Annotated in this window: 53 protein-coding genes (2 of these 53 running past the window's edge); 30 read left to right on the top strand and 23 right to left on the bottom strand. The window is 64.5% G+C overall.

Features of this window, described 5'->3' with window-relative positions:
- From ABC729_RS15140 to ABC729_RS15095, 10 genes are all read left to right on the top strand, one after another.
- On the top strand, window positions 1–288 hold the 3' portion of the coding sequence (locus ABC729_RS15140) for a GNAT family N-acetyltransferase (protein WP_495608378.1). Its footprint begins 591 nt before the window's first position; only the last 288 of its 879 coding nucleotides appear in the window; the start codon falls outside the window, past its left edge; it ends in the stop codon at window positions 286–288.
- A gap of 3 nt (window positions 289–291) precedes the next feature.
- Complete coding sequence (gene sufD / locus ABC729_RS15135; protein WP_495608377.1) at window positions 292–1,548, top strand: Fe-S cluster assembly protein SufD; 1,257 nt, start codon at window positions 292–294, stop codon at window positions 1,546–1,548.
- 4 nt (window positions 1,549–1,552) lie between these two features.
- Window positions 1,553–2,446, top strand: coding sequence for a GNAT family N-acetyltransferase (locus ABC729_RS15130; RefSeq protein WP_495608376.1), 894 nt, complete (start codon window positions 1,553–1,555; stop codon window positions 2,444–2,446).
- Window positions 2,446–3,717, top strand: a complete 1,272-nt coding sequence (locus tag ABC729_RS15125; RefSeq protein WP_495608375.1) for a cysteine desulfurase — start codon at window positions 2,446–2,448, stop codon at window positions 3,715–3,717. The genes ABC729_RS15130 and ABC729_RS15125 overlap by 1 nt, the downstream gene beginning before the upstream one ends.
- 14 nt (window positions 3,718–3,731) lie before the next feature.
- Complete coding sequence (sufU, locus tag ABC729_RS15120; protein WP_495608374.1) at window positions 3,732–4,208, top strand: Fe-S cluster assembly sulfur transfer protein SufU; 477 nt, start codon at window positions 3,732–3,734, stop codon at window positions 4,206–4,208.
- A gap of 13 nt (window positions 4,209–4,221) precedes the next feature.
- Window positions 4,222–4,605, top strand: a complete 384-nt coding sequence (locus ABC729_RS15115) for an SUF system Fe-S cluster assembly protein (protein ID WP_495608373.1) — start codon at window positions 4,222–4,224, stop codon at window positions 4,603–4,605.
- 142 nt (window positions 4,606–4,747) lie between these two features.
- Entirely contained in the window at window positions 4,748–5,092 is a 345-nt protein-coding gene (locus tag ABC729_RS15110; protein ID WP_102112382.1) for a HesB/IscA family protein, read from the top strand.
- A gap of 215 nt (window positions 5,093–5,307) precedes the next feature.
- Window positions 5,308–6,123, top strand: a complete 816-nt coding sequence (locus ABC729_RS15105) for a ferritin-like domain-containing protein (protein ID WP_495608372.1) — start codon at window positions 5,308–5,310, stop codon at window positions 6,121–6,123.
- A gap of 86 nt (window positions 6,124–6,209) precedes the next feature.
- Window positions 6,210–6,569 (top strand): hypothetical protein, encoded by a 360-nt coding sequence (locus ABC729_RS15100; RefSeq protein WP_495608371.1) that lies wholly within the window; start codon window positions 6,210–6,212, stop codon window positions 6,567–6,569.
- Between the two features lie 151 nt (window positions 6,570–6,720).
- Complete coding sequence (locus ABC729_RS15095) at window positions 6,721–8,562, top strand: DUF885 domain-containing protein (protein ID WP_495608370.1); 1,842 nt, start codon at window positions 6,721–6,723, stop codon at window positions 8,560–8,562.
- A gap of 45 nt (window positions 8,563–8,607) precedes the next feature.
- On the opposite strand, the gene ABC729_RS15090 is transcribed toward ABC729_RS15095, so the two are convergent.
- Window positions 8,608–9,351 carry a Crp/Fnr family transcriptional regulator gene (locus ABC729_RS15090; protein ID WP_495608369.1) on the bottom strand — a complete coding sequence of 248 codons (744 nt, stop codon included), beginning with the start codon at window positions 9,349–9,351 and terminating at the stop codon, window positions 8,608–8,610.
- Between the two features lie 323 nt (window positions 9,352–9,674).
- Here ABC729_RS15090 and ABC729_RS15085 point away from each other — a divergent pair, with 323 nt between their 5' ends.
- Window positions 9,675–10,130 (top strand): hypothetical protein, encoded by a 456-nt coding sequence (locus ABC729_RS15085; protein WP_495608368.1) that lies wholly within the window; start codon window positions 9,675–9,677, stop codon window positions 10,128–10,130.
- A 53-nt stretch (window positions 10,131–10,183) separates the two neighbouring features.
- On the top strand, window positions 10,184–11,437 hold the full coding sequence (locus tag ABC729_RS15080) for a class I SAM-dependent rRNA methyltransferase (RefSeq protein ID WP_495608367.1): 1,254 nt from the start codon (window positions 10,184–10,186) through the stop codon (window positions 11,435–11,437).
- Here the strand turns inward: ABC729_RS15080 and arsA are convergent, their stop codons facing one another.
- Complete coding sequence (gene arsA / locus ABC729_RS15075) at window positions 11,438–13,195, bottom strand: arsenical pump-driving ATPase (RefSeq protein WP_495608366.1); 1,758 nt, start codon at window positions 13,193–13,195, stop codon at window positions 11,438–11,440.
- 90 nt (window positions 13,196–13,285) lie between these two features.
- Window positions 13,286–13,543: a helix-turn-helix domain-containing protein gene (locus ABC729_RS15070; protein ID WP_495608365.1), complete on the bottom strand. Its 258-nt coding sequence runs from the start codon at window positions 13,541–13,543 to the stop codon at window positions 13,286–13,288.
- Between the two features lie 105 nt (window positions 13,544–13,648).
- Here ABC729_RS15070 and ybaL point away from each other — a divergent pair, with 105 nt between their 5' ends.
- A complete protein-coding gene (gene ybaL, locus ABC729_RS15065) occupies window positions 13,649–15,412 on the top strand; it encodes a YbaL family putative K(+) efflux transporter (protein ID WP_495608364.1) in 1,764 nt (587 codons plus the stop codon).
- A gap of 109 nt (window positions 15,413–15,521) precedes the next feature.
- Here ybaL and truB read toward each other — a convergent pair whose 3' ends face one another.
- The 3 genes from truB to ABC729_RS15050 all read right to left on the bottom strand — a co-directional run bounded on the left by truB (window position 15,522) and on the right by ABC729_RS15050 (window position 18,199).
- Window positions 15,522–16,460 (bottom strand): tRNA pseudouridine(55) synthase TruB, encoded by a 939-nt coding sequence (gene truB, locus ABC729_RS15060; RefSeq protein ID WP_495608363.1) that lies wholly within the window; start codon window positions 16,458–16,460, stop codon window positions 15,522–15,524.
- Entirely contained in the window at window positions 16,450–16,914 is a 465-nt protein-coding gene (gene rbfA, locus ABC729_RS15055) for a 30S ribosome-binding factor RbfA (protein ID WP_495608690.1), read from the bottom strand. Before rbfA ends, truB begins: the two co-directional genes overlap by 11 nt.
- Before the next feature lie 235 nt (window positions 16,915–17,149).
- Entirely contained in the window at window positions 17,150–18,199 is a 1,050-nt protein-coding gene (locus ABC729_RS15050; RefSeq protein WP_495608362.1) for a hypothetical protein, read from the bottom strand.
- A 221-nt stretch (window positions 18,200–18,420) separates the two neighbouring features.
- Between ABC729_RS15050 and ABC729_RS15045 the strand changes: the two genes are divergently transcribed.
- From ABC729_RS15045 to ABC729_RS15025, 5 genes are all read left to right on the top strand, one after another.
- Window positions 18,421–21,276: a TonB-dependent receptor domain-containing protein gene (locus ABC729_RS15045; RefSeq protein WP_495608361.1), complete on the top strand. Its 2,856-nt coding sequence runs from the start codon at window positions 18,421–18,423 to the stop codon at window positions 21,274–21,276.
- Window positions 21,277–21,373: 97 nt separating this feature from the next.
- Window positions 21,374–22,258, top strand: coding sequence for a prephenate/arogenate dehydrogenase family protein (locus ABC729_RS15040; protein ID WP_495608360.1), 885 nt, complete (start codon window positions 21,374–21,376; stop codon window positions 22,256–22,258).
- Between the two features lie 5 nt (window positions 22,259–22,263).
- A complete protein-coding gene (locus ABC729_RS15035) occupies window positions 22,264–24,990 on the top strand; it encodes a DUF4118 domain-containing protein (protein WP_495608359.1) in 2,727 nt (908 codons plus the stop codon).
- A complete protein-coding gene (locus ABC729_RS15030) occupies window positions 24,987–25,688 on the top strand; it encodes a response regulator (protein WP_495608358.1) in 702 nt (233 codons plus the stop codon). The genes ABC729_RS15035 and ABC729_RS15030 overlap by 4 nt, the downstream gene beginning before the upstream one ends.
- Window positions 25,685–26,134: a DUF488 domain-containing protein gene (locus ABC729_RS15025; RefSeq protein WP_495608357.1), complete on the top strand. Its 450-nt coding sequence runs from the start codon at window positions 25,685–25,687 to the stop codon at window positions 26,132–26,134. The genes ABC729_RS15030 and ABC729_RS15025 overlap by 4 nt, the downstream gene beginning before the upstream one ends.
- Here the strand turns inward: ABC729_RS15025 and ABC729_RS15020 are convergent.
- Both ABC729_RS15020 and ABC729_RS15015 read right to left on the bottom strand, forming a co-directional pair.
- Window positions 26,131–27,240 carry an alkaline phosphatase D family protein gene (locus ABC729_RS15020; protein WP_495608356.1) on the bottom strand — a complete coding sequence of 370 codons (1,110 nt, stop codon included), beginning with the start codon at window positions 27,238–27,240 and terminating at the stop codon, window positions 26,131–26,133. The genes ABC729_RS15025 and ABC729_RS15020 overlap by 4 nt on opposite strands.
- 115 nt (window positions 27,241–27,355) lie before the next feature.
- On the bottom strand, window positions 27,356–29,608 hold the full coding sequence (locus ABC729_RS15015; protein WP_495608355.1) for a TonB-dependent receptor: 2,253 nt from the start codon (window positions 29,606–29,608) through the stop codon (window positions 27,356–27,358).
- A 289-nt stretch (window positions 29,609–29,897) separates the two neighbouring features.
- On the opposite strand from ABC729_RS15015, the gene ABC729_RS15010 reads away from it, so the two are divergent.
- Window positions 29,898–30,776: a 50S ribosomal protein L11 methyltransferase gene (locus tag ABC729_RS15010; RefSeq protein WP_495608354.1), complete on the top strand. Its 879-nt coding sequence runs from the start codon at window positions 29,898–29,900 to the stop codon at window positions 30,774–30,776.
- Between the two features lie 24 nt (window positions 30,777–30,800).
- Here the strand turns inward: ABC729_RS15010 and ABC729_RS15005 are convergent, their stop codons facing one another.
- Window positions 30,801–31,823 (bottom strand): NAD(P)H-dependent flavin oxidoreductase, encoded by a 1,023-nt coding sequence (locus ABC729_RS15005; RefSeq protein WP_495608353.1) that lies wholly within the window; start codon window positions 31,821–31,823, stop codon window positions 30,801–30,803.
- Window positions 31,824–31,963: 140 nt separating this feature from the next.
- Window positions 31,964–33,199: an aspartate kinase gene (locus ABC729_RS15000; RefSeq protein WP_495608352.1), complete on the bottom strand. Its 1,236-nt coding sequence runs from the start codon at window positions 33,197–33,199 to the stop codon at window positions 31,964–31,966.
- A gap of 212 nt (window positions 33,200–33,411) precedes the next feature.
- Between ABC729_RS15000 and ubiG the strand changes: the two genes are divergently transcribed.
- On the top strand, window positions 33,412–34,170 hold the full coding sequence (ubiG, locus tag ABC729_RS14995) for a bifunctional 2-polyprenyl-6-hydroxyphenol methylase/3-demethylubiquinol 3-O-methyltransferase UbiG (RefSeq protein WP_495608351.1): 759 nt from the start codon (window positions 33,412–33,414) through the stop codon (window positions 34,168–34,170).
- On the opposite strand, the gene ABC729_RS14990 is transcribed toward ubiG, so the two are convergent.
- The 5 genes from ABC729_RS14990 to metX form a co-directional block, all read right to left on the bottom strand.
- Window positions 34,171–34,644 (bottom strand): MaoC family dehydratase, encoded by a 474-nt coding sequence (locus ABC729_RS14990; RefSeq protein WP_495608350.1) that lies wholly within the window; start codon window positions 34,642–34,644, stop codon window positions 34,171–34,173. It abuts the gene before it with no gap.
- A gap of 73 nt (window positions 34,645–34,717) precedes the next feature.
- Window positions 34,718–35,014, bottom strand: a complete 297-nt coding sequence (locus ABC729_RS14985) for a LapA family protein (RefSeq protein ID WP_495608349.1) — start codon at window positions 35,012–35,014, stop codon at window positions 34,718–34,720.
- Between the two features lie 134 nt (window positions 35,015–35,148).
- Entirely contained in the window at window positions 35,149–35,289 is a 141-nt protein-coding gene (locus tag ABC729_RS14980) for a hypothetical protein (RefSeq protein WP_156344592.1), read from the bottom strand.
- Between the two features lie 215 nt (window positions 35,290–35,504).
- Window positions 35,505–36,137 (bottom strand): methionine biosynthesis protein MetW, encoded by a 633-nt coding sequence (gene metW, locus ABC729_RS14975; protein WP_495608348.1) that lies wholly within the window; start codon window positions 36,135–36,137, stop codon window positions 35,505–35,507.
- A gap of 7 nt (window positions 36,138–36,144) precedes the next feature.
- Window positions 36,145–37,359 carry a homoserine O-acetyltransferase MetX gene (gene metX, locus ABC729_RS14970; protein ID WP_495608347.1) on the bottom strand — a complete coding sequence of 405 codons (1,215 nt, stop codon included), beginning with the start codon at window positions 37,357–37,359 and terminating at the stop codon, window positions 36,145–36,147.
- Window positions 37,360–37,536: 177 nt separating this feature from the next.
- Here metX and ABC729_RS14965 point away from each other — a divergent pair, with 177 nt between their 5' ends.
- The 6 genes from ABC729_RS14965 to ABC729_RS14940 all read left to right on the top strand — a co-directional run bounded on the left by ABC729_RS14965 (window position 37,537) and on the right by ABC729_RS14940 (window position 43,384).
- Window positions 37,537–38,403 (top strand): chorismate mutase, encoded by an 867-nt coding sequence (locus tag ABC729_RS14965; protein WP_495608346.1) that lies wholly within the window; start codon window positions 37,537–37,539, stop codon window positions 38,401–38,403.
- Between the two features lie 135 nt (window positions 38,404–38,538).
- Window positions 38,539–38,979, top strand: coding sequence for a DoxX family protein (locus ABC729_RS14960; protein ID WP_495608345.1), 441 nt, complete (start codon window positions 38,539–38,541; stop codon window positions 38,977–38,979).
- A gap of 61 nt (window positions 38,980–39,040) precedes the next feature.
- Entirely contained in the window at window positions 39,041–40,279 is a 1,239-nt protein-coding gene (locus ABC729_RS14955; RefSeq protein WP_495608344.1) for a metal-dependent hydrolase family protein, read from the top strand.
- A 133-nt stretch (window positions 40,280–40,412) separates the two neighbouring features.
- Window positions 40,413–41,972, top strand: a complete 1,560-nt coding sequence (locus tag ABC729_RS14950) for an MFS transporter (RefSeq protein WP_495608343.1) — start codon at window positions 40,413–40,415, stop codon at window positions 41,970–41,972.
- A 168-nt stretch (window positions 41,973–42,140) separates the two neighbouring features.
- The gene (locus tag ABC729_RS14945; protein ID WP_495608342.1) at window positions 42,141–42,728 is read left to right on the top strand and encodes a sigma-70 family RNA polymerase sigma factor; all 588 of its coding nucleotides are present in this window, start codon (window positions 42,141–42,143) and stop codon (window positions 42,726–42,728) included.
- Window positions 42,725–43,384, top strand: a complete 660-nt coding sequence (locus ABC729_RS14940) for a ChrR family anti-sigma-E factor (RefSeq protein ID WP_495608341.1) — start codon at window positions 42,725–42,727, stop codon at window positions 43,382–43,384. The genes ABC729_RS14945 and ABC729_RS14940 overlap by 4 nt, the downstream gene beginning before the upstream one ends.
- Window positions 43,385–43,496: 112 nt before the next feature.
- Here ABC729_RS14940 and ABC729_RS14935 read toward each other — a convergent pair whose 3' ends face one another.
- On the bottom strand, window positions 43,497–44,519 hold the full coding sequence (locus ABC729_RS14935) for a hypothetical protein (protein WP_495608340.1): 1,023 nt from the start codon (window positions 44,517–44,519) through the stop codon (window positions 43,497–43,499).
- A gap of 163 nt (window positions 44,520–44,682) precedes the next feature.
- Complete coding sequence (locus ABC729_RS14930) at window positions 44,683–45,819, bottom strand: acyltransferase family protein (RefSeq protein WP_495608339.1); 1,137 nt, start codon at window positions 45,817–45,819, stop codon at window positions 44,683–44,685.
- A 184-nt stretch (window positions 45,820–46,003) separates the two neighbouring features.
- Here ABC729_RS14930 and ABC729_RS14925 point away from each other — a divergent pair, with 184 nt between their 5' ends.
- Together ABC729_RS14925 and ABC729_RS14920 are read left to right on the top strand one after the other, a co-directional pair.
- Window positions 46,004–47,110 carry an ABC transporter substrate-binding protein gene (locus tag ABC729_RS14925; RefSeq protein ID WP_495608338.1) on the top strand — a complete coding sequence of 369 codons (1,107 nt, stop codon included), beginning with the start codon at window positions 46,004–46,006 and terminating at the stop codon, window positions 47,108–47,110.
- A gap of 52 nt (window positions 47,111–47,162) precedes the next feature.
- The gene (locus ABC729_RS14920; RefSeq protein ID WP_495608337.1) at window positions 47,163–47,666 is read left to right on the top strand and encodes a DUF2059 domain-containing protein; all 504 of its coding nucleotides are present in this window, start codon (window positions 47,163–47,165) and stop codon (window positions 47,664–47,666) included.
- Between the two features lie 86 nt (window positions 47,667–47,752).
- On the opposite strand, the gene ABC729_RS14915 is transcribed toward ABC729_RS14920, so the two are convergent.
- From ABC729_RS14915 to ABC729_RS14900, 4 genes are read right to left on the bottom strand one after another with little or no spacing between them, the layout of a single operon-like run.
- Window positions 47,753–48,655 carry a peptidylprolyl isomerase gene (locus tag ABC729_RS14915; RefSeq protein ID WP_495608336.1) on the bottom strand — a complete coding sequence of 301 codons (903 nt, stop codon included), beginning with the start codon at window positions 48,653–48,655 and terminating at the stop codon, window positions 47,753–47,755.
- A 58-nt stretch (window positions 48,656–48,713) separates the two neighbouring features.
- Complete coding sequence (locus tag ABC729_RS14910) at window positions 48,714–50,006, bottom strand: hypothetical protein (protein ID WP_495608335.1); 1,293 nt, start codon at window positions 50,004–50,006, stop codon at window positions 48,714–48,716.
- Window positions 50,000–50,806 (bottom strand): hypothetical protein, encoded by an 807-nt coding sequence (locus tag ABC729_RS14905; protein ID WP_495608334.1) that lies wholly within the window; start codon window positions 50,804–50,806, stop codon window positions 50,000–50,002. Before ABC729_RS14905 ends, ABC729_RS14910 begins: the two co-directional genes overlap by 7 nt.
- 7 nt (window positions 50,807–50,813) lie before the next feature.
- A complete protein-coding gene (locus ABC729_RS14900; RefSeq protein ID WP_495608333.1) occupies window positions 50,814–51,422 on the bottom strand; it encodes a TetR/AcrR family transcriptional regulator in 609 nt (202 codons plus the stop codon).
- 245 nt (window positions 51,423–51,667) lie between these two features.
- On the opposite strand from ABC729_RS14900, the gene ABC729_RS14895 reads away from it, so the two are divergent.
- Both ABC729_RS14895 and odhB read left to right on the top strand, forming a co-directional pair.
- Window positions 51,668–54,607, top strand: a complete 2,940-nt coding sequence (locus ABC729_RS14895; RefSeq protein ID WP_495608332.1) for a 2-oxoglutarate dehydrogenase E1 component — start codon at window positions 51,668–51,670, stop codon at window positions 54,605–54,607.
- Window positions 54,608–54,662: 55 nt separating this feature from the next.
- Complete coding sequence (gene odhB, locus ABC729_RS14890) at window positions 54,663–55,880, top strand: 2-oxoglutarate dehydrogenase complex dihydrolipoyllysine-residue succinyltransferase (protein WP_495608331.1); 1,218 nt, start codon at window positions 54,663–54,665, stop codon at window positions 55,878–55,880.
- A 104-nt stretch (window positions 55,881–55,984) separates the two neighbouring features.
- Here the strand turns inward: odhB and ABC729_RS14885 are convergent, their stop codons facing one another.
- Complete coding sequence (locus ABC729_RS14885) at window positions 55,985–56,401, bottom strand: HRDC domain-containing protein (protein ID WP_495608330.1); 417 nt, start codon at window positions 56,399–56,401, stop codon at window positions 55,985–55,987.
- A 214-nt stretch (window positions 56,402–56,615) separates the two neighbouring features.
- Window positions 56,616–57,092, bottom strand: the 3' portion of a protein-coding gene (locus tag ABC729_RS14880) for a SapC family protein (RefSeq protein ID WP_495608329.1). It continues 279 nt past the right edge of the window; the window shows 477 of its 756 coding nt (coding positions 280–756); its start codon lies beyond the right edge, outside the window; the stop codon is at window positions 56,616–56,618.

The raw sequence follows: 57,092 nt of genomic DNA, 5'->3' as shown, positions 1-57,092 counted from the left end.
ATCGTGACCAACGCCCCGCGCGGGGCCGCCCTTTGCTATGCCGTCGACAGCGACTTCATGGTCGACATGGTCTGGCTGGAGGACAGCCTGCGCGGTACCGGCACCGGTTACGCCATGCTGGCCGCTGCCTTGGACGAGGGGCGGAAACTGGGCTGTACGCGGGCGGCGGTGGAAACGATGGATTGCCAGGCCCCCCAATTCTATCCGCTGCACGGGTTCGAACGCTTCGGTTATGCCGAATATGACGTGCCGGGCCTGAACATGAACTTCTACGACATGAAGCTTTGAACCATGCGCGACGAACAGAACCAGACGGCCAAGTCTTTCGTGGAACAGGTGGTGGCACTGTCCCCCGCCCTGGCCGGTCCGCGTGGTGAGGGGCTGGAGCGCTTTGCCAAGGCCGGTCTGCCGACCACACGGGTGGAGGCGTGGAAGTTCACCAATCTGCGCGGTCTGGACAAGCTGACCCTGGCCCCGGCCCCCGACGCGGCGACGGTGACGGTAGACGCCATTCCGACGGCCCTGGACACCCCCTCCCCGCGTCTGGTGTTTGTCGCTGGGCAATACCGCGCCGACCTGTCGCGTATTGGCGATCTGCCCGACGGTGTGGTGCTGACTGCCCTCACCGGGGATACGGCACCAATCGTCGGCGACGGCCCGTTCCGCGCGCTGAACAGCGCCCTGTCGTCCCAGGGTGCGAACCTGCGCGTGGCGGCGGGTGTAAAGCTGAGCAGCCCCGTGGAACTGGTCTTCATCGCGGCCACGGCGGGTGACAAGGCCGCCCTGTGGAACCCGCGCATTGTCATCGACATTGCCGACGGGGCCGAAGCGACCGTCGTGGAACATCATGTCGGCAGTAATGCCGGTGCCTATGTCAGCAATATCGTGGCCGATGTCACGGTCGGGGTCGCCGCGCGCCTGCATCATTACAAGCTGCAGGCCGAGGGGCTGGATGGCTGGCATCTGGCCAATGTGTCCACGCATCTGGCCCAGGATGCCGTCTATGACACGTTCGTCCTGAACCTCGGGGCGCGACTGGCCCGGCATGAGGCGCGGCAGGTGCTGGACGGTACCGGCATTGAGGCGCGGGTGTCCGGTGCCTATGCCATCACCGGCAATCAGGTCAGCGACATCACCACCCTGATCGACCATGCCAAGCCGAACTGCACCAGCCGTGAGGTGGTGAAGGGCGTGATCGACGGGTCGGCCCGCGCCGTGTTCCAGGGCAAGATCGTGGTGCGCCCCGATGCGCAGAAGACCGACGGTTATCAGCTGAACCGTGCCCTGCTGCTGTCCGACAATGCGGAGATCAATTCCAAGCCAGAACTGGAAATCTACGCCGACGATGTGAAGTGCAGCCACGGAGCCACGGCGGGCGAGCTGGACGAGGACCAGATGTTCTATCTGCGCGCCCGCGGCATCTCCCGCGATGCCGCCCGCGTGCTGCTGATCGGCGCTTTCCTGGACGAGGCGCTGGAGGAGATCATCGACGAGACGGTGCGTGCGCATTTCCGCGCCCGTGCAGAAGCCTGGATGGGGGCGCGCTGATCCCATGCCAGACAGCCTGTTCCGCCGCCTTGACCTGACCCTGACCCACCGCCACCCGGCGGATGGGGCGGTCATGGGCTGGCTGCATGAACGGGCCATGGCGGCGGAACAGGCCGCATTAGGAACCGACCGTAAACCGCTGGGCCTGTTCATCCGCGATATGGGCGGGATGATCCAGGCCGGGGCCGTGGTCTGGCTCTATGGTCCTGACGCCTATATCCATGTGCTGTGGGTGGATGCGCCCTGGCGTGGCAAGGGGCTGGGGGCGGCCCTGCTGATCGCGGCGGAAAATGCGGCGGTCGCGGCGGGGGCCAACCGGCTGTATCTGTCGACCATGGGTTTCCAGGGACCGGATTTCTATCCGCGCTATGGCTTTGAAAGCCAGGGCGTGTTTGCCGATTTCACCTGGGGCCATGACCGGCATTATTTCAGCAAGACCGGGCTGGCGACCGCGCCCGCCCTATCCCTGCCCGCCGGCCTGTTCCTGCACCGGGCCGAAGCGCCGGATGCCGCCGATGTCGCCGCCGTGGAAAACGGCCTGGACGCGCATTGGTACCTGACCATTCCCGACCCCTATACCGAAATCACGGTAGAGGCGGTGGATGGCGCCGGCACGCGCGTGGCCGCCGGTCTGGCCGTGCTGGACGGTGCCTATCTAACCCTGGTCGACCTGCACACCATACCGGCCTGGCGCGGCAAGGGTGTGGGGCGGCGCGTGTTGATGGAGCTGGAACGGCTGGGCGCGGAGGCGGGGTGCCGCTGGGCCACAATCATGCCCATGGATTACCAGTCGCCGGAATTCTTCCGGGCGCTGGGTTATGCCCGCCGGATGCGGGTGGAGAATTACCTTCTGGGCCAGGGCCGCGATTGGTTGCGGCGGGCCATCGGGGATGAATAATGTCTGATCTGCTGAATCCGACCCTGGGCAATGCCCCCTACGATGTCATGCGCGTGCGTCAGGATTTCCCGATCCTGACCCGTCTGGTGCATGAGAAAAAGGGCCGCGCCGGCAAGCCCCTGGTCTATCTGGACAATGGGGCCAGCGCGCAGAAGCCGCGCCAGGTGATCGACGCCATGTCGCACCTGCTGGAAAATGACTATGCCAACGTGCATCGCGGCGTGCATTTCCTGTCGCAGCGCTCCACCGACCTGTATGAGGCGACGCGCGACAAGGTGGCGAAGTTCCTGAACGCGCCCTCGCGCGAGAACATCGTCTTCACCCGCAATGCGACAGAGGCGTTCAACCTGCTGGCCAACAGCTGGGGCGGGCGGTTCCTTCGGGAAGGCGACGCGGTCATCATCTCCTGGATGGAACATCACGCCAATATCGTGCCGTGGCAGTTGTTGCGTGACCGAATCGGCATCAATATCAAGGTCGTGCCGGTTCTGGATGACGGTAGCTTGGACATGGCGGCCTATGAGGCGATGCTGACGCCAGAGGTGAAGCTGGTCTCCATCAGCCATGCCAGCAATGTCCTGGGCACCGTCAACCCCGCCGCCCGCATCGCCCGGCTGGCCCATGCCAAGGGCATCCTGGTCGCCTTTGACGGCAGCCAGGCCGCCGTGCATCAGCCCGTGGATGTGCAGGCCATCGACGCCGATTTCTATGTGTTCACGGGGCATAAGCTCTATGGCCCCACCGGCATCGGCGTACTCTATGGCCGCAAGGAACTGCTGGACAAGATGCCCCCCTGGCAGGGCGGCGGCGATATGATCAGCACCGTCAGCTTTGAGAACACCACCTACCGCGAGGCCCCGTACCGGTTTGAGGCCGGGACGCCGGCCATCGTGGAAGGGGTCGGCCTGGGGGCCGCCATCGATTATGTGACGGCATTGGGCATGAGCGCCATTCAAGCGCATGAACAGCGCCTGCTGGCCTATGCCACGCATAAGCTGTCGGAGATCGAAGGGCTGCGCATCATCGGCACGGCCCCGGACAAGGCGGCCATCATCAGCTTCACCATGGATGGCATCCATCCCCACGATATCGGCACCTTGCTGGATCGCGGCGGGGTGGCCGTGCGGGTGGGCCGGCACTGCGCCGAACCGTTGATGGACCGGTTCGGGGTAGGAGCCACGGCACGGGCCAGCTTCGGCCTGTACAATACCGAGGCGGAAGTGGATGCGCTGGTCGAAGCAGTGCAGGCCTGCAAAGCCTTTTTCGGATAAGGGCGGATATCCATATGTTTGATGATCTGCGCGACCTGTATCAGGAAGTCATCCTGGACCATGGCAAGAACCCAAGGAATTTCGGTAAGCCCGATGCGTTTAACCGTCAGGCGCGCGGCGACAACCCCATGTGCGGGGACAAGATCGCCGTCTATCTGACCGTGGGTGATGACGGCACCATCCAGGACCTGCATTTCGACGGTCGCGGCTGCGCCATCAGCCAGGCTAGCGCCAGCCTGATGACCGAGATCCTGCGTGGCAAGTCGATGAAGGAAGCCGAGGCCCTGTTCGGCTATTTCCACGACATGTGCACCAAGGATGAGCAGGGCGATCATGGCACCCTGGACGAGGATGCCACCGACAAGCTGGCCGTCCTGTCGGGTGTGCGCGAATTCCCCATGCGGGTGAAATGCGCCACGCTGGCCTGGCACACGATGAATGCCGCGCTGCATGGCGAGGCGACGACTTCCACCGAAAACGCGTCCTTCTGACCGGACATTGATCATGAGCCACCGCCCCATCGCCCCCGACATCTCCATGGGATCGCCCGTGGATATCCCGGCGGATGAGAAGCTGCCCGCCGACGCCCCGCTTTATGACCGCGTGGTGGAAGCGCTGCGCACCGTCTATGACCCGGAAATCCCGGTGAATATCTATGAACTGGGGCTGATCTATCGCTGCGAGGTCGATGCCGATGGCGATGTCGAGATCGACATGACCCTGACGGCCCCCGCCTGCCCCGTGGCCGGGGAGATGCCGGGACAGGTGCAGCAGGTGGTGGCCGCCGTGGACGGTGTCGCCAGCGTGCATGTCGAACTGATCTGGGAACCCGCCTGGGACCCGTCCCGCATGAGCGACGATGCCCGCATCGCGCTGAATATGTTCTGAGGCCAACGCGCCGAAGGCTTGACCTTCGGCACGTTGGAGGCTGGCGACTGCCAGCCCGGCGCTCGTGCGCCGTAAGCCAAGGCGGCGGATGCCGCCGCCCGGCGATTGAGGGAACAAGGAACGGATTGAAAAGGAGTCTATCATGGCCCGTGCATTGCCCAAGGCCCTGACCCTGACCGACGCGGCCGCTGAGCGCGTCAAGGAACTGATGTCCCGGTCGGACAAGCCCATCATCGGCCTGCGCGTGGGCGTGAAGACGCGCGGCTGTTCTGGCATGTCCTATTTCGTGGAATATGCCGAGGAAAAGAAGAAGTTCGAGGAAGTGGTGGAGGATAAGGGGGTCACCATCCTGATCGACCCCGCCGCCACCATGTTCCTGATCGGCAGCGAAATGGATTACGCTGAGGACAAGTTCCAGTCCGGCTTCACCTTCAAGAACCCCAATGAGAAGGCGCGGTGCGGGTGTGGGGAGAGTTTTTCGGTGTGATTTTAGTGCCCTGTCGCGAACATATGGGCTGCCAGGGCACCGATAATATCCACCGTCATCCCGGCGAAAGCCGGGACCCAGCATAAGGCGCGGTTAGCGCCGATATGAGTCATATCGCGGCTATCGCCGCTCACGCTGGGTCCCGGCTTTCGCCGGGATGACGGTGGAGCAGATGGCGACGACGGTGCCCATACTCCCCCCTTCCAAGATCGCCCATGCTTCCCCCCACCCTCTCCGACGCCGCCGTCACCGTCCTAACGACATCCGATGCGCACGAAAAAGCCCGCCTGTCCCGTGCCTTCGCCGCCGCGTGGCGCGAGGAGGCCATAACCGACCTAGGCCGTGCCATCCCGCCGGCCCGCCCGGTGCGTCCGAACAAACCCGAACTGTGCCACCCCAAGGACATGCCGAAGCGTGGCAAGGGCCAGTCGGTGGCCAACCGGATCGCGCTGCTGCATGCCATCGCCCATATCGAGCTGAACGCCATCGATCTGGCCTGGGACATCCTGGCGCGGTTTCAGCATCTGCCCGATGGCACGCCCCTGCCCATCGCCTTCCACACCGACTGGCTGCGTGTCGCGGATGAAGAGGCGTTGCATTTCACGCTGGTGGCCGACCGGCTGGCCAGCCTCGGTGCTGCTTACGGCGACCTGCCGGCCCATGATGGGCTGTGGCAGGCATCAGAAGCGACGGCGCATGACCTGCCCGCCCGGCTGGCCGTGGTGCCCATGGTGCTGGAGGCGCGCGGCCTGGACGTCACGCCCGCCATCATCGACAGCCTGACCAGGGCCGGTGACACGGAAAGTGTCGAGGTCCTGCACATCATCCTGCGTGACGAGGTCGGGCATGTCGCCACGGGCCGCCACTGGTTCCAGGTGGCGGCGCAAAGCATGGGACAGGATGCCGGCCCCTGGTGGCAGCATCTGGTTCGCACCCATTTCAAGGGTGAGCTGAAACGCCCCTTCAACGGAATGTCGCGCGATCTGGCCGGTCTGCCGTCGGACTGGTACGAGCCTTTGGCCGCGAATTGATCCTCCCTATTGCTTTTGAACTATGTTCATTCGCTCGCGCCTGTGACATGCTCCACCGCAGGGTGTTCAATCGGGGGCGGGATACGATGCGGGTGATGCTGGAGGCAGGGCTGCTGGCGCTGTGCGCTATCCTGTTCCTGCTGATGGCGGCACTGGCCGTCAAGGCACAGACACCGCAGTCGCAGCCAGCCCAGACCAAGGAGCAGCCGGCCATGATGGACGAGATCATCGTCAATGGCCGGCGCAATGAGCCCAGCTTTCAGGAAGAATGGGAAAATCACCGCAAGGAATATGACCGACTGCGCAAGATTTTCGGCGATCCAGACGCCCCTAACCGCCGCCTGGACCGCATGACCGACACGCCCAATCCCGACGGCGGCAAAAGCGTGATGCGCAGCCCCAGCGCCGGAACCGTGCAGGGGCGTCCCTCGTCACCCGTTCCATGACGCGATGTCTCGTCCAACCGCCCCTTGAAACAATAAAAAACATCGTACTGCGGCTTGATCGTTACAGGCTGTTTACAATGCATATCTTGGCCCGATGGCGGGAAACGGTAAGGATGGCGGCAAGCAATCCAGACCGATAACCGGAGCCATTATGCCCGCCGTCACCCGCCGTACCGCCCTTTCCGGCCTGTTCGCCCTGTCCGCCACCGCCGTGGCGTTGGAGGGGATCATGCCCCGCCTAGCCCTGGCCGGGCAGGACAGTCCCGCCGACAAGGCGCTGAATGAGTTTCTGGAAAAGTGCTGGCAGGATGATCTGAGCCGCAGCCCGGAACAGCGCACGCGCATGGGGCTGCCCGGCCCTCATGACAGCTGGACCCTGGCGGATGAGGCGTTCCAGCAGCTGAACCTGTCGATCACGGCCGAGCAGCTGAAGGCGCTGCGTGCCTTCGACATCAACGCCCTGTCCCCCACGGCGCGGGTTTCCTACAAGCTGTTCGAAGGGCAGCTGCAGCGCGGTCTGGACAGCTATCGCTGGCGTCGCCATGGCTATGCCGTCAGCCATCTGCAGGGCGCGCATACCGACATCCCCTCCTTCCTGATCGGCTATCACGCCGTCGCCAACCCCGCCGATGCACGCGATTATGTGAAGCGGCTGGAGGGTATTGCCGCCGTCATCGATATCGCGGCGGAGAATATGCGGCGCGACGCCAAGGCTGGCGTGCTGCCCCCTGCCTTCAGCTTCGGTCGCATCACGGAGGCGGCCCGCAATGTCATCTCCGGCGCACCGTTCGAGACGGGAGCCAAGGCGGACAGCCCGCTGCTGGCCGACTTGAAGGAGAAGGTGGGCAAGCTCACCATCGCGGAAGGGGAGAAAAAGGCCCTGATCGCCGCGGGCACCACAGCGTTGGTCCATGGCGTGAAGCCCGCCTATGAACGGTTCCTGGCGACCGTCGCCGAACTGGCGGCCCAGCAGAAGGACAGCAACGGCGTCTGGGCCCTGCCGCAGGGTGCCGATTTCTATAAGGCGCAGATCAAGCTGCATACTGGCTTGGACATGTCCGCCGACGATATCCACGCCCTGGGTCTGGCCGAAACCGCCCGCCTGCATGGCGAACTGCGCGCCGCCATGGCCAAGCTGGGCTTTCAGGGCAGCGTCCAGGATTTCTTCAATTTTGTGCGCACCGACCCGTCGGTCCGCTTCCCCGACAGTGATGCCGGTCGCAAGGAATATCTGGCGACGGCCACCCGCTATATCGACGACATGGCCGCCCGCCTGCCCGAAATGTTCGGGACCCTGCCCAAGGCCAAGGTGGTGGTGAAGCCGGTAGAGGCGTACCGCGAGAACGCCACGCCCAGCGCCTTCTATGAGCCGTCATCGCCCGATGGTACGCGCCCCGGCGTCTTTTATGCCAACTTGTCCGACATGTCGGTGCAGACGCGCCACGATCTGGAGGCCTTGTGCCATCATGAGGGCCTGCCCGGCCATCATATGCAGATCGCCATCGCGCAGGAGGTGGAAGGCCTGCCCACCTTCCGCAAATATGCCTGGGACACCGCCTACGGCGAAGGCTGGGCCATGTATACAGAGCGCATGGCCAAGGATTACGGCTTCTACAAGGAACCCCTGTCCGAGGCCGGGCGCATTATTTCCGAACTGTTCCGGGCGGGGCGTCTGGTTCTCGATACCGGCATCCATCACAAGCGCTGGACGCGGGAACAGGCGGTCGCCTGGATGGATGAAAACACGGCCAACCCCATCGCCGACAACCGGACGGAGATTGACCGTTACTTCGTCTGGCCGGGTCAGGCGCTCGGCTACAAGATCGGGATGAACAAAATCCTGGAACTGCGGGAAAAGGCCAAGGCAGCCTTGGGCGACAAGTTCGATATCCGCGGCTTCCACGACACGGTCCTGACCAACGGTCCCGTCACCCTGCCGATCCTGGAGGAAGTGGTTCAGGGCTGGATCGACACGCGCAAGGCGGCGGCGTAAGCGGGTGCCGCATGCGGGTCATCCGGCCCGCATGCGGCGGAACGCTCATGCGCCCTCGGCCAGTTCCTGCAAGTTTTCCATATTGTTCAGCCGTACCTTGCCGCCTTCCAGCAGGGAGATGGCGCGGCTGGTCTTCAACTGCGTGAAGGTGCGGCTGACCGTTTCCGTGGTCAGGCCCAGATAGTCGGCGATGTCCGACCGGCTCATCGGTACATGAACCGGATTTTCGGCATAGCCGCGCCGCCTGGCCCGTTCAGACAGCATCAGCAGGAAGGACGCGATGCGTTCCTTGGCGTTCTTACGGCCCAACAGCAGCATCTGATCCTGTGCTGCCGCCAGTTCACTGGACGCCATGGCGAACAGCCGGCGCTGCATCTTGGGATAATCTTCCAGCAGCCCTTCCAGGCGGCGACGGGGGAAGCGGCACAGCGTGGCCGGCGTCACCGACTCGGCCGAATAGGCATAAGTGTCGTTGATCGACAGGCCCAGGAAATCGCCGGGCAGCAGGAAACCCGTGATCTGCCGCCGCCCGTCGGGCAGCAGCTTGTACAGCTTCATGGTGCCAGCGGTGACATTGAACAGGGTGTCGGCCCCGTCACCCTCCGCGAACAGGGTGTGACCGGCATCAACCTTGACCGACACCAGGATATCGGCCAACCGCTTCAGTTCATCCGCCTCCAGGGCGGAACAGACCGACATGCTGCGCACCGGGCAGGCATTGCACGGGGAAACATCAATACGGGCTGCCACGACGCTGTCGCGTGTGCATGCATGTTCAGCCAACGCCATGTAAGGCCCCCCGATATAAGCATCGCCCCCGGCTTTCCACCGGAAAGAAGAATGCGCCCTTTGGAAACGTTCCACAACGCGCAACAAGGCCGGTGGAACGGTTCCAGTCATGTCCGCCAGCCAATTGAAGGATTTCATAATGGTTGGCTGATGAACACATATCCAGAGGTCTAGGCCCAACCGCGTGAGCGCGCCTTGATCCAGATCAAAGCGCGACCATCGGCATATCGGTTAACGATGGGAGACCGCCCAGTTGATCGGGTGGCAGCCTTGTTCAGACAGACAGAGACATTGCCGTGCTTATCTCGCCGGAACGGGTGACCATGTCCGACCGTTTTTCCGTGAAGCCGCTGGACCGCCGTCGCATCGATCAGGCCTGGCCCCTGGTGCAGACGGGCCGCGCCGCCGATGACCGTGAGGCCTGGCGCACCTATGCGGGCCTGCTGCTGGGCACAGCCGATGGCGGCATCCGGACCGTGGAGGGGGACCATGGTTATATCCATGGCATCTATGCCTATCAGGTCCTGCCCAGCCCCCGGCATGGCAAGGTGCTGCAGGTCGATATGTTCCTGGCGCTCGACCTGATCGAACCGGAAGTCGCCATTGATGTCCTGCTGGACGATATGGACCGGATGGCGTTGGACCTGGGCTGCAACGCCGTCCATCTGCATCTGCCGCAGCGGGAAGGTATCGGGGCCAGTGTCTCGGTAGCGCTGGCCCGCGCCCTGGAACATGGGCATCATCGCGAGGATCTTCGCCTGTGCCGGCCGCTGGCCTGATCGGCGGGCACGGCGCTTGCTGATCGGGGCATGGCGGCGGTATTTTCCGCGCCATGACCGACATCCCCGCCGCGACGGCCCCCGCCATGACCACCGATACTCCGACCCAGGCCCCCAAGCCCGCGTCCCTGCCCGTGATCCGCATCCAGGCGGGCCGGCACAAGCGCGCCCAGCATGGCCATCCCTGGGTCTATTCCAACGAAGTGGACATGGACAAGGCGGCCAAGGCGCTGCCGGCAGGGTCGATCGTCCGCGTTACCGATGCCGGCGGTGCCACCCTGGGACTGGCCGCCTTCAATCCGCACAGCCTGATCTGCGCGCGGTTCCTGACCCGTGATCCGGCGGAAGCCATCGATACCGCCTTCTTCGTGCGCCGCATCCGCCGCGCCCTGGAAATCCGCGAACGGCTTTATGACCGCCCCTTCTATCGCCTGATCCATGCCGAAAGCGACGGCCTGCCGGCCCTGATCATCGACCGGTATGGCGATATCGTGGTGGTACAGGCCAATAATGTCGCCATGGACCGCCGGCTGCCCATGATCCTGGCAGCCCTGGACGAGGTGTTGAACCCGTCTGCCATCGTGCTGCGCAATGACAGCACGGCCCGGTCCTATGAGGGGCTGGCGGAAGAAGTGAAGGTGGTGAAGGGCTCCGTCCAGGGCCTGATCCCGCTGGAGGAAAACGGCGCCACCTTCTTCGCCGACCTGTCGGAAGGGCAGAAGACGGGCTGGTTCTTTGACCAGCGCGACAACCGCTCCTTCATCGCCAATCTGTGCCAGGGCCGCAGCGTGGTGGATTTCTACACCTATGCCGGTGGCTTCGGCGTGCTGGCGGCCAAGCGCGGCGCATCCCACGTCACCCTGGTCGACCGTTCCGCCCTGTCGCTGTCCATCGCCATGAAGGCGGCAGAGGCCAATGGCGTGGCCGACCGCGTGACCGCGGAAAAGGGCGATGCCTTCAACCTGATGGATCAATGGGTGGCCGAGGGGCGGACGTTCGAGGTGGTGATCGCCGACCCGCCCGCCTTCGTTAAGTCCAAGAAGGACCTGGCCGTGGGCAGCCGCGCCTATCGCCGCATGACCAAGGCCGCCGCCCGTCTGGTCGCCCCCGGCGGTATGCTGCTGGTGGCAAGCTGCTCCCACAACATGGAACCGCCCCTGTTCCATACCGAGGTCGCGCGCGGCCTGGGCGAGGCCGGTCGCCAGGGCCGCATCCTGCGCTTCGCCGGTGCGGGCAGCGACCATCCGGTCCACCCGCTGCTGCCAGAGACGCAATATCTGAAGGCGATGGTGTTCGCGCTGGACTGATCAGGGTGCCGGGTCAGTGATCCGGCGTAGCGCCGCCAGGCCGACCGGTGCCTTGGGCTGATAGGCCAGGGCGAAGACGCGGTTGGAATAGCGCCGCCGCACCCGCGCGATCTGCGCCTTTTCCCCCACCACGCGCGATGCCAGGATGGGGTCGCGCGTGCCACTGGCCGCCATGGACCGATTCACAACCCAGGCAAAGGGTCGGATACCGGCACGGTCCAGATCATGCTGCAACGACGCCGCCTCTGACACGGGCGTGGCCTCGGGCAGGGTGACCAGGATGATCTTGGTATAGGCCGGGTCCTGAAGGCGCATCAACGGCGTCACCATGCGACCGGCCATGCCGGACATCTGGTGTGTCATCTGCCGGTGATAAGCGCCCGTGGCGTCCAACAGCAGCAGCGTGTGGCCCGTGGGGGCCGTGTCAACGATGACGAAACTGTCCCGTGCCTCCGCCACGATGCGGGAGAAGGCGTGGAAAACCGCCACCTCCTCCGTGCAGGGGGACGCCAGATCCTCCCGCAGCAGGGCCTGGGCATCGGCGTCCAGGGTGTGACCGCGGCTGGCCATGATTTTTTCGATATAGCGTGTGGTTTCCACCACCGGATCAATGCGATCCACGGTCAGGCCCGGCAGGGTGCCGTCGACGACGAAGGACAGGTGCGCCGCCGGGTCCGTCGTGGTCAGATGCACCCCATGACCGCGGGCGGCCAGGCCCACGGCGATGGCGGCGGCGACCGTGGTCTTGCCCACCCCGCCCTTGCCCATCACCATCACCAGCCCTTTGCCGCCAGCGGCGATATCCGCCACCAGCCGGTCCAGGGTCGGCAGATCTACCGGGGGCAGCGGGTCGAGATCGGCGGCGGGTATTGCCGTCCCCGAAAGCAGCGCCCGCAGCGCCGGCAGCCCCACCATGTCGAAGGACAGCAGCGGGAATTCGTCACGCGGCAGGGTAGCCAGATTGTCCGGCAGATGGGCCAGCGCCGCATCCTGATCGGCCTCCAGCGCGCGCGCCACCTCATCATCGGGAAGGGTAGTATGGAATCGGCCATTCACGGCCAACATCTGGTTGGACAGGCCCAGGACCCGCAATTCGTCCGCCGTGCGTCCCGCCTCCCGGATCGCAGCGGGATCGGCGCGGGTGACCAGCACGATGGTGGTGCGCGCCGCATCGCCCAGGGCCAGCATGGCCTGGCGGAACCGATCCTCCCGCATCTTCAGGCCCGAATGGGGACCCAGGCACGAAGCACCCCGGTCATTGCCCGCGAGGAACCCCGTCCAGGCGCGCGGCAGGCTAAGCAGGCGCAATGTATGGCCGGTGGGGGCCGTGTCGAACACAACATGGTCGAAGCCCGCACCATCCCCCGTCAGCAAGCCGACAAATTCATCGAAGGCGGCTATCTCCGTAGTGCAGGCACCCGAAAGTTGCTCGCGCACCGTCGCCTTTTCGGTGTCGGCCGCCTCTGGCCCCAATTGCGCGATGACACGCGCGCGATATTGGTCGGCCGCCGCCTCTGGATCGATATTCATGGCGGATAGGCGGTCAATCCCCGGCACAGGCGTCGGCCGATCCACCAACTCGACGCTCAGCATCTCGTCCAGGTTGGAGGCGGGGTCGGTACTGACGAGCAGCACCCGCTTGCCCGCATCGGCCAGCGCGATGGCGCAGGCGCAGCTGAGTGAGGTCTTGCCCACGCCGCCTTTCCCTGTGAAGAACAGGAACGGGGTCGGCCGTGCCATCAGCTTAAACATCGCCATTCTTCACCCGGTCAGTTACGAAAACCACGTGACAGTATGCGCCCGATCCAGCCCGCATGGGCACCGCCAGATGCCGCAGGGCCAAATTTCCTATGAAGCGCGAAACCGCACCCCCTCCCCCGCCCCACCATCGGCCGGCACGGGTTCCACCCCCTGCCCTGCCAGGGTCTGCAGAATCAGCGTCACGCTGCCCCGGTGCGGCTCATGTCGGCCGCTTTCGAAATCACGCACGGTGCTGCGCGACAGGCCCGACGCCTGTGCCAACTGTTCCTGGCTCCAGTCCAGCAGGCCGCGCGCGGCGCGGCATTGCGCGGGAGAAAGCGTCCGTGAAGAAACTTCATGGGGCACGGTTGTAATCCTGCATACCTCAACCATATTGGGTGATATTGGATCAAATGGTTGAGAGGTCAAGGCCCCACCCGGTCATTGGCCCGGATGAAAGGCAGGCTTCTGATGCATGATGTGCCCCTGATCACGATGATTGTCGCGGCCCTGGCGCTGGCGTTCATTTTCGGGGCCATTGCGCAGAAGCTTAAAATCTCGCCCCTGGTCGGCTATCTGCTGGCCGGCGTGATGATCGGGCCGGGGACGCCAGGCTATGTCGCGGATATGAGCCTGGCCCCACAATTGGCGGAAATCGGCGTCATCCTGCTGATGTTCGGGGTGGGCCTGCATTTCTCCGTCAAGGACCTGATGTCGGTGAAGGCCATCGCCATTCCCGGCGCCATCGGACAGATCGGTATCGCCACCCTGATGGGCATGGGCCTGGCCTGGGCGCTGGGCTGGAGCATCGGTGCAGGCTTGGTCTTCGGTCTGGCCCTGTCGGTCGCGTCCACCGTGGTTCTGCTGCGCGCCTTGCAGGAACGGCGGCTGGTGGAAAGCAAGCGGGGGCGCATCGCCATCGGCTGGCTGATCGTCGAGGATCTGGCCATGGTCCTGGCGTTGGTGCTGCTGCCGGCCCTGGCCGGTTTGCTGGGTGACAAGGCCGCAGCGGAGGGGACCGCCGCAGCGCCGGCGCTGACCGGGACACAGTTGCTGACCGTCATCGCCATCACGCTGGGCAAGGTTGCGGCTTTCGTCGCCCTGATGCTGGTGGTGGGCAAGCGCGTCATCCCCTGGGTCCTGCATGAGGTCGCGCATAGCGGCTCGCGCGAGCTATTCCGGCTGGCCGTGCTGGCCATTGCCCTGGGTGTCGCCTATGGGGCCGCCACCCTGTTCGGCGTCTCCTTCGCGCTGGGGGCTTTCTTTGCGGGCATGGTCCTGTCGGGATCGCCCCTGTCGCACCGCGCAGCGGAAGAATCGCTGCCGCTGCGCGACGCTTTCGCAGTTTTGTTCTTCGTGTCGGTCGGCATGATGTTCGACCCGGCCATCCTGATCGAACGGCCGCTGCCGGTGCTGGCTACGGTCCTGATCATCGTGTTCGGCAAGTCGGTCGCCGCCTATATGATCGTGCTGGCCTTCGGCCATCCGCGCAGCACCGCGCTGACCATCTCCGCCTCCCTGGCGCAGATCGGCGAGTTTTCCTTCATCCTGGCGGCACTGGGCGTCAATCTGGGCCTGCTGCCGCAGGAAGGCCAGGATCTGGTCCTGGTCGGTGCCATCCTGTCGATCCTGCTGAACCCCGTGATGTTCACCCTGATCGACAAGTTCGGTCACCGGCTGGAACCCGGCGGCGGCGATGCGGTCGCTCCTGCCGCCACGGCGGAGCCGACGCGGGAGCCGATCCCGCCCACTAGCCTGACGGGCCACGCCATCATCATCGGCCATGGACGGGTTGGCAGCCTGATTTCCGCCAAACTGAAGGAAGAGGGCGTGCCCTTCCTGGTGGTGGAGGACAATCAGAAGCGTATCGATAGCCTGCGGGAGCAGGGGGTGGAGGTGGTGGTGGGAAATGCCGTGGTGCCCGAGGTGCTGGCCGCCCTGAACCTGTCCGCCGCCCGCCTGATGTTCATCGCCATTCCGGGTTCGTTCGAGGCGGGCCAGATCATCCGCCAGACGCGGGTCGCCAATCCCGGCCTGTCCATCATCGCCCGCGCCCATGCCGATGAGGAAGTGGTCTATCTGACCCAGAACGGGGCCAGCACGGTCGTCATGGGCGAACGCGAGACCGCGCGTGGCATGATCGCGGAAGGTCTGGTGGCCCTGACGCCCAAGGCCCCGATCGCCGCGTCGGAACCGCCGCCGACCGATATGGATAGCGAACCGAAGCCGGCCTAGAGCTGTTTTCGGTTGACCGGAAACAGCTCCGGCGGCGACGGCCGCCGCGCCGCTTGTGCGGCGTGGCCAAGCTGCGGAGGCAGCGCCGGCGATTGAGGAACACGAAAAGCTAAAGGTTCAGCACCCGCGCCGGGCGAAGCTCCCCACCCTCCAGCCGGACCAGGGCCACGGGAACGCCTTCGGTCAGGGCCAGGGCGGTCGCTTCCTCCCCGCCGGCACCGCGCAGCGCCTCCAGCCGGTCCAGATCGGCCCGGCGCAGCAGAGACACACCCTGACCATGGCGCAGGCGATCGGCCTCTACCGGTGTCAGGTCGATGGCGGGCAGCCGGTCCAACGGGGCCGCCACTGGCATCAACAGCCTGTCCGGGTTGCCTTCGGCCACGATCTGTTCCAGCTGTTCCAGCGTCACTGCATTGGCCAGCGTGAACGGCCCTACCGACAGGCGGCGCAGCACCGTGATATGGCCGACGGTTCCCACCGCCAGGGCCAGATCACGGGCCAGCGAGCGCATATAGGTGCCCTTGCCGCATTCCACCTCGAACTCGGCATGATCGGCATCGGGACGGCCCGTCAGGTGGAAACCATCAATGCGCACGGTACGGGCGGCCAGTTCCACCGCCTCCCCTTCACGCGCCAGATCATAGGCGCGCTCGCCATCCACCTTGATGGCGGAATATTGCGGCGGTACCTGGCTGATCAGGCCCTGGAAAGCCTCCAGCGCCTTTTCGATCTGTTCATCCGTGGGGCGTACATCGCTGGTAGCGATGACCTGCCCGGCGCGGTCGTCGGTATCCGTTGCCTCCCCGAATTTCATCACGAAACGATAGGTCTTGTGCCCGTCCATGGCGTATTGGACGGTCTTCGTCGCCTCGCCAAAGGCGATGGGCAGGATGCCAGTGGCGATGGGGTCCAGCGTGCCACCGTGGCCCGCCTTTTCCGCATTCATCATCCAGCGCACTTTTGCCATGGCCTGCGTGCTGGTCATGGTGCCGGGCTTGTCCAGCACCAGCCAGCCGTGACGGGGTACGCCCTTGCGCTTACGCGCCATGGTTCTTGTCCCCGCCCTCTTCCTCATCCTCGGCGGCATCGTTGCCGGTATTGACGATGCCGGTCATGTCGCGGGCGACGTGCGGGTTGTGCAGCAGCCGGTCGATCTTTTCAGCGTAATCGAAGCTGGTATCCAGCTGGAAGGACAGGCGCGGGGCATAGGGCAGGCGGATTTCATGCGCCACCTGGGTGCGCAGGAATGCCGAGGCGCGGTTGAGCGCCGCCACCAGTTCAGGCTTGGACCCGCCCAGCGGCATGACGAAGGCGGTGGCGTTCTTCAGGTCGGGGCTGATGCGCACTTCCGACACGGTGACGTTCAGATCCATCAGTTCCGGGTCACGGAATTCCCCGCGGCGGAAAATATCGGCCAGGGTGTGGCGGATTTCCTCGCCCACGCGCAACTGGCGCTGGCTGGGTCCCTTGGCGGCATGGCCGCTGTCGCGTCGCTTGCTCATCATTTCAATCCTTTGCCCTGGCGGGGGATGGGACCCCGGACCGGGCGTTGCTGCGTCAGGTCAAGGGACCGTGCGTAGCATAGCGGGTGACGGATGAGACAGGGAAGTTACGCATGGAAGGGGTTGAGGAAGAAAAAGTCAGGGCCCGGCATCCGCCCGACCGGACCTGCGGCATCTGTCACCGCAGGTCCGGTCAAGCAGAAGGCGAGCCCCGACAATCACCGCTTCAAATCATTCACCGCGCCAGCGGCAGCATCTCCCGCATGCCGCCCGGCAGGTGCGGGACCAGCAGACGACGGGCGGCTTCCCACTGGGTCGACAGCAGCAGCAGACCGGAGCCGATGACCAGGGCGGCCAGCGCCATGTTCATTTCCTTCGCCGTGCCAGCCATGGAGAAAAGCTGCCCCATCGCATACAGCACATAGACCAGGGCCGAGACCAGCATGGCCCGGCGGTCGATGGCCAGCGAGACCAGGGCGATCACCAGATAGGTGCCGATGCAGGTGGCCAACGCCAGACCGGGACTGACCGTCTGCACCGCCCCGTTGGCCCCCACCCAGGAGAAGACCGGATGGATGATCAGGGGTGAGGCCGACAGGTGCAGCCAGAAGGCCACGTCCGACCGGCGGGTATTGCGCTCCCGGTCCTGGCTGTCCCAACGCATGGCGATGGCGAACATTACCAGCCCGCCGATCAGCACCAGCACACGGGTGCTGTCCCGCAGCGACGGCACGGCAAGCAAAGCCAGGGCCGCCACGGCGGCCAGGGCGATGGCCGACCCCGCCGCTACGGTGATCGGCACCATGAAGCGGCGCCAATGGGCGTAGGCACCAGCACCGGCCAGCAGGGTGGCACCCGCCACCACGCCGGCGGCATCGGCAATATCCTTCACCTGCGCCTCTTCAAGACCCATCAGGTCGAACAGGCCGGTCAAGCCCGCCACCAGCGTGCCGCCGGCAAAGCCGATCAGCAGCACGATGCTGGACAGTGACAGGCGCAGACGGCGCGTGAAATATTCGGCCAGACCCCAGCTGATGGCAACCACCGCCAGCCCGCCAAGTGCCGGATGCGCCTGTCCCCCCAGATAGGCGGCAGCGGCCAGGATCAGGCCGCAACAGACCGACACGAACACATCGTTGAACCCAGTGAGCAGCCGGAAGCGCTCATGCTCCGCCGCGTCGATATGACCGCGCCGGGTCGCCACGAAGTCACGGAAGCCCGCGACATTCTGATCGCTCAATATACCGGCCGATATGGCGGCATCGAGTTCTTCATCACTATACATCTTTCCCCCCTCCCTATTGGATTGGCCTAAGTATGCGGCGTGACACCGGTGGCCGCAATCACTGGTACCAATTGTTTAGATGCAGAAAAGAAACAGTCACCAAGGATACGAATCCGTTGCAATCAAGAAGCTTTCGTCCGTGGTTGATAATCTGTTAACGCTGTGCAGCGCGGAACCGAAACCGCGTTTAAAAACAAACCTTTCTCGGACAGGGGAACCCTATGCAATCCAAGAGCAGCCTGTTTTTCAGGACGGCGACGCTTGCCCTTCTGGCAGCCGGTGCCGCCGGCGCGATGCCCGCCATGGCCCAGGATACGCTGGATGAAATTGTCGTTACCGGTTCGCGTATCCGGCAAAGCCCGCTGAACCAGACGCAGCCCATCGTGCAGGTCGACAGCGAGTCGATGGCCCGCACCGGCCTGTCCAGCACCGCCGAAATTCTGCAGCGTCTGCCCATCTCCGGCGGCGGCCTGAACAGCAAGTTCAACAATAGCGGCAATTTCGGCAACCCGCCGGATGGCGGCGGCGTCGGTGCCGGTTCGGCCGAAGTGGATCTGCGCTATCTGGGTTCGCGCCGCACCCTGGTGCTGGTCGATGGCCTGCGCTGGGTCAATGGCGCGTCCGCCTCCGGCATCCCGTCCTCAACCGACCTGAATTCCATCCCCAAGGGCATCATCGACCGGATCGAGGTTCTGCAGGAAGGCGCGTCGCCGATTTACGGCTCTGACGCCATTTCCGGCGTGGTGAACATCATCACCAAGCGCAAACAGGATGGCTTCTCCGGTTCCGCCCAGGTCGGCGCCTTTGATGAAGGCGACGGCGTCACGCAGGAATATGACCTGTCCTGGGGCGCGTCTTCCGGCGGCACCAGCATCGTGGCCGACCTGACCTATGTGAAGCAGGAAAGCGTGATGTCGGGTGACCGCTCCATCTCGCAGTTTCCGACGCCGGGCGTCACCGCCTGCGACAGCTCCTGCTCGTCGGGCACGCCGCTGGGCCGCTTCATCGTCAACAACCCCGTCACCGGGGCTGGTATGAACCTGACCCTGAAGAATGCGGTGCTGACGGGCCGTCCCACCTTTGACCCGCTGAACCCCACCGCCGGCAGCTTCAAGAACTTCACCACTGCCGACCGCTTCAATTTCCAGCCCTATAACTATATCCAGGCCCCGTCGGAACGCCTCGGCACCTACTTCCAGGTGACGCAGGAAATTACGCCCGACATCAATTTCCGCCTGAAGGCCGTTTATAACAACCGGCAGTCCGCCAACCAGGCGGCCCCCATTCCGCTGTTCGTGGGTCCCGATGCCGGTAACGGCAACCTGCTGGACCAGATCAGCATCGACCGCACCAACCCCTACAACCCGTTCGGCGTCACCCTGTCGTCGGGCGGGGCCAATGGCCCGGCCAATTACGCCTTCATCGGCCGCCGCTTCATCGAAGCCGGTCCGCGCCATTATGAGCAGGAAGTGAACACCTGGTACGTGTCCGGTACCGTGGACGGGTCGCTGATGCTGGGCGACAACAAATGGTACTGGGACGTCAACACCATCTTCTCCCGTAACAGCGCCACGCAGAAATTCACCGGCAACGTGAACGCCCAGCGTCTGGCCCAGGCCCTGGGCCCGGTCGCTAACTGCACCGGTTCCTGCGTACCGTTCAACATCTTCGGCGGCCAGGGTTCGATCACCAAGCCGATGATCGATTACGTTCTGTTCACGCAACAGGACAGCAGTAAGCAGCGTCTGGCCGACACCTCCTTCAACCTGTCGGGCGACCTGTTCCAGCTGCCGGCGGGCGGCGTTGGTCTGGCCGTGGGTTACGAATATCGTGACCAGCGCGGTGAGTTCCAGCCGGACGCGGTTGTCGCCGCCGGCCTGGGTTCCGACATCCCGGCCCAGCCGTCCAAGGGCAGCTTCGACGTGAACGAAGCCTATGGTGAGCTGCGCGTGCCGCTGATCGCCGACCTGCCCATCGCCAAGCTGCTGGAAGTGTCAGGTGCCGTTCGCTACTCTGACTATTCCACCTTCGGCAGCGAAACGACCTATAGCGGTCGCGTCAACTGGCGCGTGACCGAAGACGTGCTGCTGCGCGGTTCGTGGGGCCAGGGCTTCCGCGCGCCGGGCATCGGCGAACTGTTCGGCACGCCGTCGCGCTTTGACCAGGAGCTGGTCGACCCCTGCTCCGACATGCTGGGCCTGTCCGGCGGCACCGCGGCCGCAGCGGGCGTTCGTGCCAACTGTATCGCCCATGGTGTGCCGGCCAACGGTTCCTATGTGCAGGCCAACCCGCAGCTGTCGGTCATCACCGGCGGTAACCGCAATCTGAAGCCCGAAACCTCGGAAAGCTGGGTGTTCGGTGGTGTGTTCAGCCCGTCTTGGGAACTGGGTTGGGCCGACCGTCTGGATTTCGAGGTGAATTATTATGACATCTCGCTGAAGGACGCGATCCAGCCCATCGGGGCGGAGACCATTCTGGGCCGTTGCGAACAGAATAACGACGCCTTCTCCTGTGGCTCCATCACCCGTACCGCGTCGGGTGCCATCAACCAGATCAGCGGCCTGTTGCAGAATATCGGCGCCATCGACACCGACGGCATCGATTTCACCATCAACTGGCAGGGTCCGGAAAGCGACCTGGGCACCTTCCGGTTCAGCCTGAACCAGACCTTCCTGCTGAACTATACGGAGACGGTCCCGGCCACCAGCGGCACCTCCAAGATCGAACGTGAAGGCACCGAAAAGGGCAGCCCCGACCAGGCATTCCCCAAGTACAAGGCCACGGCGATCCTGGACTGGGCAAAGGATGATTTCTCCGCCTCGGTCACCAACCGCTATATCAAGAGCGTGGATGAAAGCCAGGCTGACAACAAGCTGGGTGCCCGTCTCTATACCGACGCGCAGGTCAGCTGGTTCCCGGCGATGTTCGAGAACAAGGTGGGTCTGACGCTGGGCGTCAACAACCTGTTCGACAAGGACCCGCCGGCCTGCTTCAGCTGCGGTCTGAACAATTTCGACCCCACCACCTATGACGCGCCCGGCCAGTTCGGCTATGCGCGCCTGACCTACAAGATGTAAGGGGCGGGCGGCTCCGCCTAATCCGCTCTACACGGGACCCGGGTTCACATGATAGTGAACCCGGGTCTTTCTTTTCCCGGATGCAAGGTTCCGTCCCATGACCGCCCCGCTGTTCAACAAGGTTGCCATCGTCGGCTTCGGCCTGATCGGTTCGTCAATCGCGCGGTGCGTGGCTGAATATCCGGGCCTTGCGAACGGTGTGGTCTGCGTGGACCGCTCGCAGGCGGTGTGTGACCGGGTCCTGGAACTGGGGCTGGCGCAACAGGCCGGCACCGATCCCGCCCTGGTGTCGCAATGCGATCTGGTGGTTCTGGCCACGCCCATCGGGGCCTTTGCTGATCTGGGTGCCATCATCGGGCCGCACCTGATGGCGGGTACGATCCTGACCGATGTCGGGTCGGTGAAACAGTCGGTGATCCGCGATATCGCCCCGCATGTGCCCGAAGGGGTGCATTTCATCCCCGGCCACCCCCTGGCCGGCACCGAGCACTCCGGCCCCGACAGCGGCTTTGCCCTGCTGTTCAAGGGCCGCTGGTTCATCCTGACCCCCACGCCGGGCACCAATCAGGCGGCATTGGACAGGCTGTCGGCCTTCTGGGCCGGCTGCGGTTCCATGATCGAGGTGATGGAACCCGGTCATCATGACCGGGTGCTGGCCATCACCAGCCACCTGCCCCACCTGATCGCCTACACCATCGTGGGCACCGCCACCGACCTGGAAGAGCATTTGCAGTCGGAAGTCATCCGCTTCTCTGCCACCGGCTTCCGCGACTTTACCCGCATTGCCGCCAGCGACCCCACCATGTGGCGCGACATCTTCCTGAACAACCGGGAGGCGGTGCTGGAGGTGATCCAGCGCTTTACCGAGGATTTGACGGCCCTGCAGCGCGCCATCCGCTGGGGTGAGGGGGACAAGCTGCATGAGCTGTTCACCCGCACCCGCGCCGTGCGCCGTTCCATCATTGATGCCAAGCAGGCGTAAGCATCATGGCCGAGGATGAGCGCCGGCCGTCGCCCGACGCCCTGTTGCAGGCGGCGAAGGCCGAACGGCGCGGCAAGCTGAAAATCTTCCTGGGTGCCGCCCCCGGCGTGGGCAAGACCTATGAGATGCTGCGCACGGCCCATGCCCTGAAAAAGGACGGAGTCGATGTCGTCGTCGGAGTGGTTGAAACCCATGGACGGGCGGAAACCGACGCCATGCTGGCCGGGCTGGAGGTCTTTCCGCGCAAGACCCTGTCCTATCGCGGGCAGGAATTGTCGGAGATGGACCTGGACGGGCTGATCGCGCGGCGGCCCACCATGGTGCTGGTCGATGAGCTGGCCCACACCAACGCGCCGGGCAGCCGCCATGCGAAGCGGCATTCCGATGTGGAGGAGCTGCGCGACGCCGGCATCGATGTGCTGACCACCCTGAATGTCCAGCATGTGGAGAGCCTGAACGATGTGGTGGCCCGTATCACCCGCATCCGGGTACGCGAAACCGTGCCCGATCAGGTGATCGACAGCGCAGACGAGGTGGAGGTGATCGACCTGACGCCCGCCGACCTGATCAAGCGGCTGGGCGAGGGCAAGGTCTATGTCCGCGATCAGGCCCAGCGTGCCCTGAAACATTACTTCTCCCCCGGCAATCTGACGGCGCTGCGCGAACTGGCACTGCGACGCACGGCGCAGCGCGTGGATGACCAGATGGTCACCTATATGCGCAGCCATGCCATCGCCGGACCCTGGGCGGCCGGCGACCGGCTGCTGGTCTGTATCTCCGACGATCCGGGGGCGGGCGGGCTGGTCCGCCATGCCAAGCGGCTGGCTGACCGGTTGAAGGCCCCCTTCACCGCCGTTTACGTGGAAACCGCCCGCCATCAGCGCCTGGACGAGGCGGCGCGCGATCGCGTGGCCGATGCCCTGCGTCTTGCCGAGCAACTGGGTGGGGAGGCGCTGACCCTGCCGGGCCGGACGGTGACGGAGGCGCTGGTCGGTTTCGCGCATACCCATAACATCACACAGATCATCATCGGCAAGTCGCAGCGGTCGCGATGGTTTGAGATGGTGAACGGGTCGGTGGTGCATGATCTGCTGCGCCGGGCCACGGGCATTTCCGTGCATGTCATCGCCAGCGAACAGCCCGACCCCGACAGCAACGCCGCCCGACGCGTGACGACGCGGCCACCTGCCCGGCCCGCCGATTACAAGGCCTATCTGGCCGGCATCGCCTTTACCGCCCTGGCGCTGGGGGCAGGTGTGCTGGTTGATGAATGGCTGGGCGTGCAGAATATCAGCCTGGTCTTCCTGATGGCCGTGCTGGGCAGTGCAGTCCTGCATGGCTTTCTGCCATCGCTGTTCACGGCGGTGCTGGCCGTTGCTGCCTATAATTTCTTCTTCCTGCCGCCGCTTTACACCTTCTCCATCGGGGACCCGTCCAACATCTGGTCGCTGGTCTTTTTCACCGGCGTCGCCATGCTGACCAGCCGGTTGACGGCGCGGGTGCGCGAACAGGCGGAAATCGCCCGCATCCGGGCCCGCACCACGGCGCAGCTATCTTCCTTTGCCAGCAAGCTGGCCGGCATTGGCGGTATGGATGATCTGCTGTGGGCAGCCAGCCATCAGATTGCCCTGATGCTGAAGCTGCGCGTTGTCCTGATGCTGCCAGCGGACGACGATAATGCCGCCAGCCTGTATCCGGCGTCGGCCTACCCGCCCGATGACCAGATTTCCAACGCCGACCATGCCGCCGCCGTCTGGGCGTTTGAGAATGGCAAGCCGGCGGGGCGGGGTGCTGCCACCTTGCCCGGCACCCAGCGCCTTTACCTGCCCTTGCGCACCGAACGCGCCACCGTCGCGGTGGCGGGCATCGGCAGTGACGATGCCGGCACCGGCCCCCTGCTGACGCCCGATGACCGCCGCCTGCTGGATGCGTTGCTGGATCAGGCGGCAGTGGCGATTGAGCGGGTGAAGCTGGTCCGGGCCATTGATCAGGCCAAGCTGGAGGGGGAGACGGAGCGGCTGCGGTCAGCCATGCTGACCTCCCTGTCGCACGATCTGCGCACGCCTTTGGCCGCCATCATCGGCACCGTAACGGGTTTGAAGGCCGGCCAGGGGCGGCTGGCCCCGGCGGAGACCGCATCCATGCTGGACAATCTGCATGGGGAAGCCGAACGCATGGGCCGCTTCGTGCGCAACCTGCTGGACATGACGCGGCTGGAGGCAGGGGCGCTGGATCTGAAGCGCGAGCCGATTGATCTGGCCGATGTCGTGGCCGGGGCCGTGCGCCGGGCGGGCCCCGTCCTGTCGGGCCATATGGTCGATATCCGCATGCCGGCTGACCTGTCCCTGGTGCAGGGGGATCATCTGCTGCTGGAACAGGCACTCTTCAACCTGCTGGACAATGCCGGCAAATACGCCCCGCGCGGCAGCGTCGTGCGCGTCCAGGCCCTGCGCGAGGCAGCGCATGTGACGCTGCGGGTGGAGGATGAAGGGCCGGGCATCCCGGAGGAGGCGCGGACCCGTATCTTTGATAAATTCTTCCGCGTGGAGGCGAAGGATCACCGCACCGCTGGCACCGGCCTGGGCCTTGCCATTGCGCGTGGTTTCGTGGAAGCCATGGGCGGCACCCTGACGGCGCGGGACCGGGCGGATGGCAAAGCCGGGGCGTGTCTTGAGATGACCCTGACAGTGGACCCGCGCGGCGACGTCGTCATGGCGGAGGCGACAGCATGACGCGTCCCCACCGTATTCTGGTTGTGGAGGATGAGGTGGCGATCCGCCGCCTGCTGAAAACCATCATAACCCCGGAAGGGTGGGAGATGGTGGAGGCGACATCCGCGTCACAGGCCCTGACCCTGGCCCGCCAATCCCTGCCCGAACTGATCCTGCTGGACCTGGGCCTGCCCGATATGGACGGTCTGGACCTGATCCCCACCTTGAAGCGGGAACGCCCGGTGCCGCTGATCGTGCTGTCCTCGCGCGACCGGGAGCAGGACAAGATATTGGCCCTGGACTTAGGTGCCAATGATTACGTGACCAAGCCGTTCGGGGCTGGCGAGCTGATGGCCCGCATCAGGGCCGCCCAACGCCACACGATACAGCAGATGGGCGGCCGCCCCCTGCTGCGCATCCGCGACCTGGAAATCGACATGGTCAATCGGCATGTGCAGAAGGCCGGCCGGCGTCTGCACCTGTCACCCACCGAGTTTGACCTGCTGCGCCTGCTGGCCCAGCATGCGGGCCGCATCCTGACCCATGCTCAGATCCTGAAAGAGGTCTGGGGACCGGCCAAGGCCGAAGAGGTGCAGTATCTGCGCGTCTATATCCGCCAGTTGCGCCAGAAGATCGAGGATGATCCCAACGCCCCCCTTTTCGTGCAGACCGAACCCGGCATCGGGTATCGGTTCACGGATGCGGAGGATACACCTTGATCCTGCACACAATCGGCTATGAGGGGGCCTCGCAGGGGGCCGTCATCGCGGCATTGAAGGCAGCGGGGGTGCGGCTGCTGCTGGATGTACGCGAATTGCCCTCCTCCCGCCGCGCCGGCTTTTCCAAATCGCCCTTGCGCGCCAGCCTGGAGGCGGAAGGGATTGCGTATCTGCACCTGAAGAAGCTGGGCACGCCCAAGGAAGGGCGGCTGGCCAACCGCGCCGGCCGCATGGGCGAATTCTGGTCCATCGTGGAGGAAGGGTTGGCACGACCGGAGGCGCAGTATGAGCTGGGGCTGGCGGGGTCCCTGTCCCTGGACAAGCCCGCCTGCCTTCTGTGTTTTGAGGCCGATCACAGCCAGTGCCACCGCCTGACGGTTGCCAACCGTCTGACGGCGGCCCATAGCTTTGACGTCGTCCACCTGCGCCCCGATCCGGTGTTTTAGACCCGCAGATCCCCCAACGCTACCACCTGCCGCAGCTGTTCCGCCCCGGCCACATCGCGGATGGTGACCGCCACCTGCCTTGCCGCCCAGTCGATCTCGATCAGGCCGAAATTCTGGGCACGGTAGGCCTCGCCCACCCGGCGGGCATTGGGCGGCAGCACGGGCCAGACCTCCGTCAGACCTGATGAGGTGAAATCCCACAGCGGATAGGGCACGTTCCAATCCAGTTTTGAGATTTCGGCGTAATGCGTGTCGCCGGAAATGCAGAACAGGCCATTGGCCCGCTTCTCGCGGATCGTCTCAATCAGGCGCTGATGATCATGGGTGAAGTTGATCCAGGCCTCCCAGCCGGGGAAATCCGACACGACCTGCAGGGACGACGCCAGGATACGCAGGTCGGCGGGACGGGCCAACTGTCCCTCCAGCCATTGCCACTGCGCTTCCCCCAGTTGCGTCGCCTCCCCCTCTGGCAGACGGGCATAGGGGCCGGGCACGCTTTGGCCCGCCTCATGCCGGGCCGTGGCCCATTCCTTGTACTCCTTGCCGCCCATGTCGATGGTGGCAAGGGCCGTCCGGTTCCAGCGCAGGTCGGGCAGGATGATCTGGAGCCGCTTGCCCTTCGGCCCAAATTCATAGGCTGTATAGATGCCGTCGGGCCGGGTGCGGCGGATACTGTCGGGGGCTTCGCCGAAGAAATCGCAGAACAGCTTCCGGCTTTCCGCCTTCATCGGATAATCGGCCCCGGCATCATTCTCGCCGAAATCATGATCGTCCCAGGTGGCGACGATGGGCACCGCATCACGCAGCTTCTGAAACCCCGGCTTGGCCGCCAGCATGGCGTATTTGGCCTTCATGTCATCGACATTGCGGGTATCGAGATAGACATTGTCGCCCAGCAGGATCATCAGGTCAGGTTTGGCGGCCAGGATGGCATCCCAGATGGGCTGATCCTTGGTCTGATGCGCACAGGACCCGAAGGCGATGCGGGTCGGCGTCGCGTTGTCCGGCAAACGGCGCACGTTCTGCGCCTGGGCGGCCTGGGCCATCAGCGGTGCAGCGGCCATGCCTGTCAACAGCAGGCGGCGGTCAAGAAGGGGGCGGGACATGGGGGCCTCCGAATAGAAAGAAGGGGCGGACCCAAGGCCCGCCCCAGTTTCAAAAGGGAAGAGTGACAGACAAAGGGTGCCGGCGACGACGCCGGCACCTGAGGAACACGGAAACTCAGAACTGCTTCTTCAGCGACACGAAGAACTGGCGCGGCGCGCCGGCCAGCAGCGTCTGTGACGTGCCCGTGGGGTCGCTGTTGGTGAAGCCGTTGGAACCGATGGTCGACACGTACTTCTTGTCGAACAGGTTGGTGACATTGGCTTGCAGCTCGGTCCCTTCCAACCAGGCATTGCCTTCGAACCGGTAACCGACGCTGATTTCCGCCAGGGTGTAACCCTCGACCGAGGCATCGTTCAGATAGGTGTAGTAACGCTTGCCGGTATAGGCAGCACTGGCCGAGGCATAGAGATTGCCGTCATCGTATTTCAGCTCACCGCGCAGCAGGTTCTTGGGCGCGTTGACGACCGTCTTGCCATCGGTCGCCGCAGTCACGGCCCCGTTGGCACCCCGGACGTTATCGTCATAGGTGCTGTCATTATAGGTGTAGGAGGCGACGATGGAGACAGCATCGGTCAGGTCCACGGTGGCCCCGGCCTCGATACCGCGCATGGAGACACCACCGACATTTTGCAGGGCCGACGGGTTGCCAACGATCCCCGGCCCCAGGGTCAGGGCCAGCAGACGGTCGTCGAACTGCACGTCATAGGCGGCGACCACGCCCTTCACGATGCCGGCATTAAAGCGCCAGCCCAGTTCGATGGTACGGCTGGTTTCCGGCTCCAGGCTGTTGCGGATGGCGTTGAAACCGTCCTGGGTGGTGGAGAAGGGGCCAGCGGTGTTGGAGCTTTCGAAGGTACGGATATTCTCGGCGTAGGAGCCAAAGACCTGATGTTCGTTGGACAGCTCATAAACGAAGCCGGCCTGCGGCAGAAAATTGTCCTTGGCCTTGATGGTACCGTTCTTCACCGGGCCGACCAGGGTCTTGGCGGTGTTTTCCACCTTCACGGCCTTGAACCCGGCGGTCACGGTCAGGGCATCCATGACCTTCCAGCTGTCCGACAGGTTGAACTGCCGGGTCTCAGTGTCGAAATCATATTCCCACTGCGTGGCCATGGCCCCGCGCTGGAACTGCGTGGAAGAACGGCCCGGGCTGGCGCGGTTCAGGCCATAGAAGCGGCGGGCATGGGCGAAATCATTCTGCTCGAACCAGAAGCCGCCGCTGACCGTGTGGTTACCGATTTCCGCCGTCAACTGGCTGACGGCACCGTACCGTTCGATGCCATATTCAGTGGTGCGGATGGACATGGGCGCACCACCCGGCGTCACGACATAGGGCGTGAACCAGAGGCCCTGGCCGTCATTCTTGTGGGCATAGCCCGTGACATCCAGCTTCAGCGCGTCGGTCAGCGGATAGGTGAGGTTCACCGCCCCAATCGTATCCTCGCGCAGGCCAGCCGCGTCGTAATAGGCATCGTCCACGGACGTGATCTTGCCCGGATAGGGACCGGTGGCCAGCCCGTTATAGATGTCTGCGACGCGCAGGGCCGTGGCCCAATCCTTGGCGAAATTGTCCCAATCATAGCCCAGGCGACCGATCATTTCCTTGGACAGGTCCTGGTAGTCATTCTCGGCGCGGTCGGACCAGTTGACCCAGGCGCTGATCTCGCCCTCACCCACGCTCTGAACCAGCTTGAAATTCAGCTGGTCCTGCTTCTGGACGCCGTCGCCCTTCCACTTGTCGGCATTCTGGCGGGTATAGCTGACATAGGCGCTGGTGCCCGTGGACAGCTCACCCGTTTCCAGCCGCACGAAGCCACGGCCCGTCTTCTCGCTGCCGGCGGTACCGGCGACATAGGCACCGGCTTCCTTGGCCGGGCGGCGTGACGTGAACTGCACGGTACCGCCCAGATTGCTGGTCGATGCGGTGGCCAGCGAGCCGGCCCCCTGCGCCACCGTCACCTGATCGATATTCTCGCTGCTGATCGCGCGGGAAATATGCAGGCCATTATGATTGCCATAGGACATGTCGCCCAGCGGCACCCCATCCAGGGTGAAGCCCAGCTGATTCTGGTTGAAGCCGCGGATGGTGATGCGGGTCGACCATTCATAGGCACCGAACGGATCGGCCGACTGGAAGCTGACACCGGGCAGGTTCTCGATGGCCTTCAACGGGCTGGTGCCCGGCGCTTCCAGGGCAATGGCGGCCTGGGTCACGCCCTGCACCTGCCGCGCCTCGCCACGGCCATAAACAATGATCTCTTCCAGCATCGGGGCCGTTTCGGCCACCTGCGTGGTCTGTGCAAGCGTGGGGGACACGGCGAGCAGGGTGGCGAGCGCCGTGCCTGCGATCAGCTGACGATGGTTCATTATGGGCATCCCTTTGGTCGCCGGCATGGTTGCTGCGGCGCACAATGGGCGGATAGCATTGTTATATTTCAATGATTTGACGTGTTCCGGTCGAAACCATGATGGTTCTGTTGCGCGGTTGCAGGAGCGCTGGTGGTTACATGCCCCTTCCCTAACGGAAGGTTAGGCCCCTGAATCCCCGCCGCCACCGCAGACGTCCCCGCCGCAAAGCGCCATTGCCGGGCTGCCGGCTTTGCGACTAGAAAGGCCATCATCCTTGGTTTTGTCAGGTATATGGGCGGAGAATTCCATGCAGCCGATGTGGCGTGTCGCGTTTGAGGTGCCGGAGGCGCTGGTCCCTGTCTTCGCCGACATGGTTGAACCGCATGTGGACGCCGTCTCCACCTTTGAGTTGCAGGAGGGCGGCCAGTGGCTGATCGAGTGCACCTCCTATAACGAACCCGACACCAACCGCATCGGCCTGAAGCTGGCGGTGCTGGCCGCCGCCCATGGTATTGCCGAGCCGGAACTGACCAAAGAGCCGCTGGCCCCCATCGATTGGGTGACCCAGACCTATCTGTCCTTCCCGCCCATCGAGGCCGGGCGCTTCTTCATCCATGGCAGCCATCACAAGAAGCCGGTGCCAAAGGGCAAGATGGGCCTGCAGATCGAAGCCGCCATGGCCTTCGGGTCGGGCGAACATGCGACGACGCAGGGCTGCCTGCGCGCCATTTCCGAACTGGCCTCTCGCGGGCGCGACAGTTTCCGCAGCGCGCTGGACATGGGCTGCGGCTCGGGCATCCTGGCCTTCGCCATCGCCAAGCTGGCGCACAAGCCCGTGATCGGTGTCGATATCGATGAGCTGTCGATTGAGATCGCGACGGAGAATGCGCAGCTGAACCGCGTACACAAGCTGGTGAAGCTCTATGCCGCCAATGGCTATGCCGCCGAGGCCGTGCGCCGCCATGGCAAGTTCGACCTGATCGTCGCCAATATCCTGGCCCGCCCGCTGGCCAAGATGTCGCCGGACCTGAACCGCTTTCTGTCACCGGGCGGCACCGCCATCCTGTCGGGGCTGCTGCACCGTCAGGAACCGCTGGTGATCAACGCCCACCGCGCACAGGGCCTGCGTCTGGTCAAACGCTTCCGTCTGGGCGACTGGTCTACACTGGTCCTGAAGAAGGGCTGAGGGGGCGAATTAGGGGGCGCTGCGTTACGCCGCGGCACCCCGCCTTGCGCTGACCGCGGTTTCCGCCTGCGCCAGAAGATCGGCCAGGATCTCAGCCACGGGCTGTTCCCTGGTAACCATGCCCACCGACTGCCCGGCCATCAGCGACCCGTTCTCGACATCGCCATCGATGACCGCACGGCGGAGCGCACCGGCCCAGTAATGCTCGATCTCCAGCTGGGCCTCTTTCTGGTCCAGCTCGCCGGCATCAAAGCGGGCAATCACCTCGCGCTGCTTATCCATGAAGCGCTTGGTGCCCTCGTTCTGCAAGGCGCGGACGGGGATGACGGGAAAGCGGCTGTCCAGCGCCACGCTGGCCACGGCGTCACGCGCGCTGCCCCGGATAAAAGCGGCCTTGAATTTCGGGTGCGCGCGGCATTCGTTGGCGCAGACGAAACGGGTGCCCAGCTGCACACCGGCTGCCCCCATCTCCAGGTAGGAGACGATGGCTTCCCCACGCCCGATGCCGCCGGCCACGAAGACCGGCACATCGCGGATTTCGGGCAGGATTTCCTGCGCCAGGACGGAGGTGGAGACAGGTCCGATATGGCCGCCAGCCTCGCTGCCTTCAATCACGATAGCATCCGCCCCGCTGCGGATCAGCTTCTTGGCGATGACCAGGGCGGGGGCGAAGCACATGACCTTGGCCCCGCCATCGCGCGCCGCCTTGATGGCGGTGGCGGGCGGCAGACCACCGGCCAGCACGATATGGCCCACCTTCTCTTCCCGGCAGACCTGGATCAGCTGATCCAGCTGCGGATGCAGGGTGATCAGGTTAACGCCGAAGGGCTTGGTCGTGAGCGCCTGCGTCCCCCGGATTTCATCGCGCAGAAGGTCGGGTGACATGGACCCGGACGCAATGACGCCAAAACCGCCGGCATTGGAAATGGCCGCCACCAGCCCACGATCCGACACCCAGGTCATGGCCCCGCCCATGATGGCGAGATCAGTGCCCAGATAATCACGGCCCCGCGACCAGAGCTGATCCAGATGATGGCGAGCGGTCATGGTGACGGACCCTTCAATATTTGACTGCCGAATGGTCGGCGTTCACTACCCCCGGTGCTGTGAGCGGTCAAGGGGTGGGGCACAAATGAAAAGGCCCGGCACCGTTTCCGGGCCGGGCCTAACCGAGAACCGATAAGAGCTTAAGCCTTATCCAGACCATAGGCCGTGTGCAGGGAGCGCAGGGCCAGTTCGGTATATTCCTCGGCGATCAGGACAGAGACCTTGATCTCGCTGGTGCTGATCACCTGGATATTGATGCCGCGGTCGGCCAGGGCCTTGAACATGCGCTGGGCGACACCGGCGTGGGAGCGCATGCCGACACCGATCACCGACACCTTCACGACATTGGCATCCGAGACGAGGCGGCGATAGTTCAGCACGTCCTTGGACTTTTCCAGAACCTGCACGGCGCGGTCGATATCGGCCTTGCCCACGGTGAAGGTCATGTCGGTGGTGCGGCCATCTTCGGACACGTTCTGCACGATCATGTCGACATTGATGGCGGCGTCCGTCAGGGGCCCGAAGATGCGGGCGGCGACGCCTGGCTGGTCTTCCACGCCAATCAGGGTGATCTTCGCCTCGTCCCGGCTATAGGCGATGCCGCTGACCAGTTCCTGTTCCACGATCTCATCCTCGTCCACGACCAGGGTGCCGGGCAGTTCGGAGCCGGCCGCCTGTTCAAAAGTTGACAATACCTGCACCCGCACATGGTGCTTCATGGCCATCTCGACCGACCGGGTCTGCAGGACCTTGGCGCCCAGCGACGCCATTTCCAGCATTTCCTCATACGTGACGCGGTGCAGCTTGCGCGCCGACTTCACGATGCGGGGGTCGGTCGTATAGACGCCGTCCACATCGGTATAGATGTCGCAGCGGTCAGCTTTCAAGGCCGCAGCCAGTGCCACCGCCGACGTATCAGAACCACCACGGCCCAAGGTCGCGATCCGGCCCTTTTCCGTCACACCCTGGAAGCCGGCGACGACGCCGACCACGCCCTGGGACATGTTGTCGGACAGGTGGGTGGTGTCGATCCGCTCAATACGCGACTTGCCATGCGTCTCGTCGGCAATCAGCGGGATTTGCCAGCCCTGCCAGGACCGGGCGGGAATGCCGATTTCCTGCAAGGCGATGGCCAGCAGGCCGGACGTCACCTGCTCGCCCGAGGCGACGACGGCGTCATATTCGGCCTGATCATGGACCTTCGCGATCTGCTTGCAGTAATCAACCAGCTGGTTGGTCACGCCCGACATGGCGGAGACGACGACGGCCACCTCGTGCCCGGCATCGACCTCCTGTTTCACCTTTTTAGCGACATTCTTGATCCGCTCGATATCGCCGACCGAGGTGCCACCGAATTTCAGGACAAGCCGCGCCATAACGCCATTCCATCAAGGGTCAGGGTAATTTTCGCAAAGGCTCCGGTGCCGGAGCGGGCTATCCATAACCCGCTGCCCTGCCCTTCGCAAGGCGCGCCCATCGCACTGCACCCATGAAGCGGTGTGGTACGCGGGCCCGCGCGTCCTATTGACCCCGCGACAGGTTACGCCACCTTTGCTATGCCGTTTGCCGACGTCCGGGAGAGATGACCATGACAGCCGCAGCGTACACCCCGCCCCGTACCACTGTCGATCCGGCAGAGATCGAACGGTTCAGCCGCATTGCCGCCGAATGGTGGGACCCGGCGGGCAAGTTCCGGCCGCTGCACAAGTTCAATCCCGTGCGTCTGGCTTGGCTGCGCGACGTGATATGCAAGGCCCATGGCCGCGACCCGCATGGCCTCCGCCCCCTGGACGGTATCCGCATCCTGGATGTGGGCTGCGGCGGTGGCTTGCTGTCGGAACCGCTGGCCCGGCTGGGGGCGACGGTCACCGGCATCGACGCGGCGGAAAAGAATGTGAAGACGGCGGCGGCCCATGCGGCGGAAACCGGCGTGACTGTCGATTACCGCGCCACGACGGCGGAGGATCTGGCATCAGCCGCGGAACAGTTCGACGTGGTCCTGGCCATGGAGATCGTCGAGCATGTCGCCGATATCGACCTGTTCGTGCGTACCGTCGCGGGACTGGCCCGGCCCGGCGGGCTGGTCTTCATGGCCACCTTGAACCGGACGGCCAAAAGCTTCCTGTTCGGGATCGTGGCGGCGGAATATGTGCTGCGCTGGCTGCCGCGCGGCACCCATGACTGGAAACGTTTCCTGAAACCGTCGGAACTGACCGGCACCCTGCGCCGGTCGGGCGTGGAGGTACGGGAGGTGACGGGTGTGGCCTACAACCCCCTCTCAGACCGGTTCAGCCTCGCGGCCAAGGACCTGGACGTGAACTACATGCTGTGGGGTGTACGGGGGTAACTACCCCGCCACCATCATCACCAGCCATTCCGCGGCCAGGGCCGGCTTGTCCGTCCCCTCCACCTCCACGGTAACGGCGTAGCGCATCAGGTGCTGGGCAGGGCCCTTGGCCTCCACGGCCAGCAGGGTCAGGGCACCGCGGATGCGCCGTCCGCTGCGCACCGGTGTAATGAAGCGCAGCTTGTCGAAGCCATAATTGATGATCATGGCGGCTCCCGCCAGCGGCGGCACCATCTCCATCCCCATGGCACCCAGCAGCGACAGGGTCAGAAACCCATGGGCGACCGTGCCGCCCAGCGGCGTGGCGGCGGCGCGGGTCGGGTCGATATGGATGAACTGATGATCGCCCGTCAGGTCGGCGAATCGATCGATCATGCCCTGGTCCACAACCAGCCAATCCGACCGGCCCAGTTCCGTGCCCACCCGCGCCTGATATTCGACCAGCGTTAAGGGCGGCTGCTTTGGACCCTGCATGGTGATTTCCCCCCTGAAATTCAAACGTTTGTTTCAAGGCATAGTGAGGGAAACGACCGGGAGTTTGCAAGGGCTACGGCAGGTCGGCCGGCTTCACGGCGCGCGCCGCGTCCAGTTCCTTCTGCAACCGGTCAGCGCGGGCCTGATGCTGACGCGCCGCGCGGCGGTGGGCATGCTGGCCCAGCCAGACGGTCAGGCCGCCCGCAAAGAAGCCCACAACCAACGTGATCAGCACCAGGGTGAAGGCCGGAGCTTCCAGCGTGCCGACCAGGGGCCACAGCGCTAGCTGCACCGGCGTCAGGTTCGACACGGCGAAGCTGATGGCCAGCGCCGTCAGCGGCAGGGTGAGGATCCAGGACAGGTAGCGCACGGGTTCGTCCCTTCAGCAACGTCAGACAGAAAAACGGCCCCAGGCAGAGCCGGGGGCCGTACAGGTTAGCAGAAATCCTACGGAACAGGGCAACTCAACAGGGCTGGACGGTCCGGAGAAAACCACCCACCCCCTTACATCATCGCCGCCCCCAGAAGCAGGGCCAGCGATAATCCCATCAGGGCCGTCGATACATATTCCAGTCGTTCCAGGCGCTGGCGCGCGCGGCGCAGGTTGCCGGCCATGTCGGCATAGGCGCGTTGGGGTCGGAGCATGTTTACGGCCTCCCATCCTTGGGTCCGGCACCCGTTAGCAAGGATGCCAGGGTCGAAAAGGGGCGGCGCGGCGACAAGCAGGCGGGGAATGCGCTGGGGGGCTGTACTGTCACCCACTTGCCGCCGAACCGTCACAAAAGACTGCACCCAAAGGCGGTAGGGGGCAAGGGGAAAAGTACGTTTATATCCTTATGTATCGGTTTTACGAAATTTCCTTAGCTGCGTTGCAGCAAGAAGACCGCCTGCACGCCAAGCCAGTTGGCGCGGAAACTGTCGGCGGGGGCTGGTACAACCCGATCATCGGCGCCCAGGATCAGGCTGCGTTCGATGGTGACGTCCATATCCTGGCACAGGGCGACCATGTCGGCGATGGTGCAAAAGTGGATATTGGGCGTCTCATACCATTCATGGCCCAACCGGTCGGTCACCGGCATGCGCCCACGCAGCAGCAGATCGCCCCGCACCCGCCAGTAGCCGAAATTCGGTACCGACACGATGGCATGCCGCCCGATCCGCACCAGATGGTCCAGCACAATGCGCGGGTGGCGCGTGGCCTGCAGGGTCTGCGACAGGATCACGTAATCGAACCCATCGCTGGGATAATCCTTCAGGTCGGTATCGGCGTCGCCCTGGATGACGGCCAGACCGCGCGCGACAGACGCCCGCACCCCGTCCATCGACAGCTCAATGCCGCGCCCGTCCACCTGTTTGCGGTGAACCAGGGCGTGCAGCAACTCGCCATCGCCGCAGCCGACATCCAGAACGCGGCTGTCGGGTTCGACCCACTCGACAATGCTTTCCAGATCACTGCGGATGGCGGCGGGCGGCAGAAGGGAGGTCACGGCCATTGGTCTGTTACCCCACCTTGGCGGCGATGCCGCGCCGGGCCGCGTGGCCGTCGATGAAGCCCCGCGCCACCTGATAGAATTCCGGCACATCCAGCAGGAAGGCATCGTGGCCCTTGTCCGTCTCCACCTCGACAAAGCTGACATTGGCGGCAACGGCGTTCAACGCATGCACCACGGCCCGGCTTTCGCTGGTCGGGAACAACCAGTCGCTGGAAAAGCTGATGACGCAGAATTTGACCGGCGTGCCTGACAGGCGGCCATCGGCCCCCTGCACCCGGAAGGCATTGGCCAGCACCCCGCCATGGTCGGCCGCCAGATCGAAATAATCCATGGCGCGGGTGATATAGAGGTAGGAATTGGCGTCGAACCGTTCGACGAAGCTGATGCCCTGATAGCGCAGATAGCTTTCCACCTGGAAGTCGGCGTCGAAGCCGAAGGTGATGGATTTGCGGTCCTGCAGGTTGCGCCCGAATTTGCGGTGCAGGGCCGGTTCCGACAGGTAGGTGATGTGGGCCGCCATGCGCGCCACCGACAGACCCTTGGTCGGGCGGGTCCCCTGGTTCAGATAGTCACCCTGTCGCCAGTCGGGATCGGCCATGATGGCCTGACGCCCCACCTCATGGAACGCAATATTCTGGGCGCTGTGGCGGGCAGCGGTGGCGATGGGCAAGCAGCAATACACCTTGTCGGGGTAGCTGACGGCCCATTGCAGCACCTGCATGCCGCCCATGGAGCCGCCAATGACGCAGAACAGCTGATCGATACCCAGATGGTCGATCAGCATCTTCTGCGCCCGCACCATGTCGGCGATAGTGATGACGGGGAAATTCAAGGCCCAGGGCTTGCCCGTACTGGCGTCCGCCTCCTTCGGCCCCTCGCTGCCCATGCAGCCGCCGATGACGTTGGAGCAGATGACGAAAAAACGGTCGGTATCGACGGGCCGGCCCGGCCCCACCATCAGGTCCCACCAGCCGGATTTGCCCGTTACCGGATGCTGTTCGGCCACATACTGGTCGCCTGTCAGCGCATGGCAGACCAGCACGGCATTCGAACGGTCGGCATTCAGCCTGCCATAGGTGCGGTAGGCCAGTCGGAAGCCCGACAGGGTGCCGCCACCATCCAGTTCCAGCGGCTTTTCCAGACCCAGGCGTATGCAGCCCGTAGGCCCGGAAAGGGCGGCTTCACAAGGGTCCTGGCTTGTCGCGTCGATGACCATGCTCATGGTTTCTGGCTGTCCCGTCCGGTCATGCGACCCGGTATGGCGGGCCCTGGTGGGCCGTGCCGGGCTGGGTGACAACTGCTATGAAGGGGGCTGGCGGGTGTCAATGTTTTCTTTGATTTCGGGGGGGCATCCCGCCTAATACTATCCGCCTCCCGAAGGACCCAAACCCGGCCCTCCATGCCCACCAAACCCACCTTGGACGACTTACGCCGCCAGATCGATACGATCGATGCGGAGATCCATACGCTGCTCATGCGCCGCGCGCAGGTGGTGGAGGAGGTGGCCAGGGTAAAGCCGCCCGGCCGCCCCTATATCCGCCCCGGTCGTGAGGCCGAGATCGTGCGCAATCTGGTCGCCCGGCACAGCGGTGTGTTTCCGGTGGATGCGGTCGTGCGCATGTGGCGCGAAATGATCGCTGCCCTGACGCGCATCCAGGGCCCACTGGCCGTCGCTGTCGTCTGCGCGAACGAGGCGCAAAGCCCGCTCTGGGACAATGCGCGCGACCATTTCGGGTCCACCACGCCGACCTTTGCCGTCAATACCCCGATGGCGGCCTTGCGCGCCGTGTCGGAAGGCACCGCGACCCTGGCCGTCGTGCCCTGGCCGGAGGAGGATGACAACGACCCCTGGTGGCGGTTCATCCTGTCCCCCGATCCCAAGACCCCGCGCATCATCGCTCGCTTGCCCTTCCTGCGGGTTGAGGGGCAGAGCGTGGGGCGCGAGGGTGGCGACGCTCTGGTCCTGGCCGCCGTTCCCATGGAAGCCACGGGCGACGACCGCGCCCTGCTGGCCGTTGAGGTGACGCAGGATGTCAGCCGGGGCCGGCTGAAGGATGTGCTGGAAGGGGCCGGATTCGCTACCTTGCAGTTGCGCACCCATCATCTGCCCGGCGGTGGCGGTGCGGTGCATCTGGTGGAGGTGGAAGGCTTCGTCCCCCTGGATGATCCCCGCCTGTCCGCCGCGATCCAGCGGCTGGGCGACAGCGCCTCCAGCGTCCTACCCATCGGGGCCTATGCCACGCCGGTGATGCTGACCCGGGGGTGAACGCCCCGCCGGCCCTATCAGTCCAGTCTGGACTGGCCCCCTGCCCGCATTGACGCCCAATCTCTCGACCCGATAGGTTTTCGGGCAAACAACAAGGCGGGTGGATCGCGCCTGCCGTCGGACAGGGTGAGATCAATGGATGACCGGGTGATGCGGCTGCTGGTGCGGCCGCCGGTGCGGGTGGGCGAAGATGCAGCGCTGCTGGCGCTGCGGCTTCTGGTCGGGTCGTTCCTGGTCTGGGGGGTAGCCGACAATATCCTGTCGACCGAGCGCATGGATGAATTCGTGCGCTTCCTGACGCAGTTCAACTTTCCCCTTCCAGATGTCATGGCCCGCCTGTCGGTCTGGGCACAGCTCATCTGCGGCCTGTCTTTCATCCTGGGGATGTGCGCGCGCTGGACCGGCATTCTGTGCATGATCAATTTCATCGTGGCCATCGTGATGGTCGATCAGCATCAAGGTATCCGTGCCATGTTCCCCAGCGCCTGTCTGGTGGCTATCGGCCTGCTGCTGCTGGCACGCGGGGCCGGGCGCTACAGCGTGGATGTGCGCCTGGGGGACTGCGGGCCGACGTGATTTCCCGACAGGGCCGCGTTATGGTACCCGCCGTTTTCCATCACTGGTGAAGGTTGGCCTCATGTCGCAGCAATTGCTCCTGTCCGGCGGTCTGGTGTTTGACGGGCTGTCGGCCCCGCAGCCGGGGCTGGGCGTGCTGGTCAGCGACGGGCGCATCGCGTCGGTGGCGCCGGTGGGAGAATTCGCGGGCTATGCCGGTGCCCGGCATGATACCGCCGGGGCGACCTTGATGCCCGGCCTGGTCGATGCCCATGTGCATCTGGCGCTGGAGGCCACGGGCGATGTCGTCACGACCCTGCGCCAACGGCCCATGGGCGACCTGACTCTGCGCCTGCTGGAAAATGCCCAGGCCACGCTGGCCGGCGGCATCACGGCCATGCGCGATCTGGGCGGGGTGGAATGGCTGGAAATGTCCATCCGTGACGCCGTCCGGGCGGGCCGGCATATCGGCCCCTCCATGCGCTGTGCCGGCAAGGCGCTGACCATCACGGGCGGGCATGGCGCCTGGATCGGTATTGAGTGCGATGGTCCCAATGACTGGCTGCGCGGGGTGCGCACCAATGTCAAACATGGGGCCGACTGCATCAAGCTGATCGCTACCGGCGGCGTGCTGACCGGCGGGGTGGACCCGCTGGCCCCGCATCCGGCGGAGGGCGAACTGGCCGCCGCCGTCACCATGGCCCATGATTTCGGCCTGAAGATCACCGCCCATGCCCAGGGCGCGCGCGGCATCGCGCGGGCGGTATCCGCAGGCGTGGACAGTATCGAACATGGGTTCGAACTGACCGATGCGCAGATCGCCATCATGATCGACAAGGGCGTGCGACTGGTGCCCACCCTGTCCGCCATGATGGCCCTGCTGGAGATGAAGGACCGGCTGCCCGGTTTTGTCCGGGCCAAGGCGGAACGGTTCGGTGAAATGCATTTCGACAGTTTCCGCCGTTTCGTGGCCGCCGGCGGCGTGGTCGCTATGGGCACCGATGCCGGCACACCCGGCAACCGCCATGGGGAGAATGCGCAGGAACTCCATCACATGGTGACCCTGGGCATGGACCCGCTATCGGCGCTGAAGGCTGGCACCTCCGTCGCTGCCGACCTTCTGGATTTCCCCGACCGGGGCCGTATCGTCAAGGGGGCGGCGGCGGACCTGCTGCTGGTACCGGGTGATGTGGTTACGGATATCAAGGCGGCGGCAGACGCGTCGCGGCATCTGGCCCTGTGGAAGGATGGGATACGCGTCACCCTGTCCCGTGTCGCTGCACCACAGGGCTTCACCCCCGCGTCTGCCGCCGGCTTCTGATCCCGGCACCGGCGCTGAAAAGCCGCATCGACGATTCCGCTTTCGCCAATTGGAAACCTGACCTATATCGGCCAGGGATACGGAGGCGGGACCGGCGGGGGCCGGGCGTTGCCGTACCGTCGGGGGAAACATCGTGTCCGCAACCCTTTCCGCCATCGGCGGGCGGCGCAATGCGCTGGTATTCTGGTTGGGCTGCGCCGTGGTGACGGCCGGCGTCGTGCTTCATATCCCCATGTATCTGATGGGTGCTGACATGGGCTATGTCCTGGTCGGCATGCCCATGGACGTGGAAATGTATTGGGGCATGGCCCTGATCGTGGTGGGGATTGGGCTGGCGGCCTTCGGCCTGCTGCCCAAACAACTGCCGCGGCATGAACGCATCATCGAAACCATCGCCCCACCCGAAGACGCACCCCTGACGCGGGCGCATTGGGGCATGGCGGCCCTGCTGGCCCTGGCCCTGATCATCGACATCATGAAGCCGGCCAGCCTGGGCTTTGTGACACCGGGCATGCGGGCCGAGTATCAGGTGGACCGCGCCATGGTGGCCTGGCTGCCGCTGGCCGCATTGACGGGCACGGTCATCGGCTCCTTCATCTGGGGGGCGCTGGCCGACATTTATGGCCGGCGGGCCGCCATCCTTCTGTCCTCCATCATCTTCATCGGCACCTCCATCTGCGGGGCCATGCCGGACTTCTGGTGGAACGTCTTCATGTGTCTGCTGATGGGGGCGGGGGCCGGCGGCATGCTGCCCGTGGCCTATGCCCTGCTGGCAGAGATCATGCCCACCCGCCATCGCGGCTGGATGCTGGTGCTGATTGGCGGTATCGGGGCTGTGGGCGGTTACTTCGCGGCCTCCTTCCTGTCGGAACTGCTGCAACCGGTCTATAGCTGGCGGATCATGTGGTTCCTGAACCTGCCCACCGGCCTGTTGCTGGTGGCGATGAGCCCATTGCTGCCGGAAAGCGCCCGCTTCTTGCAGCATATGGGCCGGGGCGCAGAGGCGCGCGCCATGCTGGCCCGGTTCGGTGCCGTCGCCCACAAGGCCACGGATGAGGAAGTGGCCGCCGATCAGGACCACACCCATACCCCGCCGGTCCAGGGCCGCTTTCTGGGCCTGACGGCGGCACTGACGCTGGGCGCGCTGGCCTGGGGTCTGGTGAATTTCGGCCTGCTGCTCTGGCTGCCGGGCACGCTGGTGGAGGAAGGGTTGAGTGTGGCGGCAGCCAGCGGCCTGATTGCCAAATCCACCATCATCTCCATCCCCGTTGTCGCCATTGCCACCTTCCTTTACGCGCGGTGGAGTTCGAAATGGTCGCTGGTGCTGATGGTGGCCATGATGGCGGGCGGTCTGCTGCTGTTTTTGCTGCGCGCGCCGGGTGACAGCCCGCTTCTGGCGCTGACCTTCGTCATTGTCGGGTCGTCGGGCGTCATCTCCATTCTGCTGCCCTATACGGCGGAGAATTATCCGCTGCGGGTGAGGGCGCGGGCCACGGGCTGGGTGGCGGGATGCAGCAAGCTGGGCGGGCTGATGGCACAGGGGTTGTCGGTGGCCGCCGCCGTCCCGGCCTTCGGCACCGCCGCCGCCCTGATTGCCATCCCCACGCTGGGGGCCCTGGCTCTGATCGCCGCGCTGGGACGGGAGACCCGGGGGCGCGACCTGCGGGAGCTGGAGCAGGACCCCTCTGCATAAATTTGCAAGGACGCGGACTTGCCGGTGATCCGTTCCGGCCCATCCTTCGTAAAGATTGGCATGGGACACAGCGGCTTCTATAGTCCGGGCACCAGGGGAAGGATCAGACGTGACGGGGTGGCCGTCGCGGACACTCTTCTTGTTGCCCGCAGGATGCCGAAGCCGGACATGACCGCGCAGAAGACCGACCAGGCCGAGATCGACCGGCTGAACGATCTGATGTCGCGCGTCGCGCGTCAGCGAGACCGGCAGGCATTCGTCGCTTTGTTCCAGCATTTCGCCCCCCGGCTGAAATCCTTCCTGCTCCGTGCGGGGATGGAGGTGGGGGCGGCGGAAGAAACGATTCAGGACGTGATGGTCACGGTCTGGCATCGGGCCGAAAGTTTCGACCCGGCGCAGGCGGCGGTCAGCACCTGGATCTTCGCCATCGCGCGCAACCGGCGTATCGACCGGCTGCGACGCGACAGGCGGCCAACCATTGATCCTAACGACCCGGCCCTGGTGCCGGACGAGGCGGATGGGTCAATGGAAACGATGCTGGTGGAAGAAAGGGCGGCAGAGTTGCACCGGGCAATCCGGGAACTGCCGCCCGAACAGGCGGATTTGTTGAGGATGGCCTATTTCGAGGATAAGGCGCACAGCGCCATCGCCGCTGAACGGCAACTGCCCCTGGGCACCGTGAAATCGCGGCTGCGTCTGGCGGTGGCCCGTCTGCGCAAACTGATGGCCGGCGGCCTGGAAGGGGAGACGGCATGACCCATACCCCACACCACCACCCCGATAGTGACCTGCTGCTGGCCTATGCCGCTGGCACCCTGGCAGAAGCGCCGTCCCTTATCGTTGCCACGCATCTGGCCCTGTGCCCGCATTGCCGGGCAGAGGTGGCGGGGATGGAGGCGATCGGTGGTGCGCTTTTGTCGGCGGATGCCGGGTTGGCGGTCAGTGATGGCCTGCTGTCCGATGTTCTGTCCCGTCTGGACGGGCCGCCCCCGGCCGAACCCCCGCGTCGGCGTCTGGCACCGGTCGGTCCGGCACCTGTGCTGCCGGAGCCGCTTCGATCCTATATTGGCGGCGATATCAATCATATACGCTGGCGGCGCACCATCCCGGGTCTGCATGAGGCCGATGTGAAATGCGCGGGCGGGTCGGTGCGGATGATGCGTATCAGGTCCGGCATGGGCATGCCGCAGCACACCCACCGCGGGGATGAATTCACGCTGGTTCTGGCCGGCGGTTTTTCTGATGACACCGGCCATTATCTGCGCGGCGATTTCGCGGCGACCGACCCCAGCATTGATCACCGGCCCATCGCTGATGATGATGGCGACTGCATCTGTATCGCCTTCACCGATGCACCGCTGCGTCTGACCGGTCGCTTCCTGCGCTGGCTGAACCCGCTGATGCGGGCTTAGTTTCGCCCTCAAACGCCGGGCGGGCGCATCCGCGCCCTTGGCATGGGCGCGCGGACGCTCGTACTGCGCCAACAGGCCTGCGATGCAGGCCTGTATGACGTGGGCATCGTATTTATTCCGCCGCCATCCCATGGTGCCAACGCTGCGGCCAGGGGCGGTCGATGACGGGCCGGTCGGGCTGATGCAGGCCGTGATGGATGGCCAGATCCAGCACCCAATCCAGATACATCTCAATCATGCCCGACACATGGAAGGCCGGGCAGCCGGTATAGATCCGGTCATTACCCGTGCTGAACGGCGTGATGGAGCGGGCGTCCAGGCGCAGGCGCAGACCATCGGGCGCATGTTCCACCTTGAAGGCGCAGGCCTCACCCGTCGTCGGGTTGACCGCACTTTCGCCTTCCGGCTCCAGCTTGGACGTATGCAGGAAGGTAACAATCATGCCCAGACTGCCGGCGGCCAGCGTCTTCAGTTCCTTGCGGCTGCGCCACATGGCATCGCGCCAGGCGGGAACGGCCATGTCCAGCCCCAGATGCAGCGAGGCCTCAACCAAGCTGAAGCACATATGCAGGGCGGTATTGCTACCGGTCTTGGAGATGGAAACCATGTCATGGCTGGCGCGGGCATAAAGGGCCGAGCCTTTGAAGAAACCCTGTGCGAACCGGGCCATGCGGGCAAAGGGGCAGGCCGGTGCCGGCTTGCCGGCCAGATCGGCGGCCCATTCATCCAGCACCAGATTAAGGCTGATACAGGCCTGGGCCCGCAGCCAGTTCAGCTTCTGCTGCTGGCTCAGGCCGTTAGGCAGTGGCGCGAAAGGTCCATCACCGGCCGCCCGCGCCGCCTCCATATGCGTGCGCAGTTTGTCGCGCAGATCATGGAACAGGTAGGACAGGAAAAGATTGCCCTTCACCCGGTCGCGATTGTCGGACGTCAGGGGCAGCCCATCCTCGAGCAGCGTATCAATACCCTGCGCATCCCCGCCCCGGCGGGTCAGCCAATCCAGGATCGCCCCCACACCCAGCCGTGACAGGCCGGCCTTGCCATGGGCCTGACGGTAAAGCTGGGCAAAACTGCCCTCCGCCTCCGTCTGGCTGTCCTGGGAAGGGATAAGGTGAAGATGCGCGCCGCCGTCCATGATGGTCCCCGTCGATTGGTGACGACGGGAAAGAAGCAAAGCCTGGGCCAGTTCAGATGAATTCAATGATTCCAAGGGCTTAAGGAAAAGCAATGCCTTGCATTCCGCAACAACCCCTTGCCCCCTGCAAGGAACCCGGCGCTTTTTGCCGGGTGCCCCTACCCTATCTTCCCACCAGGGCATAACGGTCCTTCAGTCGCAGGAACGGCATTTCCAACCAGCGGTAAGACAGATGCGCCAGACCGAACAGCGCCAGCAGCGACAGAACGGTCCCAACCCACAGCGCCGGCCCGCCCGGATCGCGCGGCAGGAACTGCGGCCCACCGAACCAGCCCATCAGCAGACCGAAGGTGAGGTAGAGAACCAGGGAGTGGAACAGGTACAGCCCGTAGGAAACCTTGCCCCAATAGGTGATCCAGCGGGGTGCCCAGCGCCGGTCCATGCCCAGCAGTGCCAGAAAGCACAGGACCGCTCCCAGCAGCACCAGCCCCCAGCCGACCAGGGCGCCCACCGGCGTGGGGTGCGCATCCCAGCTTTTCACCCCGAAACCGAACAGGGCCCAGAACCAGCAGCCCAGACCGCCGGCAAAGACGACAAGACGTAACGCCATGCCCCAGGCCGGTGCCCGACCACGCAGGAAGATGGACAGCAGGGTGCCGGCAGCGAAGAACTGAAACTGCACCAGGCTGTTGGTCCACATGCCATTGTCGCCCGTCACCGGATGCGTGGCGTAATGCCAGATGCTGGCATAGGAGACGGCGACGACGCCCAGACAGAGAGCCACGATCCGCCCCGGCAGCAGGGAAGCGATGGCAAACGGGATCAGCAGATAGAACTGCTCCTCCACCGAAATGCTCCAGAGCGGATCAAAGGGACCCGCGATCCAGCCCTGATCCATCACGTACCAGTTGCCGGTGAAGGTGATGAAGGACAGCACGGCCAGCCAGTTATCCGGTGCCACCTTGGGCACAATCTGGCCCAGCGCCAGCAGGCCGAACAGCATGGTGAAGTAGAGCGGCCAGATACGCAGGATACGGCGGATGAAGAAACGCTTCACATCGATGCGGCCCGCCACCGCCCGTTCCCGGTACAGAAGTTCCGTGATCAGATAGGCCGACAACAGAAAGAAGATCGACACACCAAAGGCACCGATGGTGCAGAAAGCCATGAAGATCGGATGTGCATCACGATCAAACGGCGCGTAATCGATGTAATGAAAGCCGAGAACGCCGATGAAGGCCAGAAAGCGCAAAACATCCAACTCCGGCCGATCAAACCGCCGGTCAGCACGCATATCCATGTGATTCCCCCCTCCCAGGGCTGCGGGATTAACCCGTCCCTGTCATTAGGGGTGGTCGTGATCACCCCCCGCAACATGACTTCGTATGCGGAAGGATAGGTTTTCCGGGAATGACATTCCCCTGTGTGCGGTGGCACCAGATAAGCTATAGTTCTGTCCTGTCCTGCACCCCGACCGTGAACCCATGACCTCCGTGACCACCCATCCGTCACGACGTCTGTTGCTTGCCGCCGCCCTGTCGGGGCTGGCGCTGCCGGCGCGCGCGCATCACGGTATGCCCCACCTGCGGGTCGGCTTCGTCAATCCCGGTCGGGCCAGCGACCGGTTCTGGCAGATGTCGGACAGGGCCATGCGGGCCGCCGCCAAACCTTTCCAGATCGAGGTGCTGACCGGCTTCGCGGAGCGTGACCGGCAGCGTATCCTGTCCCTGGGGCAAGAGATTCTGGCGCAGAAGCCGGACTATATGATCATCGTCAATGAACATCGCACCGCCGTCCCGCTGATGCAGGCGGCAGAGGCGGCAGGAGTGCCGGTCCTTCTGGCCTTCAGCGGGTTGGCGGCGGACGATGTCGCCTTGCTGGGCCGGCCCCGTGAACGCAGCCCCCTGTTCCTGGGCAGTCTGCTGGCCGACAATGCCGGGGCAGGAGCCGTCATGGCGCGGGCCCTGCTGGCCGATTGCCGCCGCCGGGTGGGCGGAACAGGACCGGTGCCCTTGCTGGCATTGAGCGGCATTACCGCGACGCCGGCGGCACAGGAAAGGCTGGATGGGCTGCATCAGGCCCTGGCGGCGGATGGTCATGCCCAACTGCTGGATCAGGTTGCCGTGAACTGGAGCCGGGAGGAGGCGCGCGACCGCACCCTGTCCCTGCTGCGCCGTCAGCCACAGACCCAGGGCATCTGGTGCGCCAATGATGATATGGCCTTGGGTGCCATGGATGCTGCCATCGCCATGGGGCGGGTGCCGGGACAGGACCTGTCCATCATTGGTCTGAACTGGCAGGAAGACGCCCTGCATGAGGTGGCGGCGGGTCGGCTGGTCCTGTCCATGGGTGGGCATTTTTTGTTGGGTGCTTGGGCGCTGGCCTGGCTGCGTGACCATGCGGAAGGGCTGGATTTCGCCAGCGCCGGCGGGGCGGAGCAGTATCTCGCCCTTGCCCCCTTGGCTCGCGATAAGGTCGATCCCTATCTGGCACGTTTCGGGGGAGATGGCTGGACCCGTATCGATTTCAACCGGCTGCGGCAGCACCGGGGACGCTATGACCTGCGCGTCGGATCGGTGCTGACGGTTTGACCACAGGCAGGTAGGCTTGGACTCAGAAACCCGCCGCCAAAGGTGCCCTACCGTGCGTGTCCTGTTGCTTGCTCTGCTGCTGTTTGCCCTGCTGACCCCGGCTGGAGTCGTCGCCAAGGGGGAGGATGCGGCCCGCATGGAGAAGGCCCGTACCCTGATGGAACTGGCCGGGGCCGCCGGCCTGGCCGATCAGGCCTTGGTCAGTGTGACGCGCCAGGCAGAGGAACTGCTGGCCCATGAGAATCCAGGGCGGGAAGCAGAAGTGACGGCCCTGGTGCGCGATCATTTCCTGCCCAAGGCGCGCGCCGCCCTGCCGGAACTGTCACGGGGCATCACCGGTCTGTATGCCGCCCATTTCACGGCGGCAGAGCTGGATCAGATGATCGGGTTCTATAAATCGCCCGTGGGCCGCAAGCTGGTGGCGATGTCCCCCACCATCATCCAGCAGAGCATGGCCCTGGGTCAGGCCTGGGCGGAGGGTGTGTCCGACAAGGCCTGGGACAGTTTCGCCAGTGCCGCGCGCGAACGCGGCCTGACACTGCCGAAGCGGCTGTAATGCCAAGCTGTCGAAGGCCTGACCTTCGGCAGCTTGGAGGCCGGCGGATGCCGCCGCCCGGCACCTGAGGGGGACTGATAGAGCCCTTACCCCTTCACGGCCCGCACCGGCGGCATGGCGTTGCAGACATCGATATGGCCGGACGCCCGGATGAAGAAATCATCCTGGCGGAAACGGCGAGCGTCGCGCCATTTCGTGTAGGTCTCGCTCTGGCCCGACAGGACCTCGATCTTTTCCCGCTCCGCCTCCGGCACATCGGCGGCCAGACGTACCGCACTGATGGGCACGCGCTGTTCGACCTTTTCATAAAAGCCCAGCGTGCCCGTGCCACGCGGCAGGGCGGTGAGCAGCTCCATGCCCTTCAGGACGCGGCCCACCAGGGTTATGACCTTGTCCAGCGGTCGCGGTGAATGGCCGATAACGGTGTAAAGCTCCGCCCCGCTGCCGCTATCCAGCGGCATCCCGCGCCCGACGCCGACAATGCCATAACAATGGGTCATCCAGGCCTCCCCCGTCTTGGGATCGCGGGCGGCGGGGAAGATGTCGGAAATGCCGACCTCCGGCGCATAGGCATCGGGGTCCGGCAGCTTGGCAAAGGGCAGGGTCCTGGCCCCGTCCTTAATGGTGAATTCGGGTGCCAGCTTATCCAGGGCCGTCTTCATGGGCTTGGGCGTTTCGTCTGGCATGCCCCATTGGGTGACGTAGTTGTCCTGCACGCGGACGATGAACGTCCCCTCGTACCAGTTTTCCCGCGCCAGCTTGCGCATATTTTCCACATGCACCGGGGCGAAGGCGGGGGCCAGCTCAATCACCACACGCCCGCCGGGCAGGTCCATATAGAAGGTGTTCTCCGGTACCGGCTTACGCCAGTCACCGGCGGGCGACGCCGCCAGCACCTCTGCCGGGGTGGCGCGCTTGGGCGCGTCCTGGGCTGCGGCAGGCACGGAAAGGGCCAGAAGGGCGGCGGTGGCAAGCAGGGTCAGGCGCATGGGGCTTCTTCTTTATGGATTGCCGGGGGCGGCAGCATCCCAGAAGCCCCGGGCCCCATCAAGGGGCGCTGGCAACCTTTCCCGTAAACGGATTCCAACCTCGCGCCGCCAGCACCGCCCAGGAAGTGGCCCCCAGATGCGGCTGTCGGTAGTAGAAGAAGTCCGCCCCCTTGCTGTCGGGTCCAATAGCGAAACCGGTGGAAACCTTGTCGCCACGCGTGGCCCAGAGATAGCCGCCGGGGCTGATGTCACCCACCAGACCGGCCAGCAGCTTTTCCGCCCGCTCCCGCTCACCCACGGACGCCCAGGACAGGGCCGCCTGTGCCGTGCCCTCCACCCAGACGCCGTCGCGGTCGCCATTGAAATCATAACCGCCGGCCACGCCATGCACCTGATCCGCGCGGTCCAGCGCCCGGCCCCAGTCGCGCGGCGACTCGGGCAACAGCAGCGGCCAGAGCAGCGCGTCCAGGCCGGAATTGCCGTCATTGACGGTGATGCCATCGGGCAGGGTCCCGGTGGGGAAATAGCCCGCATCCGCTCGCCACATCGCGTTCAGAAAGCCCAGCGCCGCCGCCTTGCCCGCCGCCCAGTCGCCGCCGGGCACGCCCGCCCGCTCCAGCCAGCCGAACAGGGCGACAAGATCGGTATTATGCTCCACCGACTTCCAGGTCAGGGCCTGTGTGCCAACCCCATCGCCATGCACCCCGCCGGTGAAGCCGCCCGGTCCCTTCGCATCGCGCGTATGGGCCAGGGCCCAGGCACCCAGTTTAGCCGCACCCGCCCGATATTTCGGTTCATTCAGCGCATCGGCCAGGGTCAGCAGCGCCAGCCCGGCCCAGGCGACATTGCCGGTGGCGGTCCCCACCTGATAGGCATCTTCCTCCCACCGTCCGGCCTTTGGGTTCCACCAGCCATTGGGCGGGATGGGAAATTCCTGCTGCGGCCCGGCGCGATAGGTGGTGCGCAGCCGGCCCTGCGGCCCCGCCCGGTCATTCTCCACCGCCGACAGCAGCGCATCGCCGATGCGCCGCGCCTTTGTCGCACGCCCACAGGCGACCAGGGCGATGGCGGCTAGGGCATTGTCATAGGTGAAGGCCGCATTCTTCAGCGCATCCTCCGCCGGTGCCCCCGCGCCTGACGGATGGTCGAAGCTGCGCAGAAACGCCGGCCCCTTGCCGGGTACCGCATCGATGGCCACCGTCAATGACCCGCACAGCCGACTTTCCAGAAGGGCGGAGGCAGCGCCGGTATTATTCGATGTGGCATCCGCCCGGACGGTCGGAATCACCAAGAACAATGACAGCAGGGCGGCGAACAAAGGACGGGTCGTGCAGCGGGCCTGGGTCACCATTCCTGCTCCTTCGGTGGCGATTCAGCTGTACCGCTGGATTGACAAACATATTCCCGCATCTTGACCGAAATCCGCCCGTCGCTGGCCGAGAGAAAATAGGTAAGCGCCACCTCTGAACCATGATCGTCGCAAGCCCACATGGCGATTTCGGTTGGTGCGCCGCTTTCCGCCAGTGCCTGCCACGCCGCCTGGTTCAGCAACAGCGGACGATCCGGGCGACCGCTGGAACGCAACAGACGTAGGCGGTTGTCAATGGGATCAAGACCGGCTGCCGCATAGTAACGCTTGCCCCCGGCTGCCACCTCGGCCTGGAACAGGAACTCCAGGGCGACTCCATCGCGATCATAGTCCGCGAGTTTCATGACCGTCACGACGGGGCGTGCCCTCACCGCCGCGACGAAGGTGGCGTAGTTTTCCTTCGCGGCACCTTCGTACTTCATGTCATCTAGCTGCATCGGCCACCGCTGAAGAACGGCATTGCCGTAATCGCGGTCGCCGAACTCACTGTCGTCGAAGGTCGGCGATAAGTCTAACCGGTCGAAGATCGTGCCATCCGGCTTGACCCGTTCCAGGAAAAGCCTGCCTTGCTCCCCATAGGCGATGCCAGCGCAGGGATTTGTGATGGCAAGCGCCACGTCCTCTGGCCCGCAAGCAGGGCGAACCGGGCCATGCCAAGCCAGTCGCCATCTTTCCGACATGCTTGCCACGGTCACTTGCCGCTGCTCACGCACAGTAATCTGTTCCGCCGTCACCGTTCCGGTCAGCAGAAGGACCGTCAACAGGCTGATAAGACGGACCATCGCCCCCTCACCCCCTCACGCGCAGCCCCGCCGCCAGCGTTTCCACCAGTTCGGCCATCATCAGTTCGGGGTCAGCACTGCTGACCGGGGCCAGATTGCCGGACACGATACCCTCCACCAGACCGTTGACGGCGGCCCAGGTGGTGGCGGCGGCGCGTTCCAACCGGTCGGGGCTGGCGTTGGGGATCAGGGGGGCCACGGCCATCTCGATCCCCCGGCGCAGGCGGACGATCCGTTCCAGCAGCCAGTCGGGCAGCGGCTCGGTCAGGACCGGCGGGCGATTGTCGATCAGGGTCTGAAACAGGTTCAGGTTGGAGCGCGCGAAGCTGAGATAGGCCTTCGCCAGCGCCAGCAGCCGTGTCTCCACCGCCGCGTCGCCGGGTATCCCCTCGTCCGCCGCCGCCATCACCACCTGCAAACGGTCCAGCAGTTCTGCATTCAGATGCAGGCGGACCGTGTCCAGATTGGGGTACAGGTTGTACAAAGTGCCAACCGAGCAACCCACAGCCTGTGCCAGGGTGCGCGCGGTCAGGGCGGAGAGCCCGTGATCGGCAACCAGCTTGCGCGCCTCATGCAGGACGGCTTTGGCAAGTTCGGCACGGGGCTGACGGCTCATGGGCGATTTTTCCCTGACTTTCCCTGGATTTGGCACGCGCTCACACTATCTTTAGCACGAATGTCCTGTTTTCAATCGACCTTTGTCCGGCTGGTCATGCTACCCGTGCTCACGGCAAAAGGCTGCCACAGCAGACCTGCATGTTGATGACACCGATGCACTGACGTAAAACCGTCGCGGATTATCAAGCCTTTGCACCCGGCCCCGGCGATCCAACGTCGCGGCCTTTCCGACCGGAACCCCAAATGGCCCCCTACGATCAAGCCCCGAGCGAGCGCCTGTCCTTCCTCTTCGGCGCCAACGGCACCTTCATCGCGGAACTTTACGCCCGTTACCGGCAGGACCCGAACTCGGTCGATGCCAGCTGGCAGTCCTTCTTCGCCGAAATGGGCGATGATGGTCACGCCATCCTGGCCGAACTGAACGGCGCGTCGTGGGCCAAGGCCACCGCCAAGGTGATCGGGGCCGCCGACCCGGACGCCCCGCCGCCGGCCAAGGCCGCCAAGGGCGACAAGGCTGCCCCGACCCCGGCTGCCGCCGCCCCGATCGTACAGGGCTTCACCGCCGAACAGGTCCGCGCCGCACAGCTGGACAGCCTGCGCGCCCTGATGCTGATCCGGAACTACCGCGTGCGCGGCCATCTGCTGGCCAAGCTGGACCCGCTGGGCATGGACAAGCGGGCCGAGCATGCGGAGCTGGATTACCGCCATTACGGCTTCACCGAGGCCGATCTGGACCGCCCGATCTTCATCAACAATGTGCTGGGGATGGAAACCGCCACCCTGCGCCAGATCGTGGATGCGGTGCAGCGCACCTATTGTGGCTCCATCGGCGTGGAGTTCATGCATATCCAGGACCCGGAGCAGAAGGCCTGGATCCAGGAGCGTATTGAGGGCATCCGCAACCAGACCGACTTCACCGTCAATGGCAAGAAGGCCATCCTGCAGCGCCTGACGGCAGCTGAAGGGTTTGAGCGCTTCTGTCAGGTGAAATGGACGGGCACCAAGCGCTTCGGCCTGGAAGGCGGCGAAGTGCTGGTCCCCGCTATTGAGCAGGTGATGAAGCGCGGCGGCCAGATGGGCCTGAAGGAGATCGTGCTGGGCATGGCCCATCGTGGTCGCCTGAACGTGCTGGCCAATGTCATGGGCAAGCCCTTCAAGGCCATCTTCAGCGAGTTCCAGGGCAACCCCGCCAACCCCGAAGATGTGCAGGGTTCCGGCGATGTGAAGTACCATATGGGTACGTCCAGCGACCGTGACTTTGATGGCAACACCATCCACCTGTCGCTGTCGCCCAACCCGTCGCATCTGGAAGTCGTGAACCCGGTCGTCTGTGGCCGCGTGCGCGCCAAGCAGTGCCAGATCTCCGGTCAGGTGCCACCGTCGGACGAAAGCCGTTCCAACGTGCTGGGCGTGCTGCTGCATGGCGACGCGGCCTTCGCGGGCCAGGGTCTGGTGCCGGAAACGCTGCTGCTGTCGGAACTGAAGGGCTACCGCACCGGCGGTATCATCCATTTCATCATCAACAACCAGATCGGCTTTACCACCGCCCCGCAATACAGCCGTTCCGGCCCGTATCCGACGGAAGTGGCCAAGTCGATCCAGGCCCCGATCTTCCACGTCAATGGCGACGATCCCGAAGCCGTCATCCATGTCAGCCGCATCGCCATCGAATTCCGTCAGAAGTTCCTGAAGGATGTCGTGGTCGATATCGTCTGCTACCGCCGCCAGGGCCATAATGAAGGCGACGAGCCGGCATTCACCCAGCCGCTGATGTACAAGACCATCGCCAAGCAGACCACCACCCGCGCGCTCTATGCGCAGCAGCTGGTGAATGAAGGCGTGATCACCCAGGCTGAGGGCGACGCCTATGTCGCCGAATTCACGGCCCAGATGGAGCAGGAATTCCAGGCCGCCACCTCCTATAAGCCCAACAAGGCCGACTGGCTGGAAGGCAAGTGGTCGGGCCTGACACCGGCCCCGGCCGATGTGGCCCGTGGCACCACCGCCGTCGGCCTGGACGTGCTGAAGGAAGTGGGCTTGGCGCTGTGCAAGACGCCCGGTGACTTCAATGTCAATTCCAAGGTTGCGCGTCAGCTGAAGGCCAAGCAGGAAGCCATCCTGTCCGGTGAGGGGATTGACTGGGCCACGGCAGAGGCGCTGGCCTTCGGCACCCTGCTGATCGAAGGCAATCCGGTCCGTCTGTCGGGTCAGGATGTGGGCCGCGGCACCTTCTCGCACCGCCATTGCGTGCTGGTCGATCAGGTCAATGAGAACAAGTTCGTTCCCCTGAACCATATCCGTCCGGGCAGTCAGGCCAACTTCGAGGTGCATGACAGCCCGCTGTCCGAAGCCGCCGTTCTGGGCTTCGAATATGGCTTCTCGCTGACCGAACCGCATGCGCTGACCATCTGGGAAGCGCAGTTCGGCGATTTCGTGAACGGTGCGCAGGTCATCATCGACCAGTTCATCAGCTCCGCCGAATCGAAGTGGCTGCGCATGTCCGGTCTGGTCATGCTGCTGCCGCACGGCATGGAAGGCCAGGGCCCGGAACACAGCTCGGCCCGTCTGGAGCGGTTCTTGCAGAATTCCGCCGAGGATAACTGGCAGGTCTGCAACATCACGACGCCCGCCAATTACTTCCACGCGCTTCGCCGTCAGATCCGCCGCGACTTCCGCAAGCCGCTGATCGTGATGTCGCCGAAGTCGCTGCTGCGTCACAAGCTGTGCGTGTCGCCGCTGGACATGTTCTCCGCCGACCAGACCTTCCACCGCGTTCTGTATGAAACCGGTGTCGATCTGGTCGCCAATGACAAGATCCGCCGCGTCGTCATCTGCTCCGGCAAGGTCTATTACGACCTGTATCAGGAGCGGGAGAACCGGGGCATCAAGGACATCGCCATCGTCCGCCTGGAACAGCTTTATCCGTTCCCCGGCGATGCGCTGGCCCTGGAACTGGCCAAGTACCCGAATGCCGATATCGTCTGGTGTCAGGAAGAATCTGAGAATCAGGGTGGCTGGCTGTTCGTTGATCGCCGCATCGAGAAGGTGCTGACCAGCATCGGCCACAAGGCGGGTCGCCCGAAATATGCGGGTCGTCCGGATTCGGCGGCCCCGGCCACGGGCATGCTGAAGCGCCATAACCAGGAGCAGGCGAAGCTTCTGGACGAAGCGCTGACGCTCTGATCCGCTGTATCCCCTCTCCTCGACAAAGACCATCCAAACACGAAGGCCACAGAACATGGCGACGGAAATCAAGGTGCCCACGCTGGGCGAATCGGTCACGGAAGCAACGGTTGCGCGCTGGCTGAAGAAGGTCGGCGACGCCATCAATGTCGATGACCCGCTGGTGGAGCTGGAAACCGATAAGGTCACCCTGGAGGTCAACGCCCAGGCCGCCGGTACGCTGGCCGAGATCGTGGCCGCTGAGGGTGCCAACGTGGCCGTCGGCGCGCTGCTGGGCACCATCGGTGCCGGCTCGGGTGCTGCCCCGGCTCCGGTCGCCGCCGCCCCGGCCCCGGTGGCTGCTGCCGCTCCGGCCCCGGCTGCGGTGGTGTCCGCCCCGGTGATGCCGGCCGCCGCCAAGATCGCCGCTGATAATGGCGTCGATACTGGCGCCATTGCCGGCACCGGCAAAGATGGCCGCGTGACCAAGGGTGACGTCCTGGCCACCATCGAGACGGCAAAGGCCACACCGGCCCCCGTCGCCGCCCCGGCGCCCAAGGCCGCCCCGGCCCCCTCGGGTCCGCGCGCCAAGGCCGACCGCGAGGAGCGGGTCCGCATGACCCGCCTGCGTCAGCGCATTGCCGAGCGTCTGAAGGAAGCGCAGAACACCGCCGCCATGCTGACCACCTTCAACGAGGTGGACATGACGAACGTGATCGCCATGCGCAACCAGCTGAAGGACGCGTTCGAGAAGAAGCACGGCGTGAAGCTGGGCTTCATGTCCTTCTTCGTGAAGGCCTGCCTGGTCGCCCTGAAGGAACTGCCCGCCGTCAATGCCGAGATCGACGGCACCGATCTGGTCTATAAGAACTACTACGACATCGGTGTCGCCGTTGGCACGCCGCAGGGTCTGGTGGTTCCCGTGGTCCGCGACGCCGACAAGCTGTCCTTCGCTGGTGTGGAAAAGACCATTGCTGACCTGGGCAAGAAGGCCCGCGACGGCAAGCTGTCGATGGAAGACCTGTCGGGCGGCACCTTCACCATCTCCAACGGTGGTGTCTATGGCTCGCTGATGTCCACGCCCATCCTGAACACGCCGCAGTCCGGCATCCTGGGCATGCACAAGACCATGGATCGCGCCGTCGTCGTGAACGGCAAGGTCGAGGTTCGCCCGATGATGTATCTGGCGCTGTCCTACGACCACCGCATCATTGATGGCCGCGAGGCCGTGACCTTCCTGGTGCGGGTCAAGGAATGCATCGAGAATCCGGAACGCATCCTGCTGGATGTCTGACCGGACCATCGGTTCCGACAGAAAAGGCCGCCCGATTGGGCGGCCTTTTTGTTTACGCGTCGGCCTGCGGATTGCCCTTCGCTAATCCGCGTCGGGAAAACCCCTCACCCCGTCAGCTCTTCCATGGTCTGGCGGACAACCGCGACGATGGCAGCCCCATGCTTGTGGGTGCTTTCCCCCAGGCTGGAGGCGATGACCGACAGTTCCACCTCTGTTGTCGGCGCGAACCGCGCCACTTCGGCCAGCAACGTGTTGCTCAACACCTCGTCACGGCTGATGCCCTGCGAACGGGCGACATCGCCGCGCCAGCTGTTCAGCGCCGCCTGGATGGCCGATTCGATCTGGGCCTGCTCTTCCCGGCGGCGCAGGTCGCGGTAATGGACCAGAACGCGCCAGCCACCATCGGCATAGGCCGTATCGATCCGCTCCACCTCCACGGTCCGCAGGAAACCCGCGATCTGCTGCTCATCCTCTTCGGTGGCGGCATCCCGGATGGAGAAGGTGCGAAGTTCAAGATTCATGGTGGCCACCCGCCGCTGTTGACCCGGACCTGACGCGCCCGGACATGGCCGGAACGTTTGATGAAGGCAGTATAGCCCGCCGCCGCCAACCCCGCATCTCTCTTCCGTATGGGTTTTCAGTGATTGACGCGGCGGAAACAGTCGATGCAGCACAGAAAAAAGCCCCGGCAGAGGATACCGCCGGGGCCTTTCACACATGATCCTGACAGGATGATCAGGCGCCCTTGGGCAGGCGGTCGATCAGGCTCTGCCAGCGGCCCAGCGACACGAAATGCGCATAAACCAGGCCGATCCAGTTGCGCTTGCGCCATTCCAGGAAGGTCTCGTCCGGCAGTTCGTTGAACTTCTGCTCGTCGATGATGCGGAAGCCGGACAGCGACAGCTGCTTGCCGTCGGGGGTCACCACCTCGGCGCGCTGATCGACCAGCAGGCCCAGCTTCTCCACCTCTTCGCAGAACAGCTGCGTCTGGCGGGCCGACTGGTTGAAGGCCACGCAGTAATTCAGGATGTCTTCGCCTTCCTTGGTGCCTTTGCCATCCTTGAACAGCGGCAGGTCGCCCTCGGAACCCTCACCACGGACCAGGATCTCCTCATCCTCTTCCATGATCAGGATCAGGCGCTTGTCTTCCGGCATTTCGACCAGGATGAACGGATAGCGGCCGATATAAGCGGGGATCTGCACATTGAAGGC

The sequence above is a fragment of the Niveispirillum sp. CC-CTL257 genome (assembly GCF_059489915.1).
Note: the sequence above shows the minus strand (reverse complement) of the source record. Positions and strands in the feature narration are given on the sequence as shown.

Coding starts and splice junctions, on each gene's coding strand:
- ABC729_RS15090 (WP_495608369.1), bottom strand. CDS start 9,351: ATGGCGTTGGCTGAACATGCATGCACACGCGACAGCGTCGTGGCAGCC.
- sufU (WP_495608374.1), top strand. CDS start 3,732: ATGTTTGATGATCTGCGCGACCTGTATCAGGAAGTCATCCTGGACCAT.
- ABC729_RS15045 (WP_495608361.1), top strand. CDS start 18,421: ATGCAATCCAAGAGCAGCCTGTTTTTCAGGACGGCGACGCTTGCCCTT.
- ABC729_RS15010 (WP_495608354.1), top strand. CDS start 29,898: ATGCAGCCGATGTGGCGTGTCGCGTTTGAGGTGCCGGAGGCGCTGGTC.
- ABC729_RS14885 (WP_495608330.1), bottom strand. CDS start 56,401: ATGAATCTTGAACTTCGCACCTTCTCCATCCGGGATGCCGCCACCGAA.
- ABC729_RS15130 (WP_495608376.1), top strand. CDS start 1,553: ATGCCAGACAGCCTGTTCCGCCGCCTTGACCTGACCCTGACCCACCGC.
- ABC729_RS15050 (WP_495608362.1), bottom strand. CDS start 18,199: ATGTATAGTGATGAAGAACTCGATGCCGCCATATCGGCCGGTATATTG.
- ABC729_RS15005 (WP_495608353.1), bottom strand. CDS start 31,823: ATGACCGCTCGCCATCATCTGGATCAGCTCTGGTCGCGGGGCCGTGAT.
- ABC729_RS14910 (WP_495608335.1), bottom strand. CDS start 50,006: ATGGTGACCCAGGCCCGCTGCACGACCCGTCCTTTGTTCGCCGCCCTG.
- ABC729_RS14895 (WP_495608332.1), top strand. CDS start 51,668: ATGGCCCCCTACGATCAAGCCCCGAGCGAGCGCCTGTCCTTCCTCTTC.
- ABC729_RS15115 (WP_495608373.1), top strand. CDS start 4,222: ATGAGCCACCGCCCCATCGCCCCCGACATCTCCATGGGATCGCCCGTG.
- ABC729_RS14955 (WP_495608344.1), top strand. CDS start 39,041: ATGTCGCAGCAATTGCTCCTGTCCGGCGGTCTGGTGTTTGACGGGCTG.
- ABC729_RS14905 (WP_495608334.1), bottom strand. CDS start 50,806: ATGGTCCGTCTTATCAGCCTGTTGACGGTCCTTCTGCTGACCGGAACG.
- ABC729_RS14930 (WP_495608339.1), bottom strand. CDS start 45,819: ATGGATATGCGTGCTGACCGGCGGTTTGATCGGCCGGAGTTGGATGTT.
- ybaL (WP_495608364.1), top strand. CDS start 13,649: ATGCATGATGTGCCCCTGATCACGATGATTGTCGCGGCCCTGGCGCTG.
- odhB (WP_495608331.1), top strand. CDS start 54,663: ATGGCGACGGAAATCAAGGTGCCCACGCTGGGCGAATCGGTCACGGAA.
- ubiG (WP_495608351.1), top strand. CDS start 33,412: ATGACAGCCGCAGCGTACACCCCGCCCCGTACCACTGTCGATCCGGCA.
- metW (WP_495608348.1), bottom strand. CDS start 36,137: ATGGCCGTGACCTCCCTTCTGCCGCCCGCCGCCATCCGCAGTGATCTG.
- ABC729_RS14900 (WP_495608333.1), bottom strand. CDS start 51,422: ATGAGCCGTCAGCCCCGTGCCGAACTTGCCAAAGCCGTCCTGCATGAG.
- ABC729_RS15105 (WP_495608372.1), top strand. CDS start 5,308: ATGCTTCCCCCCACCCTCTCCGACGCCGCCGTCACCGTCCTAACGACA.
- ABC729_RS14945 (WP_495608342.1), top strand. CDS start 42,141: ATGACCGCGCAGAAGACCGACCAGGCCGAGATCGACCGGCTGAACGAT.
- ABC729_RS15085 (WP_495608368.1), top strand. CDS start 9,675: ATGTCCGACCGTTTTTCCGTGAAGCCGCTGGACCGCCGTCGCATCGAT.
- ABC729_RS15110 (WP_102112382.1), top strand. CDS start 4,748: ATGGCCCGTGCATTGCCCAAGGCCCTGACCCTGACCGACGCGGCCGCT.
- ABC729_RS15015 (WP_495608355.1), bottom strand. CDS start 29,608: ATGAACCATCGTCAGCTGATCGCAGGCACGGCGCTCGCCACCCTGCTC.
- truB (WP_495608363.1), bottom strand. CDS start 16,460: ATGGCGCGTAAGCGCAAGGGCGTACCCCGTCACGGCTGGCTGGTGCTG.
- ABC729_RS15030 (WP_495608358.1), top strand. CDS start 24,987: ATGACGCGTCCCCACCGTATTCTGGTTGTGGAGGATGAGGTGGCGATC.
- ABC729_RS15000 (WP_495608352.1), bottom strand. CDS start 33,199: ATGGCGCGGCTTGTCCTGAAATTCGGTGGCACCTCGGTCGGCGATATC.
- ABC729_RS14960 (WP_495608345.1), top strand. CDS start 38,539: ATGGATGACCGGGTGATGCGGCTGCTGGTGCGGCCGCCGGTGCGGGTG.
- ABC729_RS14940 (WP_495608341.1), top strand. CDS start 42,725: ATGACCCATACCCCACACCACCACCCCGATAGTGACCTGCTGCTGGCC.
- ABC729_RS14925 (WP_495608338.1), top strand. CDS start 46,004: ATGACCTCCGTGACCACCCATCCGTCACGACGTCTGTTGCTTGCCGCC.
- ABC729_RS15080 (WP_495608367.1), top strand. CDS start 10,184: ATGACCGACATCCCCGCCGCGACGGCCCCCGCCATGACCACCGATACT.
- ABC729_RS14965 (WP_495608346.1), top strand. CDS start 37,537: ATGCCCACCAAACCCACCTTGGACGACTTACGCCGCCAGATCGATACG.
- ABC729_RS15040 (WP_495608360.1), top strand. CDS start 21,374: ATGACCGCCCCGCTGTTCAACAAGGTTGCCATCGTCGGCTTCGGCCTG.
- ABC729_RS15035 (WP_495608359.1), top strand. CDS start 22,264: ATGGCCGAGGATGAGCGCCGGCCGTCGCCCGACGCCCTGTTGCAGGCG.
- metX (WP_495608347.1), bottom strand. CDS start 37,359: ATGAGCATGGTCATCGACGCGACAAGCCAGGACCCTTGTGAAGCCGCC.
- ABC729_RS14990 (WP_495608350.1), bottom strand. CDS start 34,644: ATGCAGGGTCCAAAGCAGCCGCCCTTAACGCTGGTCGAATATCAGGCG.
- sufD (WP_495608377.1), top strand. CDS start 292: ATGCGCGACGAACAGAACCAGACGGCCAAGTCTTTCGTGGAACAGGTG.
- arsA (WP_495608366.1), bottom strand. CDS start 13,195: ATGGCGATGTTTAAGCTGATGGCACGGCCGACCCCGTTCCTGTTCTTC.
- ABC729_RS15100 (WP_495608371.1), top strand. CDS start 6,210: ATGCGGGTGATGCTGGAGGCAGGGCTGCTGGCGCTGTGCGCTATCCTG.
- rbfA (WP_495608690.1), bottom strand. CDS start 16,914: ATGAGCAAGCGACGCGACAGCGGCCATGCCGCCAAGGGACCCAGCCAG.
- ABC729_RS14935 (WP_495608340.1), bottom strand. CDS start 44,519: ATGGACGGCGGCGCGCATCTTCACCTTATCCCTTCCCAGGACAGCCAG.
- ABC729_RS15125 (WP_495608375.1), top strand. CDS start 2,446: ATGTCTGATCTGCTGAATCCGACCCTGGGCAATGCCCCCTACGATGTC.
- ABC729_RS15020 (WP_495608356.1), bottom strand. CDS start 27,240: ATGTCCCGCCCCCTTCTTGACCGCCGCCTGCTGTTGACAGGCATGGCC.
- ABC729_RS14915 (WP_495608336.1), bottom strand. CDS start 48,655: ATGCGCCTGACCCTGCTTGCCACCGCCGCCCTTCTGGCCCTTTCCGTG.
- ABC729_RS14980 (WP_156344592.1), bottom strand. CDS start 35,289: ATGCTCCGACCCCAACGCGCCTATGCCGACATGGCCGGCAACCTGCGC.
- ABC729_RS15095 (WP_495608370.1), top strand. CDS start 6,721: ATGCCCGCCGTCACCCGCCGTACCGCCCTTTCCGGCCTGTTCGCCCTG.